This is a genomic window from Saccharopolyspora sp. 6V (assembly GCF_020176785.1).
GTDB lineage: Bacteria > Actinomycetota > Actinomycetes > Mycobacteriales > Pseudonocardiaceae > Saccharopolyspora_C > Saccharopolyspora_C gregorii.
The window spans coordinates 1-56,176 of sequence record NZ_JAIUKB010000014.1; the positions used below are offsets into that span (position 1 = coordinate 1).

The following is a 56,176-nucleotide window of genomic DNA, read 5'->3' on the forward strand; positions in this document are numbered from 1 at the left end:
GTGCCGGGCGGCCCCTGCGCTGGGGGGTTAGGGTCAGGGGGATTTTTTGGTGGGGGGTGCTTATTGCAGCACTCATCGCCCCCCCCGCCGGCGGGGGGGGGGGGGGGGTGGGCGGCGGAGTGCGATCGCTCACCAGTTCGGATGAGATCGCTCAACTGTTCGACTGCCGGGGTCGATGTTGGGGGAGTAGCGACCTGCGAGCGAAGGCGGTGCGGACGATGAACTCCTGCGGTTTCCCGATCGGCGGGCGGACCACGGCGGCCCGGGGCCGGTCAGTAGTACCAGGGGAACGGCGTCCAGTCCGGGTCCCGGCGCTCCAGGAACGAGTCCCTGCCCTCGACGGCCTCGTCGGTCATGTAGGCCAGCCGGGTGGTCTCACCGGCGAACAACTGCTGTCCGACCAGGCCGTCGTCGATCGCGTTGAACGCGTACTTCAGCATGCGCTGCGCGGTGGGCGACTTGCCGTTGATCTCCCGTGCCCACTGCAGGGCGGTCGCCTCCAGTTCCGCGTGCGGCACGACCTCGTTGACCATCCCCATCCGGTGCGCCTGCTCGGCGTCGTAGGCGCGGCCGAGGGCGAAGATCTCGCGGGCGAACTTCTGCCCGACCTGCCGGGCGAGGTAGGCGCTGCCGAAGCCGCCGTCGAAGCTGCCGACGTCGGCGTCGGTCTGCTTGAAGCGGGCGTGCTCGGCGCTGGCGAGGGTGAGGTCGCACACCACGTGCAGGCTGTGCCCGCCCCCGGCGGCCCAGCCCGGCACGACCGCGACCACCAGCTTCGGCATGAACCGGATCAGCCGCTGCACCTCGAGGATGTGCAGCCGGCCGGCCCGCGCGGGGTCCACGGTCTCGGCGGTCTCACCGGCGGCGTACTGGTAGCCGGAACGGCCGCGGATCCGCTGGTCCCCGCCGGAGCAGAACGCCCAGCCGCCGTCCTTCGGCGAGGGCCCGTTCCCGGTCAGCAGGACGCAGCCGACATCGCTGCTCATCCGGGCGTGGTCGAGCGCGCGGTACAGCTCGTCGACGGTGTGCGGGCGGAAGGCGTTGCGCACCTCGGGGCGGTCGAAGGCGACGCGCACGGTGCCGCGCCCGGGACCGTCCTCCACGCACCGGTGGTACGTGATGTCGGTGAAGTCGAACCCGCTGACGGGTTCCCACGCGGCCGGGTCGAACAGCTCGGAGACAGGCGAGTTCAGCACGCCTGGGACAATAGGTGCCGCCTCGGCGTGATGAACACCAGGAGGGCGCCGACCGGTGTGAGCGGCTGCACTTCGCTCGTCCGGGGGGCCACCGGGTCGAAGGGGCTCGGCGGTTGCGGCGACACTGGAAGCGGTCGGCAGGCAGCGTGCGAGGGAGTCCGGGGTGATGGGTTGAATCCGTCCACGGCACAGGCCGAGGTCATTGTCGACGAGCTGATCCGCAACCAGGTCCGGCACGTGGTGCTCTCCCCGGGGTCGCGCAACGCGCCGCTCTCGTTCGCGCTGCACCGCGCCGCGCAGGAGCGCCGGATCCGGTTGCACGTCCGCATCGACGAGCGCAGCGCCGGATTCCTGGCCCTGGGGATCGCGGCGCGCAGCGGTCGGCCGGTGGTGGTGGCCGGGACCTCGGGCACCGCTGCGGCGAACCTGCACCCGGCGGTCAGCGAGGCGGCGCAGGCGGGCATCCCGCTGATCGTGCTCACCGCGGACCGCCCGCCGGAGCTGCGCGCGGCCGGGGCCAACCAGACCATCGACCAGCACCGGATGTTCGGACCGCAGGTGCGGATGTTCGACGAGCTCGGCGTGGCCGAGAACCGGCCCGGGCAGCAGGCGTACTGGCGCAGCCAGGTCTGCCGCGCCTGGCACGCCTCGCTCGGGTCGGCCCGCTCCGGACCGGTGCACCTGAACCTGCCGTTCCGCGAACCGCTGGTGCCCACCGGGGACACCACGTGGTGCGAGCCGCTGTCCGGGCGCGACGACGGGGCGCCGTGGATCGAGATCTGCGGCGACGGCGCCCACCCGAGCAGCCTGCACGCGCCGGCCGCCCGGCGGGGACTGGTGCTCGCCGCGGACGGCAGCGCCGACGCCGCGGGGGAGTGGGGCGAGCGGTACGGCTGGCCCGTCGTCTCCGAGACCGGCGGGGTCGGGCTCGCCGGTGGTGCGGCCATCAGCACCGGGATGTGGTTGCTGAACCAGCCCGAGTTCGTGCGCGAGCACCGCCCCGAGCAGGTGCTCTGCGTCGGCAGGCCGACCGTGTTCCGCCAGGTGCAGTCGCTGCTGACCGACGCCGGGGTGGAGGTGCTGCTGGCGCACGGCGGGGACGTGGACTGGCCGTCGCCGGGGCACGCGGTGCGCGAGATCGCGCACACCTTCGGCGCCGGGCCCGTCCGCGAGGCCGACCCGCACTGGCTCACCGCCTGGCAGCAGGCCGACCACAAGGTCGCCGCCGCGCTGCACGCGGCGCTGGACCTGGAGCGCTGGCCGAACGGGCCGGTGCTCGCCCGCGACCTGGTCGACGAACTGCCGGAGCGGTCGTTGCTGGTGCTCGGTTCGTCGAACCCGAGCCGGGACGTGGCGCTGGCCGCACGACACCGGCCGGACGTGGCGGTGCACCGCAACCGCGGGGTGGCGGGGATCGACGGCACGGTGTCCACCGCGATCGGCGCGGCGCTGGCGCACGACGGACCGACCTACGCGCTGCTGGGCGACCTCACGTTCCTGCACGACGGCAACGGCCTGCTGCTGGGGCCGCAGGAGCAGCGCCCGGACCTCACCATCGTGGTGCTCAACGACGACGGCGGCGGCATCTTCTCGCTGCTGGAGCAGGGCGGCCCGGAGCACCGCGACTCGTTCGAGCGGGTCTTCGGCACCCCGCACGGCACCGACCTCGCGCAGCTGTGCGCGGCGCACGGCGTGGAGCACGTGCGGGTGCGGCAGCGCTCGGAGTTCCCGGCGGCGCTGCACGGGCCACCGGGGCTGCGGGTGGTGGAGATCCAGGCCGACCGCTCGCAGACCAGGAGCCTGCACGCGCGGTTGCAGGCCGCGGTGCACTCGGCGCTGCTCGGCTGACCCGTTCGGGGCCGTTCGCGGTCCGGTATCCGCTCCGGAACCGGTGCCCGGTCGCGATCGGTACACCCGCGATCCGGTGCCTCCCGGCCCGGTACCCGCTGCGGTCCCGTGCCCGCTGTGGGCGCGACACCGCCCCCGGCCTCGCACGGGCACTTCTGGACCGGTTCCTCCCACCTGGTGAGAGGGCGCGGGAGTGCTTCCGGCCACCGGTCGACCGCGCGGAACCTGCCGGGTCTCGGGCCCGGGCTCGGCTGCTCGCCGAACACTCGCACCCCCGATGAGCTGGGCGGGAGCCGCGCGGGCGGGGTCCGGCCACCACCCGTCGGGCGGGCGGCTGGGACGAAAGCCGGCGCCGGCTGCGCGCCGTTCACCCAGAACTGGTGAAAAGCCCCGCGTTCGGGTGCTCGCGCCGCCCTGATCACGTTCGTACGCTGCTGGAAAACAGCTGATCTTGCCGGAGGTGCTCTGTGTTCAAGCGAACCGGTCTGCGGGCGGCGGTGGCCGCGTGCTGCGCGGCGGCCTTCGTGGCGACCCCCGCCTTCGCCGGAGCCGGCAGTCCCGGCGCGCCCGGCGCGGGCGACCCGTACTTCCCCGAGTACGGCAACGGCGGCTACGACGTGGCGCACTACGACGTGCGGCTGCGCTACGAACCGAAGGACGACCACCTCGCCGGGACCACGACGATCGTGGCGAACCCGACCCAGGACCTCACCGCGTTCAACCTGGACTTCGCACTGCCGGTGAAGTCGATCCGGGTCAACGGCGCCCCGTCGACCTTCGAGCAGCGGGGCACCGAGCTCACCGTCACCCCGCCCGAGGAGCTGCCCGCCGGGCGCCAGTCCACGTTCGTCGTCGAGTACGAGGGCGTGCCGTCCGCCGTCGAGGTCGACGGCCTCAACCCGTGGATCCGCACCGCCGACGGCGCCCTCGCAGTCGGCGAACCGGAGATCTCCGCGTGGTGGTTCCCCGGCAACGACCACCCGCGGGACAAGGCCACCTTCGACATCGCCGTGGACGTGCCGGAAGGCACCGAGGTGCTGTCGAACGGCGTGAACACCGACACCTCCACGCTGGCCGGCCGGACCACCTGGAAGTGGCGGACCACCAAGCCGACCGCGACGTACCTGGCTTTCCTCGGCATCGGGCAGTACGAGATCAACACCAAGCCCGGCGCTTTCGGCCAGCCCTTCGTCACCGCCTACGCCGACGGGCTCGGCGACGTCGAAGGCGCGGCCAAGGCCAGCGTCGAACGCACCCCGGAAGTGCTGGAATTCCTCTCCGGGCTGCTCGGCGAGTACCCGTTCGAGGCCCAGGGCGGCGTGGTCCCGGCAGAAGGCCTCAGCTTCGCGCTGGAGAACCAGACCCGGCCGACCTACAGCCCCAAGTTCTTCGCGAAGGGCGCGAACACGTCCGTCGTCGTGCACGAGAACGCCCACCAGTGGTTCGGCGACTCCGTGTCCGTCGACACCTGGCGCGACATCTGGCTGAACGAGGGCTTCGCCAGCTACGCCGAGTGGCTGTGGTCGGAGCAGCAGGGCACCGGCACCGCGCAGGAGCTGTTCGACCACTACTACTCCTCGCTGCCCGCCGACGACCCGTTCTGGCAGATCGCCCCCGGTGAACCCGGGCCGGAGAACATCTTCAGCGACGCCGTCTACGACCGCGGGGCGCTCACCGTGCACGCGCTGAGCAACGTCATCGGCCCGGACGCGCTGCTCGACGTGGTGCGCACCTGGGTGCAGGACAACCGGTACTCCACCGGCACCGTGGAGGAGTTCATCGAGCTGGCCGAGCAGCGCTCCGGCCGACAGCTCGACGAGTTCTTCCAGAACTGGCTGTTCACCCCCGGCAAGCCCGCGGCCACCCCGGAGAACGGGATCCCGGCCTCGGCGACCAGGGCAGCGGTGGTGCCGCCGAAGTCGGTCGCCGAGATCGACGCGACCCACGCGCTCGTGCACGACCACCACTGATCGTGTGACGGCGCAGGCCGGCCGGGACGGGTCGGGCGGCGGAACCTAGCGGTCCGCCGCCCGAGCCACCCGGGCCGGCCGTCAGTCGTCGGCGAGCGCGTCTCGGATCGGCCGGAGCTTCGCCGCCGCCTCCAGCACCTCCGCGTCCGGATCGGACCCGGCGACGATGCCGCACCCGGCGAACAGCCGGGCCCGGCGGCCCCCGGTCGCGCCGTCCGCGGTCTCCAGCTGCGCGCAGCGCAGCGCGATGCCGAGCTCCCCGTTGCCGGCGCCGTCGACCCAGCCGACCGGGCCGCTGTAGCGGCCGCGGTCCATGGCCTCCAGGCGCTCGATCAGCCGCACCGCGGCGGGAGTCGGCGTGCCCCCGACGGCCGCGCTCGGGTGCACCGCGGCGGCCAGCCGCAGCAGCGCCGCGACCCCGTTGTCCGCGGCGTGCTCGTGCAATTCACCCGTGATGTGCGAGGCCAGGTGCAACACGTTGCGCAGCCGGAGCACCTCGGGGTGCTCCGGGACCGACAGGGCCGCGCAGAACGGGCGCAGTTCCGCGGCCAGCGACTCGGCGGCGAACGCGTGCTCGGAGAGGTCCTTCACCGAGGCCAGCAGGCCGGACGCCAGCTCGTCGGCGCCGACCCCGGGCCGCGGCCAGCTCGTCCCGGCCAGCACCCGGGACCGGACGTGCCGCCCGGTGCGCTCCAGCAGCAGCTCCGGCGTCGCCCCGACCAGCCCGTCCACCGCGAAGGTCCAGCACCCCGGGTAGCGCGCGGCGAGGTTGCGCAGCAGGTAGCGGGCGTCCAGCGGCTCCGCCGCGGTGGCGAGCAGGTCGTGCGCCAGCACCACCTTGCGCACCCCGTCCGGATCGCCGGCCCCGGCCGGTTCCAGGATCCGCACCGCCTCCGCCACCGACCGCCGGTAGTCCGCCGCCGACACCGCGCCCGGCTCGTACCGCACCGCGCCGGGCTCGCGAACCGGCCGGACCGGTCGCCGGGCCGGATCGCCGACGGTGGTGATCCAGCGGACGCCGTCCCGGCAGCCCACCACGACCTCCGGCACCACCACGACCGAGTCCCCCGGCCGGTCCGCGAACGCGAAGCTGGTGAACGCGACCGGGCCGCTGCCCGGCAGCCGCACCTCGTCCCGCACGTCCGCGGCCGCGCACAGCGCGTGCCACCACTCGTCGGCGGCGGCGAACCGCTCCGGCCCGGACGTCGTCAACCGCGCCGCGCAGCCCCAGCCGACCAGACCCGCCCCGTCGCGCACCCAGCTCAGCGGGGCCTCGTCCGGCAGCAGCTCCAGCAGCGGCGCGGTGCGCCGGGGGTCGTCGTCGGGGAGCACCGAGGTGCGGACGGTCAGCGGAGTCGGGGAGGGCGCCACGCGACGAGCCTAGGTGCGGCGGCCCGTGGTGGTCACCGCGCGGCTCCTACAATCGGCGATCGTGGCGAGCGAACAGGAGTTCCCGGGCGAGTCCGAGCAGACCGCGGAGAGCGGTCCGGGCACCCGGTGGCCAGCGCGGCGCATCCGCCGCACCGCCGCCCGCGGCGTCCTGGTACTCGGCGTGCTGCTGACCGTGCTGGGCCTGTCCGTGATCGGCGCTTGCGCGATCGACGACCGGACCATCACCGAGTCCCGCGGCGACGGGGTGGCCGAAGTGGTCAGCACGTCGCTGACCCGCACCGTCATCCGCTTCACCACGCCCGAAGGCCGGGTGCACATCCCGCAGGACGGCGTGCTGTACCCCGGCGGCCTGCAGCAGGGCCAGTTCGTCCGCGTCGAGTACGACACCCGCAACCCCGACCTGGTCCGGGTGGCCGGGCGCGGCATGGTGCTGTCGCTGCTGCCGGTCGCGGCGTCCCTCGCCGGGACGTGGCTGGTCCTCGGCGCCGCGCACTGGTTGCTGCGCCGGGAGCGCCCGGCCGCGGCCTGAACCGGGAATTCCGCCCCTTCCGCTCCGCCCGGCACCGCGGTCACAGTGGGCCCGGGTGATCCCGCCGCGGCGGGTGGTCCCACGAGTGGTCTCGCGACCAGCGGTCCAGCCCGCACTCCGGTGCGGCCCCCGCGAGGTGGGTGAGCGCGTATGGGCACGGTGAACTTCGGAACCGGCGGGCGACCGCCGCGTCCTTCCGCAGGTGGTCCCGAGTGGTGGCCCGCGGCGGCGGTCGAGCCGGGAGGACCGGGCCGGTCGGCGCCGGAGTCGTACCGGCCGGACTGGGTCCTCGCGGCTCCCGTCACCGCGGCGGTGACCCGGACCGTCCCGGCCGGGGCGGATCCGGCCGATCTCGCCGGGTACTGCTTGATGCTGGGCGACGACGCGCTGCTGCTGGCGCACCGCCTGTCCGGCTGGGGGGTGCGCGGGCCGGACCTGGAGGAGGGCGCCGCGCTGGCCGCGATCACGGCGGACCTGCTCGGCCAGGCGCGGGCGCTGCTGGAGCGGGCCGCGGAGCTGGAGGGCGCGGGCCGGGACGCGGACCTGCTGGCCTACCACCGCGACAGCGGGGACTTCCGCAACGTGCGGCTCGCCGAGATCGATTGCGGGCCGGGGCCCGGTGGTGACTTCGCGACCAGCACGGCCCGGTTGCTGCTGTTCGCGGCCTGGCGGCACGCGGTGTTCGCCCGGCTCGCCGCGACCCGCGATCCGGTGCTCTCGGCGATCGCGGCGCGCACCTGGCGGGTGCTGCTGCGGCACCGCGAGCACGCCGAGCAGTGGATGATCCGGCTCGGGGACCGCGCTCCCGAGTCGCGGCTGCGGATGCAGGAGGCGTTGCACCGGGTGTGGCCGCTGTCGGGGGAGCTGTTCGCGGTGCACCCGGTGGAGCGCAGGCTCGCCGAGGCCGGGTGCGCGGTGCGTCCGGACGCGGTGCGCGGTGAGGTCGCCGCGGCGTTGGACGAGGCGGCGTCGGTCGCCCGGCTGGAGCTGCCGCCCCTCGGCGAAGCACCGCCGGAGGGCACCGGTGGGCGGTGGGGCGCGCACACCGAGTCGATGCCGTTCGTCGTCGCCGACATGCAGTACCTGGTGCGCGCCGACCCGGTCGAGCCGTGATCGTTCCGTTTCCGCGGTTGAGTACTTTCCCCGAGGCCCCGCGCCGACCCGGCGGGCAAGGTGGGTGTGATGCCGGGACGAACCCGGTGGGTCCGCCGGATCGCCTTGGGGGCGAGCGCTGGTCCGACGGGAACCGAGCGGAAGGCGCGGCTGGAGATGAACGGTTTCTGGTGGGCAGTGCTGGCGGGAACGGTCGCGGGATCCCTGGGCGCCGCGGTCACCCTGCTGGCGTGGGCCGGGCCGTGGACGCGACGTGCTCGCCCCGAGGTGCCGGAGCCCGCACCGGCGGCTCCGCAGGAGCGGACGGCGCCGCCGCGGGGGTTCGGCGAACCGGGCCACGTGGACGGCTGGGTGCGCGACCTGCACCGCTGCGAGCAGGCGGTGGCGCGCGCCCGGCGCGCGGTGGAGTCGGTGTCCTCGGCGCGGGCGCGGGAGGCGCTGCTGGTGGTGGTCCGCCGGATGGACGCGGAGCTGCCGAGCGTGCAGGCGCTCGTCGAGGTGGGCCGCGGCTCGGACCTGGATCCGAGGTCGGCGGACCGGCGGGACCAGGAGGTGCTGCGGCGGGTGCGGGACCAGGTCGCCGAGGCCGCCGCGCGCTTCGCATCGATCACCGAGGACGTGCTGCACGTGGTGGTCGACCTGGTCGCGGCGCCGGATCTGCCGCGGGTGCACCACGAGGTGGCGGTCCTGCGCGACCGGTTCCCGCTGCTGCACCCGATGTCCGAGGTGTTCGCCCGCGAGGACGCCCCGCCGCCCGCGCTCGCCGCTCCCTGACAGCGCGACCCGCGCCGCGGGTGACCGCGCCCGGCCGGTCACGGCGTCGCTCGGCGCCACCAGTCGAGGACGTCCCCGGCGACGGCGGGTCCGGCCACGAGCAGCCCGCCGACGGGCAGCGTCGCCGGGCGCCCACCGCGGTCCAGCACCGCGGCCCCCGATTCGACGGCCAGCGCCAGCGCACCCGCGACGTCCCACTCCTCGTACGAGTCCAGCACGGCCGCGATGGCGTGCCCCAGCGCGACCTGCGCGATCGCCAGCGCCGGTGATCCCAGCAGCCGCACGCCCACCTGCGCCCGGGCCGCGTTGCTGATGAACCGGTCCATGCCGGGCCACGGGCCGCTGCGGGTCAGCTCGGTGCAGACGATTCCGGCGCGGGTCTCGGCCTGGTCGGCGAGCCGCACCGGCACCCCGTTGGCGCGCATCCCGCGGTCCCGGGCCGCCGCGTAGATCTGGGACCGGTACGGGTCGGCGACGACGCCGACCAGCGGCCCGCGTTCGTCGAGCATCGCGAGGCTGTAGGCGCACCACGGCAGCCCGGCCACGTAGTTCGCGGTGCCGTCCACCGGGTCCACCGACCAGCGGAACCGGGACGAACCGGAGCGGGCGGTGAGCTGGTCGGCGACGGAGGTGGACCAGCCGGGAGCGGAGTCGAACTCCTCGCCGAACACCGGCACTCCCGGGAACTCGTCGCCGAGCACCCGCCGGGTGTGCCGTTCCAGGGTGCGCCCGGTGTCGGTCACCCAGTCGAAGGGCGATTCGGTGGCCGCCGGGCGGGCCCCGCGTCCCGCGGTGGCGGTGATGACGTCGGCGGCGTCGTTCGCGAGCCGCCCGGCCACTTCCAGCGCGCGGGAGACCAAGCCGGGTTCGATGTGGTGCGAGGGCTCCGAGGGAAGGACCGTCATGCCGCTCCAGGGTCGACACCCGCGGTGTATGCGGGGCTGCGCCCAGGTGGACACCAGACGAGCGGCGGTCGTCCGGGCGGGGTCGGGCGGCGCCGCACGGGGCAGTTGGGGTGCTCTTCGGCGGCTGTTCCGGGATGCGTCACGTGGGGGTCGTCTGGGCGCCGGAGCGGGGCGGGACGGTGTCGCTCGTGCGGATCGCCATCGTGTCGGAGAGTTTCCTGCCGCAGGTCAACGGGGTCACGAACTCGGTGCTGCGGGTGCTGGAGCACCTGCGCCGCCGCGGTGACCAGGCACTCGTGATCGCCCCGGGCGCGGGTCCCGACGAGCACGAGGGCACGCCGGTGGTGCGGCTGCCCGCCGTGGACATCCCGGTGGTGTCCTCGCTGCCGATCGGGTTCCCCACCCGCCGGTTGCTGCAGGGCTTGGCGGACTTCGGGCCGGACGTGGTGCACCTGGCCTCGCCGTTCGTGGTGGGGGCGCGGGGGCTGGCGGCGGCGCGGAAGCTGGGCGTGCCGACGGTCGCGGTGTACCAGACGGACGTGGCCGGGTTCGCGGAGTCGTACGGGCTGGGGTTGACCGCGCGCGCCGCGTGGCGCTGGACGCGGCGGCTGCACAGCGCCGCCGACCGCACGCTGGCCCCGTCCACCTGGGCGGCGGAAGCGCTGCGCGAGCACGGCATCCCGCGGGTGCACCGCTGGGGCCGCGGGGTGGACACGGCCCGGTTCCACCCGGGGAAGCGGGACGAGCGGCTGCGCGCCGAGCTCGCCCCGGGCGGGGAGCTGCTGATCGGGTACGTCGGCAGGCTCGCCCCGGAGAAGCACGTGGAGCGCCTCGCGGCGCTGGACGGCGTGCCCGGGGTGCGGGTGGTGGTGGTCGGCGACGGCCCGCAGCGGGAGCAGCTGGCCGCGCAGCTGCCGGGCGCCGCGTTCCTCGGCCTGCGCACCGGCGAGGAGCTCGCCCGGATCTACGCGAGCCTGGACGTGTTCGTGCACACCGGCCCGTACGAGACGTTCTGCCAGTCCGTGCAGGAGGCGATGGCCAGCGGGGTCCCCGCGCTCGCCCCGGACGCGGGCGGCCCGCGGGACCTGGTGCTGCCGGGCCGCACCGGCCACCTGCTGCCGCCGCACGACGCGGACGCGCACGCCCGGCGGCTGCGCGCGGCGGTGGCGGAGCTGCGGGACCCGGCGCTGCGGGCGAGGTTCGGCGCGGCCGCCCGCGACTCGGTGGCCCAGCGCACCTGGCCCGCCCTGTGCGAGCAGTTGATCGGCCACTACGCGGAGGTCATCGGCCGCCCGCAGGACGACCGGCTGGCCGCCTGAGCGCCCGCTGCACGTAAGCTGCCGACGTGTCTCGCGCCGGTTTGGACAAGGATCCGCACGCGGTCGCCGCGATGTTCGACGGCGTCGCGAAGCGCTACGACCTGACGAACACCGTGATGTCGTTCGGGCAGGACCGGCGCTGGCGGCAGATCACCCGGCAGGCGCTGGACCCGCGGCCGCACGAGCGCATCCTGGACCTGGCCGCGGGCAGCGGCGTGTCCACCGCGGAGCTGGCGAAGTCCGGCGCGTGGTGCGTGGCCGCGGACTTCTCGCTGGGCATGCTGTCGGTGGGCCGGGACCGCGGGCTCCCGATGGTGGCGGCCGACGCGCTGCGGCTGCCGTTCGCGGACGCCTCCTTCGACGCGGCGACGATCTCGTTCGGGCTGCGCAACGTGGTGGACACGGTGGCGGGCCTGCGCGAGATGGCGCGGGTGGTGCGCCCCGGCGGGCGGCTCGTGGTGTGCGAGTTCTCCACCCCCACCTGGGAGCCGTTCCGCACCGTCTACATGAACTACGTGATGCGCGCGCTGCCGCCGATCGCCCGCGCGGTGTCCTCGAACCCGGACGCGTACGTGTACCTGGCGGAGTCGATCCGCTCCTGGCCGGACCAGCGGGCGCTGGCCGCGAAGATCGGCGAGGCCGGCTGGTCGAAGGTGGCGTGGCGCGACCTGATGGGCGGCGCCGTCGCCGTGCACCGCGCTTTCAAGGCCTGAGTCCGGCGCTCCCTTCGAGCTGCGCTCGGGTGGCGGAACCTCAGCTGGCCCCTCGCTGCGGGATCGATTTCACCGGTGGCTCCGCCACAGGAGAAATCGTTGTCCTCGCGAGGAAGCAGCTGAGAACCCGCGGGTGGCCCGGTTGCTCTGGTGGTCGGCAGCTCATCGGCTTCGCCGCTGACAGGCAACGGCCAAGACCCGCTGGGCGGGTAGTGGGCCTTCGCGTGTTCTGAACCTCCGGAGCGCGCATCCTCCGCGTTCGGTGCGTTGCCCGGGAGCCGCGTCCTGGCCCGTCGTGCTGCGAGCACCCGACCGCCGCCGTCCATCGCGCCCGCCCCCTGCGCCTGCGGGCGCCGCTGAGGCCCGGGCGTGGAACCGTTCCGCACCCGGTGATCCTGGCGGCGCTGCGGCGTGCGGGTGGCCCGGTGCCCTCCGGCGCCCCGGAGATACGCCTCACCTGCGAGGACGGTCACCCGAGCGGCCTATCTCGCGGGGTCGATCGAGTGCTTCCGCAGGCCTAGACTCGGCGGAGATAGTGAACTCGTTCACAAGCGGGCGGGTTCACCGGGTCACGGCGGAACCGCTCGGGTGCGCGGCACCGGAGCGGGTGCCGGGTGCGGTCCGCGTGCCTGGCGCCGTGGCTCGACACCGCAACTGCACGGCTATCAAGGAGTGTCATGACCAGCGCCACCCCCCGACGCCGACCGAACGACGACGCCGACGTGATCGTCGTCGGTGCCGGGCCGGCCGGTTCGACGGCGGCGACGTACCTGGCTCGCGCGGGCCTCGACGTGCTGCTGCTGGAGAAGAGCGTCTTCCCCAGGGAGAAGGTGTGCGGCGACGGCATCACGCCGCGCGGCGTCAAGCAGCTGATCGACCTCGGCATCGACACCCGGGAGGAGGCCGGCTGGCTGCACAACCGGGGTCTGCGCGTGGTCGGCGGCGGCGTGAACATCGAGCTGGACTGGCCGGAGCTCGCCGACTTCCCGCCCTACGGCGTGGTCCGTCCGCGCAACGACTTCGACGACCTGCTCGCCCGCGGGGCGGAACGCGCGGGCGCCCGGATGGTGCAGCAGACCACGGTGACCGGAGCCGTCCGGAATGAGCGGACCGGCCGCATCGACGGGGTCGCCGCGAAGACCGGCCCGGACCGCCAGCCGGTGACCTACCGGGCGCCGCTGGTGCTCGGGTGCGACGGCGTGTCGGCCCGCCTGGCGTTGTCGATGGGCATCGAGAAGCGCGAGGACCGCCCGATGGGCGTGGCGGTGCGCCGCTACTACGACAGCCCGCGCAGCAAGGACGACTTCCTGGAGTCGCACCTGGAGCTGTGGGACCGGTCGACGCCCGCCGAGCCGAAGCTGATGCCGGGCTACGGCTGGATCTTCGGCATGGGCGACGGGACGGTGAACGTGGGGCTGGGCGTGCTGTCGACGTCGAAGTCCTACGGCAAGACCGACTACCGCCAGCTGTTGCGCTCCTGGCTGGACGGGACCCCGGAGGAGTGGGGTTTCCGGGAGGAGAACGCCACCGGCAAGATCGGCGGCGCCGCGCTGCCGATGGGCTTCAACCGCACGCCGCACTACCGGGACGGGCTGCTGCTCGTCGGGGACGCCGGCGGCATGGTCAACCCGTTCAACGGCGAGGGCATCGCGTACGCCATGGAATCCGCCCGGTTGGCGGCGGAGTGCGTGGTCCACGCGTACGCACGACCGGCGGGCCCTTCGCGGGAGCACGCGCTGCTCCGGTACCCGGGTGCGGTGTCCGACGCGATGGGCGGCTACTTCCGGCTCGGGAACATCTTCAGCAAGTTGATTGGCAATCCGACGGTGATGCGGATGGCCACCAAGCACGGGTTGCCGCGGCCGTTGCTGATGCGTTTCGTGTTGAAGCTGCTGGCAAATCTGTACGACGTGCGCGATGGGGACACGATGGACCGTGTGATCAGCGCCACTACTCGGCTCACCCCTAGCGCCTGACTGCTGGAGTCTGGTCAGATGGTCACGTGATTGTGTGAGAAGTCATAAAGTTAGGTTCGCCTCACTGCGGAGCGGTTACGTCCGACCGCATAGAGTGCGCACCTGACGCCGCAGACGTGACGTTCGTCTCGGCGGGGGCAGCGAAGGAGGGCGGTGCCATGGGCGAGGCAGGCGCTTCGGGCGTGCTGGACCCGTACATCCCGCTGGTGCTGATGTTCGCGCTGGCGCTGGGATTCGCGGTGTTCTCGGTGAGCATCGCGCCACTGGTCGGCCCCCGCCGCTACAACAGGGCGAAGCTCGATGCCTACGAGTGCGGGATCGAGCCTTCCCCGCAGCCGGTGATGGGCGGCGGCCGGATGCCGGTCGCCTACTACCTCACGGCGATGCTGTTCATCCTCTTCGACATCGAAATGGTCTTCCTCTACCCGTTCGCGGTCTCCGCGGACTCCCTCGGGCTGTTCGGCGTGGCCGAGGTCGTGCTGTTCATCGCGACCGTCGGATTCGCCTACGTCTACGTGTGGCGGCGCGGAGGCCTCGACTGGAACTAGGCGCCCGGGCCCGGGCGGGCCTGAGCGAGCACTGACCGTTCTCAATGGCGACAGCGGAAGGAGTGCCGAGATGGGCCTCGAAGAGCAGCTGCCCAACGGCATCCTGTTGGCCAACGTGGAGAAGCTCGTCAACTGGACCCGGAAGACCTCGATGTGGCCGGCGACCTTCGGGTTGGCCTGCTGCGCGATCGAGATGATGACGGTCGGCGGTTCCCGCTACGACATCGCCCGGTTCGGCATGGAGCGCTTCTCCGCCACCCCGCGGCAGGCCGATCTGATGATCGTCGCCGGTCGGGTGACCAACAAGATGGCCCCGGTCCTGCGGCAGATCTACGACCAGATGCCGGAGCCGCGCTGGGTGCTGGCGATGGGCGTGTGCGCTTCCACCGGGGGCATGTTCAACAACTACGCCGTGGTGCAGGGCGTGGACCACGTGGTGCCGGTGGACATGTACCTGCCGGGTTGTCCGCCGCGGCCGGAGATGCTGCTCGACGCGATCCTCAAGCTGCACGCCAAGATCATGGACGAGCCGATCAACGCCAAGCGCGCCGCGCTGCGCGCCGAGACCGGGGCTCGCACCGAACTCATCGCCTCCTCCGAGCGCTACGCGCCGAAGAACCGCTCGCAGCGCAAGCGCGCTGAGCGGCAGCAGCTGGCGCAGCGCCAGGAGATGGGCGCGGAAGGCCCGCTCGCCGTCGAGACCGACGCGCAGCGGGAGCAGACGCAGCGGCAACTCGGCGCGGGCAGGTGAGCGGCATGACCGACTCGAAGCGGACCACCCCGGACCCCGGCGAGAAGGGTTCCAGCGCGGACCGGCCCGGCGAGGGCCTCGAACCGGTGCGTTCCGGTTCGGGCGCGATCGCCGAGCCGCGGGAACCGATCGTCGCGGGACGCGAGCGGCAGGGCATGTTCGGCGTGCGCGGCAGCGGCGACACCTCCGGCTACGGCGGGCTGCGGCTGCCCGCGCACCTGCCCGCCCCGGCCGAGCGGCCGTTCGGCGGTTGGTTCGACGAGGTGGCGGACGCGCTGCTGGATTCGCTGCGCGGCAAGGGGATCGACTCGGCGGTGCAGCAGGTGACCGTGGACCGCGGGGAGATCACCTTCTACGTGGACCGCGAGCACCTGGTGGCCACCTGCTCCTCGCTGCGCGACGACCCGGCGCTGCGCTTCGAGCTGTGCAGCTCGGTGTCCGGCGTGGACTACGGGCCGGAGGTGCCGCAGCGGCTGCACTCGGTCTACCACCTGACCTCGATGACCTACCGCCGCCGCATCCGGCTGGAGGTGGCCGTCGACGTCGACGACCCGCACCTGCCGTCGGTCGTGTCCGTGTACCCGACGGCGGACTTCCAGGAGCGCGAGGCCTGGGACATGTTCGGCCTGGTCTACGACGGGCACCCCGCGCTCACCCGGATCTTGATGCCGGACGACTGGGACGGGCACCCGCAGCGCAAGGACTACCCGCTCGGCGGCATCCCCGTCGAGTACAAGGGCGCCGAGATACCGCCGCCCGACCAGCGGCGGGCCTACTCATGAGGTTCCGCGGACCGCACGGCCACGGCAGGCAGCACGCGGAGAGGTGCTGAACATGACCACCGAACCACTGACCGATCCCACCACGGACCCCGGCAGGCACGCGGCGTCGCGCGAGACGACGGAAGGCCGCGTCTACACCGTCACCGGCGGCGACTGGGACGAGTTCATCGACGAGGCGGCGGATTCCGAGCGCGTCGTCATCAACCTCGGCCCGCAGCACCCGTCCACGCACGGGGTGCTGCGGCTGGTGCTGGAACTCGAAGGCGAGACCGTCACCCAGGCCCGCTCGGTGATCGGCTACCTGCACACCGGGATCGAGAAGAACACCGAGTACCGCACCTGGACCCAGGGCGTCACCTTCGTCACGCGGATGGACTACCTGGCGCCGCTGTACAACGAGGCGGCGTACTGCCTGGGCGTGGAGAAGCTGCTCGGGGTCGAGGCGCCGACGCGGGCGCAGACCTTCCGGATCATGCTGATGGAGCTGAACCGGATCTCCTCGCACCTGGTGTTCATGGCGACCGGCGCGATGGAGCTGGGCTCCACCACCGGCATGACCTTCGGGTTCCGCGATCGCGAGGAAGTGCTGCACCTGCTGGAGTTCCTCACCGGGCTGCGGATGAACCACGCGTTCATCCGGCCGGGCGGGGTGGCCCAGGACCTCCCGGAGAACTACCGGGAGAAGGTGCTGGAGTTCATCAAGGTCATGGACAAGCGGCTGCCGGACTACGCGAAGCTGTTCTCCGGCCAGCCGATCTGGAAGCAGCGGCTCAAGGACGTCGGGTACCTGCCGCTGGACGGCTGCCTGCAGCTGGGCGTGACCGGGCCGCTGCTGCGCTCGGCGGGCATCGCCTGGGACCTGCGCAAGATCGAGCCGTACTGCGGTTACGAGAACTTCGAGTTCGAGGTGCCGACGAGCACCGACGCGGACTGCTTCGCCCGGTTCCTGCTGCGGCTGGAGGAGATCCACCAGTCGCTGAAGATCATCCGGCAGTGCCTGGACGCCTTCGAGCCCGGCCCGGTGATGGTGGACGACCCGAAGATCGCGTGGCCGGCGAAGCTGAGCATCGGGCCGGACGGCATGGGCAACTCCCTGGAGCACGTCCGCAAGATCATGGGCCAGTCGATGGAATCGCTGATCCACCACTTCAAGCTGGTCACCGAGGGCTTCGACGTGCCCCCGGGGCAGGTGTACTCGCCGGTGGAGTCGCCGCGCGGCGAGCTGGGTTACCACTTGGTCTCCGACGGCGGCACCCGGCCGATGCGGGTGCACGTGCGGGAACCGAGCTTCGTGAACCTCCAGGCGTTCCCGGCGATGGCCGAGGGCGGCCTGGTCGCGGACGTGATCGCGGCAGTGGCCTCGATCGACCCGGTGATGGGCGGGGTGGACCGATGACCGAGCAGTTCGATTTCACCACCACCGAGCACGTGCTGAGCCCGCCGGGCGCGCCGGTGTTCGGCGAGGACGTGCGCGCCGACGCGAAGCGCATCGTCGAGCGCTACCCGGAGGCGCGGTCGGCGCTGCTGCCGATGCTGCACCTCGTGCAGTCCGAGCAGGGCCACGTCAGCACCGAGGGCATCGAGTTCTGCGCCGAGCAGCTGGCGCTGTCCGCCGCCGAGGTCAGCGCGGTCGCCACCTTCTACACGATGTACAAGCGCAAGCCGTGCGGCGAGCACCTGGTCAGCGTGTGCACCAACACGCTGTGCGCCGCCCTGGGCGGCGACGCCATCTACGCGAAGGTGTCCGAGCACCTCGGCGTCGGCCACGACGAGACCTCCGGCACGCCGGGCGAACCGGGCTCGCTGACGCTGGAGCACGCCGAATGCCTCGCGGCCTGCGACCACGCCCCGGTGCTGCAGGTCGACTACGAGTACTACGACAAGCAGAGCCCGGAAGCGGCGCTGGAACTGGTGAAGTCCTTGCAGCGCGGGGAGAAGCCGGACCCGACGCGCGGCGCACCGCTCACCGACTTCCGCCGCACCGAGCGCCAGCTCGCCGGGTTCTTCGACCGGCCCGGCGCCCGGCTGGAGGACACCGTGGACGGCCCCTCGGCCGCCCCCGAGACGGTCCGCGGCGCGCACCTGGCGCAGCAGCGCGGCTGGACCGCGCCGCCGATGCCGGACGACGCGCAGATCCCGCCGCTGCCGGAGAAGGAGTGAGTGGACATGACCGACGCGAACTCCCCCAAGCCCGACGACCTCACCCCGGTGCTGACCAAGCGGTGGTTGTCGCCGACCTCCTGGAGCCTCCGCACCTACGAGCAGCTGGAGGGCTACACCGCGCTGCGCAAGGCGTTGCGCGCCACGCCCGACGAGCTGGTCGAACTGGTGAAGGCCGCGGGCCTGCGCGGCCGTGGCGGCGCCGGGTTCCCGGCGGGCGTGAAGTGGAGCTTCATGCCGAAGGAACCGGTGAAGCCGCACTACCTCGTGGTCAACGCCGACGAGGGCGAACCGGGCACCTGCAAGGACATCCCGCTGATGATGGCCGACCCGCACTCGCTGGTGGAGGGCGTGATCATCGCCTGCTACGCGATGCGCTCGCACTTCTCGGCGATCTACGTGCGCGGTGAGGCGCTGCACTGCATCCGCCGGTTGAACAACGCCGTGCAGGAGGCCTACGCCGCGGGCTACCTGGGCAAGGACATCCTCGGCTCCGGTTTCGACTGCGACATCGTGGTGCACGCCGGGGCCGGCGCCTACATCTGCGGCGAGGAGACGGCGCTGCTCGATTCGCTGGAGGGCAAGCGCGGGCAGCCGCGGCTGAAACCGCCGTTCCCCGCCGCCGCCGGGCTCTACGCGTGCCCGACCACGGTGAACAACGTGGAGACCATCGCCTCGGTGCCGTTCATCGTCAACGGCGGCTCCGACTGGTTCCGCAGCATGGGACGGGAGAAGTCGCCCGGCCCGAAGATCTACTCGCTGTCCGGGCACGTCGAGAACCCCGGCCAGTACGAGGCCCCGCTGGGCACCACGCTGCGGCAGCTGCTGGAGCTGGCGGGCGGCATGAAGGACGGGGTCCCGCTCAAGTTCTGGACCCCTGGCGGCTCGTCCACCCCGCTGTTCACCGCCGAGCACCTGGACGTGCCGCTGGACTTCGAGGGCGCCGCCGAAGCGGGCTCGATGCTGGGCACCACGGCGCTGATGGTGTTCAACGAGACCGTGTCCGTGCCGTGGGCGGTGATGAAGTGGACGCAGTTCTACGAGCACGAGTCCTGCGGCAAGTGCACCCCCTGCCGGGAGGGCACCTTCTGGCTCGCCCAGGTCCTGGAGCGCATGGTCGAGGGGCACGGCACCGAAGAGGACATCGACACCCTGCTCGACGTCTGCGACAACATCTTCGGCCGCTCCTTCTGCGCCCTCGGTGACGGTGCGGTCAGCCCGATCACCAGCGGCATCAAGTACTTCCGCGAGGAATTCCTCGCGCTGTGTCAGCAGAACCGGCCCGGCGCGGAGCCGGGCGAGCCCGCACTGGCAGGAGCGGCCCGATGACGGTGGCATCCGAGCGTGAGACCAAGCCGGTCCCCGAGGGGCACGTCCGGCTGACGATCGACGGCGTCGAAGTCGACGCCCCCAAGGGCGAGCTGCTGATCCGCACCGCGGAGCGGATGGGCATCGTCATCCCCCGGTTCTGCGACCACCCGCTGCTCGACCCGGCGGGCGCGTGCAGGCAGTGCCTGGTGGAAGTGGAGATGAACGGCCGGGCGATGCCCAAGCCGCAGGCCTCCTGCACGATGACCGTCGCCGACGGCATGGTGGTGAAGACGCAGCAGACCTCGCCGGTCGCCGACAAGGCGCAGCAGGGCGTGATGGAACTGCTGCTGATCAACCACCCGCTGGACTGCCCGATCTGCGACAAGGGCGGCGAGTGCCCGCTGCAGAACCAGGCGCTCAAGCACGGCCGCGCCGAATCCCGGTTCCACGACACCAAGCGGACCTTCGTCAAGCCGGTGCCGATCTCCACCCAGGTGCTGCTGGACCGGGAGCGCTGCGTGCTGTGCCAGCGCTGCACCCGGTTCTCCAAGCAGATCGCGGGCGACCCGTTCATCGAACTGCTGGAGCGCGGGGCGGTGCAGCAGATCGGCATCGCCGAGCAGCAGCCGTTCCAGTCGTACTTCTCCGGCAACACCATCCAGATCTGCCCGGTGGGCGCGCTGACCAGCGCCGCCTACCGGTTCCGCTCCCGGCCGTTCGACCTGGTGTCCACGCCGGCCGTGTGCGAGCACTGCTCGTCGGGCTGCGCGACGCGCACCGACTGGCGGCGCGGCAAGGTGATGCGGCGGCTCGCCGGGGACGACCCGGAGGTCAACGAGGAGTGGCTCTGCGACAAGGGCCGGTTCGCGTTCCGCTACGCCACCGCCGCGGACCGCTTCCTGCGGCCGATGGTGCGCGAGGGCGGTGAGCTGCGGACCGCGTCCTGGACGGAGGCGCTGCGCGTCGCCGCCGACGGGCTGCTGCGGGCGCGCGACGACCGCGGCGTCGGGGTGCTGCCCGGCGGCCGGTTGACCGAGGAGGACGCCTACGCCTACGCGAAGTTCGCGCGGATCGCGTTGCGCACCAACGACGTCGACGCTCGCGCCAGGGCGCACTCGGACGAGGAGCTCGCGTTCCTGGAGTCCGCCGTCGTCGGCACCGGGCCCGGTGCGGGCGCGGTGACCTTCGCCGACCTGGAGGCCGCGCCCGCCGTGCTGTGCGTCGCCTTCGAACCGGAGGAGGAGTCGCCGAGCGTGTTCCTGCGGCTGCGCAAGGCGGCCCGCAAGGGGAGCACGAAGGTCTTCCACCTCGGGCAGTGGAACTCGCCGGGCGTGGAGAAGACGACGCGGATCATGAGCGGTGGCGGTCCGGTGCGCACCGGCGCGCTGCTGCCGTGCCCGCCCGGCGGGGAGGCCGCCGCGCTGGCCGAGCTCCCGTCCGAAGTGGACGAAGCGCTGCGGGCCGGGGGAGCGGTGCTCGTCGTCGGCGAGCGGGCCGCGCAGATCCCCGGACTGCTCTCCGAGGTCACCCGCACCGCGGCCCGCACCGGCGCGCGGGTCGCGTGGATCCCGCGCCGCGCGGGCGAACGCGGCGCCGTCGAAGCCGGTGCGCTGCCCACGCTGCTGCCCGGCGGCCGCGCCGTCGGCGACCTCACCGCCTGCGCCGAGGTCGCCCAGACCTGGGGCGTGGACGCCGACAGCCTGCCCGGCGCGCCCGGGCGGGACACCGACGGCATCCTGCGCGCCGCCGCGCGCGGCGACCTCGCCGGACTGCTCGTCGGCGGCGTCGACCCGGACGACCTGCCCGACCCGGAACTGGCTCGGCAGGCCTTGGACCGCGCCGACTTCGTGGTGAGCCTCGAACTGCGTCCCAGCGCAGTCACCGAACGCGCCGACGTGGTGCTGCCCATCGCGCCGAGCTCGGAGAAGTCCGGCACCTACCTGAACTGGGAGGGCCGCCGCCGCGAATTCCGCATCACCATCGAAGGAACCGGCGCGCTGCCGGACTGCCGGGTGCTGGACACCCTCGCGGTCGAGATGGACGCCGACCTGTTCACCCAGAGCCCCGCCGCGGTCCGCGCCGAACTGGACCGGCTCGGCACCGGCGGGCGCGCCCGGCCACCCGCCCCGGACGAGCAGGTGCGGCCCGTCGCGCCACCCGGGCCGGGCCGCGTGCTGCTGGCCACCTGGCGGCGGCTGCTGGACGACGGCTCGCTGCAGGACGACGAACCGAACCTCGCGGGCACCCGGCGGGACACCGTGGCGATGCTGTCCCCGGCCACCGCGCGGCGGCTCGGGCTGTTGGAGCGCCAGCAGGTCGAAGTCCGCGGCGACCGCGGGTCGATCACGCTCGAAGCGCGGTTCACCGACATGCCCGACGACGTGGTGTGGCTGCCGATGGACTCCGGACCGTCGAAGGTGAACCGGCTGCTGGGCGTCGGGCACGGCGCGCCCGTCGCGCTCGCCCCCGCCGGGCCGCTCGCGAACGGGCACGGCGGCAACGGGCACGGGACCAACGGGCACGGTGCGAACGGCCACGGCGGCACCGGGCTCGGCTTCGGCGGCCCGGAGAGGAGCCGGTCATGACGCGCACCGCCGAACTGCTCGCCGACGACCCGATCTGGCTGATCCTGATCAAGGTCGTGGCGATCTTCGCCTTCCTGGTGCTGATGACGCTGCTGACGATCTGGGCCGAGCGCCGCGTCATCGGCCGCATGCAGCACCGTCCCGGACCGAACCGCGCCGGACCGTTCGGCATCCTGCAATCCCTGGCCGACGGGCTGAAGCTCGCGTTCAAGGAGGACATCCGGCCGGTGCTGGCCGACAAGTGGGTGTACTTCCTCGCCCCGGTGATCTCCGCGACGCCCGCGCTGGTGTCGTTCTCGGTGATCCCGATCGGCCCGGAGGTCACGATCTTCGGCGAGCGCACCGCGCTGCAGCTGGTGGAACTGCCGGTGGGGCTGCTCGTGGTGCTGGCCAGCGCCTCCATCGGCGTCTACGGCATCGTGCTCGCCGGCTGGTCCTCCGGATCGCCGTACCCGCTGCTGGGCTCGCTGCGCTCCGCCGCGCAGGTCATCTCCTACGAGATCGCGATGGGCCTCTCGTTCGTCGCCGTGATCATGTACGCGGGCACGCTGTCCACCGCGGGCATCGTCGAAGCGCAGACCAGCGGCTGGTTCGCACTCGTGCTGCCGTTCAGCTTCCTGGTCTACGTGGTGGCGATGGTCGGCGAGACCAACCGCGCCCCGTTCGACCTGCCGGAAGCCGAATCCGAACTGGTCGGCGGCTTCCACACCGAGTACTCCTCGCTGAAGTTCGCGCTGTTCTTCCTCGCCGAGTACATCAACATGGTCACCGTCTCCGCCCTCGCCACCACGCTGTTCCTCGGCGGCTGGCACGCGCCGTGGCCGCTGAGCCTGATCGGCGGCGGGGTGCTCAACACCGGCTGGTGGCCGGTGCTGTGGTTCCTCGGGAAGACGCTGGCGTTCCTGTTCGTGTTCGTGTGGCTGCGCGCCACGCTGCCGCGGCTGCGCTACGACCAGTTCATGAACCTCGGCTGGAAGGTCCTCGTCCCGCTGAGCCTGGTGTGGATCGTGGTGGTCACCGTGATCCGCGCGGTCCGCAACGAGCAGGGCGTCGACTCGACGACGTTCCTGGTCGTCGGCGGCGTGGTGCTGGTGGTGCTCATCGCCGCGGCCTTCCTCGTCCCGGACCGCAAGCGGCCCGAACCGGAAGAACCGGAAGCGCCCATGGCGGGCAGCGGGTTCCCCGTCCCGCCGCTGGACCTGCAAGTGCCCCCGACCCCACCGCGGCGCACCCCGGTGCCGCCGTCCGGGGCCGACGACGCCTCGAAGGAGGGAGCGGGCCGTGTTTGATCCGCTGAAAGGTTTCGGCGTCACCTTCTCGACGATGTTCAAGAAGGTCGTCACCGAGGAGTACCCCGAAGTCAAGAAGGTCACCGCACCCCGGTTCCACGGTCGCCACCAGCTCAACCGGCACCCGGACGGGCTGGAGAAGTGCGTGGGCTGCGAGCTGTGCGCCTGGGCCTGCCCCGCGGATGCGATCTTCGTCGAGGGCGGGGACAACACCGAGGACGAGCGCTACTCGCCGGGGGAGCGCTACGGGGCCGACTACCAGATCAACTACCTGCGCTGCATCGGCTGCGGCCTGTGCATCGAGGCGTGCCCGACCCGCTCGCTGACCATGACGAACGAGTACGAGACCGCCGACGACGACCGGCAGCACCTCATCTACACCAAGGAGGACCTGCTGGCCCCGCTGCTGCCCGGCATGGAGCAGCCGCCGCACCCGATGCGGCTCGGCGAGGACGAGCAGGACTACTACGTGCGCGGGCCCGAGCTCGCGCGGCGCAGCGGCGTGCCCGAAGGCGAAACCGTGGAGACCGGGCACGAGGAGGCGCGGCGGTGATGCTCACGGCAACTGCGGTGCTCGCCCAGCAGCAGGCCGCGGACGTGGTCGGCGCGGGCGAGGCCGCGGCGTTCTGGATCCTCGGGCCGCTGGCCCTGGTCGGGGCGCTGGGCATGGTGTTCTCGCGCGGCGCGGTGCACTCCGCGCTGTTCCTGGTGCTGACCATGCTGAGCCTCGGCGTGCTGTACATGGCGCAGAGCGCGCCCTTCCTCGGCTTCACCCAGATCATCGTCTACACCGGCGCGATCATGATGCTGTTCCTGTTCGTGCTGATGATGGTGGGCCGCGACTCCTCGGACTCGGTGGTGGAGGTGCTGCGCGGGCAGCGGCTGTGGGCCGCCGTCGCCGGGGTCGCGTTCGCGCTGCTGCTGGTGACCGGGCTGGCCAGGGCGCTCACCGACGTGCCGGTCGCCGCACCGCTGGACCCGTGGTCCGCGCGCGGCGGCGGTGCGGGCGGGCTCGGCGCGCTGATCTTCACCGACTACCTGTTCCCGTTCGAGCTGACCTCGGCGCTGCTGATCACCGCCGCGCTGGGCGCGATGGTGCTCGCCTACGGCGGCAAGGGACGCGCCGCGCGGATCAGCCAGCGGGAACGCGTCGAAGCGCGGCTGCGCGGCGACCGGTCCTCGCCGTTGCCCGGCCCCGGCGTGTACGCCACCGCGAACTCGGTGGCGACCCCGGCGCTGCTGCCGGACGGCTCGGTGGCGCCCGAGTCGCTGTCCGAGATCCTCGACAACCTGCCGGTCGAACGGCTCACCGCCGAACGCGACGCCATCGCGGGCAAGGACGGCGGAGCCGATCCGCACGCGCTCACCGATCGGCCCCGCGACCCCGGGGAACCGGCACCGGACCTCGACGCGCCGGAGCCCGGGACCCCGGACGACCGCGGCGAGGACGGCAGCAACGGCCGCTCCGGCTCCGGCCACGCGTCCCCCGAGGAGGTCCGGCGATGACCCCCACCTACTACCTGCTGCTGTCCGCGCTGCTGTTCAGTATCGGCGCCGTCGGCGTGCTGGTGCGGCGCAACGCCATCGTCGTGTTCATGTGCATCGAGCTGATGCTCAACGCGGTGAACCTGACGCTGGTCACCTTCGCCCGCATCGAGGGCTCGGTGCACGGGCAGGTGATGGCGTTCTTCGTGATGGTCGTCGCCGCCGCGGAAGTCGTGGTCGGCCTCGCGATCATCATGTCGATCTTCCGGACCCGCCGCTCGGCCTCGGTCGACGACGCCAACCTCCTCAAGTACTAGCGCCATGCCCGCCCCCGCGGCCGGCGCGCCGCGCACCCGAACCCCCGTTCGCACTCACAGTAGGGAGAGCCTGGCGTGACGACGACGTTCCCGGCCAGTCCCGATCTCCTCGCCGTGCAGGCCGCGCAAGGTCCCGTGCAGGGCGGCGCCTGGCTGCTCATCGCGCTGCCGCTGCTCGGCGCGGCCGTGCTGCTGATCGCGGGCCGCCGCGCCGACGGGTGGGGCCACCTGCTGGGCAGCGCCACCGTGATCGCGGCGTTCGCCTACGGGGTGGCGCTGTTCACGAGCATCGCGGGCGACGCGCAACCGGTGCGCGAGCTGCACGTGTTCTCCTGGATCCCGGTCGAGGCGCTGCAGGTCGACTTCGGGCTGCGGCTGGACCCGCTGTCGATGGTGTTCGTGCTGCTGATCACCGGGGTGGGCGCGCTGATCCACCTCTACTCGATCGGCTACATGGCGCACGACCAGGAAGGCCGCACCGGCAGGCACAACACCGAGCGGCGGCGGTTCTTCGCCTACCTGAACCTGTTCGTCGCGGCCATGCTGGTGCTGGTGCTGGGCAACAGCTTCGTGACGCTGTACCTCGGCTGGGAGGGCGTCGGCCTGGCGTCCTACCTGCTGATCGGGTTCTGGCAGCAGCGGCCCTCGGCGGCCGCGGCCGCGACCAAGGCGTTCGTGATGAACCGGGTCGGCGACGTCGGGCTCGCCCTCGCGATCTTCCTGCTGTTCGCGAAGCTCGGCACCACCCAGTACACCGAGGTCTTCGCCCGCGCCGGGGAGCTGGCCCCGGGCGTGCTGCTGGCGATCACGCTGCTGCTGCTGCTCGGGGCGTGCGGCAAGTCCGGCCAGGTCCCGCTGCAGGCGTGGCTGCCGGACGCGATGGAAGGCCCCACCCCGGTGTCCGCGCTGATCCACGCGGCGACCATGGTCACCGCGGGCGTCTACCTGATCGCCCGTGCCAACCCGCTGTACACGCTGTCCCCGGACGGCAGGCTGGTCGTCACCATCATCGGCGCGGTGACGCTGCTGGTCGGCTGCGTCATCGGCTGCGCCTACGACGACATCAAGAAGGTGCTGGCCTACTCCACGGTGAGCCAGATCGGCTACATGATCCTCGCCGTCGGGCTCGGGCCCGCCGGGTACGCGCTCGGCATCATGCACCTGCTCACCCACGGGTTCTTCAAGGCCGGGCTGTTCCTCGGCGCCGGATCGGTGATGCACGCGATGCGCGACGAGGTGAACATGCGCCGGTTCGGCGGGCTCGCCAAGCACCTGCCGATCACCTTCGCCACCTTCGCGCTCGGTTACCTGGCGCTGATCGGGTTCCCGTTCCTGTCCGGCTACTACTCGAAGGACGCGATCATCGAGGCCGCGTTCGGCCAGGACGGCTGGCGGGGCTGGGTGTTCGGCGGCGCGGCGCTGCTGGGTGCCGCGCTCACCGCGTTCTACATGACGCGGCTGGTGCTGATGACCTTCTTCGGCGAGAAGCGCTGGCAGGACCTCAAGACCGCGGACGGGCAGGACTACCACCCGCACGAATCCCCGGCGATCATGACCGGGCCGATGATCGTGCTGGCCGTCGGCTCGGTCGGGGCGGGCATGTTCCTCGCCTCCGGGGACCGGCTGGTCACCTTCCTCGCGCCGTCGCTCGGCGCGCTGGAGGAATCGCACGGCGGGGCGCTGCCGCACTCGGTGATCCCGGTGCTGACCGTGGTGCTCTCCGCGCTCGGCGCGCTCGCCGCCTGGCTGCTCGTCGGCCGGAAACCGGTGCCGGTCACCCGGCCCGAGCGGGTGTCGCCGGTGGTGCGCGCCGCGCGCGCCGACCTCGGCGGCAACGCGCTCAACGACGCCGTCGCCGTCAAACCCACCGCCGGGCTCACCCGCGGCCTGGTCGCCTTCGACCGCGCCGCCGTGGACGGAGCCGTCACCGGTCTCGCCGGTGCGCTGCAGCTCGGCTCCGGCTGGGCGCGGCGCAGGCAGAACGGGTTCGTCCGCTCCTACGCGCTGTCCATGCTCTGCGGCGGCGTGCTGCTGATCGGGGCGCTGCTGGTGGTGGGCACGCCGTGACCGACCGCACCCGAACCCAGCCGAACCTCCCGGGGGAAGAGGAGATCCGATGACCCTGCTCCTCGTGCTCGTCCTGCTGCCGCTGGCGGGCGCCGTCGCCGTCGGGCTGCTGCGCCGCAACGCGCCGGTGGCGAAGTGGACCGCGCTCGCCGTGTCGCTGGCCGAGTTCGCCGTCGCGATCGCCGCCTGGGCCGCCTACGACCCGGCCGGGCCACGGCTGCAACTGGCCAGCTCCGTCGAGTGGATCCCGGCGTTCGACATCCGGGTGTCCTTCGCCGTCGACGGCATCGCGCTCGTCATGATCGCCGTGATCGCGCTGCTGATGCCGCTGGTGCTCGGCTTCAGCTGGGGCGAGCGGCTGCCGGCGGGGCGCAGCCACGGCGGGTTCTTCTCGCTGCTGCTGGTCGAGCAGTCGCTGACGGTGGCCGTGTTCGCGGCGACCGACGTGTTCCTGTTCTACGTGCTGTTCGAGATCATGCTGATCCCGATGTACTTCCTCATCGGCGGCTACGGCGGCGAACGCGGCCGGTACGCGGCGGTGAAGTTCTTCCTGTACTCGTTCCTCGGCGGCCTGATCATGCTGGCCGCCGCGATCGGCGCCTACGCCTACGCGCTGCAGGCCACCGGCGAAGGCACCTTCGACTGGGCGCGGCTGGTGCCGATCCTGGCCGACGCGCCGATCGCCGTGCAGGTGTGGATCTTCCTGGGCTTCTTCACCGCGTTCGCGATCAAGGCACCGCTGGTGCCGCTGCACACCTGGCTGCCGGACGCCGCCGAGCAGGCCCCGATCGGCGTCGCGGTGATCGTCGTCGGCGTGCTGGACAAGGTCGGCACCTTCGGCTTCCTGCGCTACAGCCTGCCGCTCACGCCGGACGCCTCCCAGCTGCTGGCGCCGCTGGTGCTGGTGCTGGCGGTGCTCGGCGTGCTCTACGGCTCGCTGCAGGCGTTCGGGCAGACCGACCTCAAGCGGTTCATCGCCTACGTGTCCATCGCGCACTTCGGGTTCATCGCGCTCGGGATCTTCGCCTACACCTCGCAGGCCCAGGTGGGCGCGGTGTCGTACATGCTCAACCACAGCCTGGCGACCGGACTGCTGATCCTGGTCATCGGCATGATCATCGCGCGCGGCGGGTCGACCCGGATCGCCGACTACGGCGGGATGGCGAAGATCACCCCGCTGCTGGCCGGGACGTTGCTCATCGCCGGGCTCAGCACCCTGTCGCTGCCGGGCACCAACTCGTTCATCAGCGAGTTCCTGGTGTTGCTGGGCGCTTTCCCGACGCAGCCGGTGTACACGGTGCTCGCCACCATCGGCATGGTCCTCGCCGCCGTCTACGTGCTGCGGCTCTACCAGCGGATCATGCAGGGGCCGGTGCGCGGCGACGCCCTCGTCGGCACCGCGGGCGGTCCGGGCGCCGTCACCGACCCGAACCGGCCCGGCGCGCACCGGGCGCGGGTGCTGGACCTGCGCCCGCGGGAGATCGCCGTGCTGACCCCGCTGATCGTGCTGGTGCTCGCGCTCGGGGTGTATCCGAAACCGGTGCTGGACGTGATCACCCCGTCGGTCGGGGCGACCATGAGCGAGGTCGGCGTCACCGACCCCGTGACCTCGCAAGGAGGGAACTGAACAGTGGGTGCCACTCAGGTCGCGGTCCACGCGCAGCAGATTCCGATCCCGCCGATCGACTACGCCGCCATCACACCGGTGCTGGTCGTGCTCGGCGCCGCCTGCATCAGCGTGCTCGTCGAGGCGTTCGTGCCCCGCCGGTCCCGCTGGACCACCCAGGTCGCGCTGAGCCTGCTGGCCCTCGTCGCCGCCGGGATCGCCCTCGGGCTGCACGCCCGCTCCGGCGGCACCGGCGTCACCACGCTGTCCGACGCGCTGGCCGTGGACGCGCCCACGCTGTTCTTGTGGGGGACGCTGCTCGGCCTCGGCATCGCGGCGATCCTGCTCATCGCGGACCGCTCGGTGGAACCCGGTGGCGCGTTCGTCGCCGAGACCGCCGCCGAAGCCGAACAGGACCCCGGCAACCGCGGCGGGGGCACCGGGATGCGCACCGAGGTGTTCCCGCTCGCCCTGTTCTCGCTCGGCGGCATGATGGTGTTCTGCGCCGCGAACGACCTGCTCACCATGTTCATCGCGCTGGAAGTGCTGAGCCTGCCGCTGTACCTGATGTGCGGGCTCGCGAAGCGCCGCAGGCTGCTCTCGCAGGAAGCGGCGGTGAAGTACTTCCTGCTCGGCGCGTTCGCCTCCGCGTTCTTCCTGTACGGGCTGGCGCTGCTCTACGGCTACGCCGGTTCGGTGCGGCTCGCCGACATCGCCGAGGCCACCTCCACCAGCGACCGCTCCGAGACGCTGCTGTTCGCCGGGATCGGGCTGCTCGTCGTCGGTCTGCTGTTCAAGGCCTCCGTCGGCCCGTTCCACACCTGGACGCCGGACGTCTACCAGGGCGCGCCCACCGCGGTCACCGGGTTCATGGCGGCCTGCACCAAGGTCGCCGCGTTCGGCGCGATCCTGCGGGTGCTGCAGGTCGCGTTGCAGGCGTCCAGCTGGGAGTGGCGCGGCGTGATGTGGGCGGTCGCGATCGTGTCCATGGTGATCGGCGTGGTCCTCGGGCTCACCCAGAACGACATCAAGCGGATGATCGCCTACTCGTCCATCGCGCACGCGGGGTTCCTGCTCATCGGGTCGATCTCCCTCACCGAGCGCGGCCTGTCGGGCACGATGTTCTACCTGCTGGCCTACGGCTTCACCACGGTCGCCGTGTTCGGTGTGATCAGCCTCGTGCGCACCGCGGAGGGTGAGGCTACTCACCTTTCCGACTGGGCCGGGTTGGCGAAGCGTTCACCGGTGCTCGCCGCCGTGTTCACGTTCCTGCTGTTCGCCCTCGCCGGAATCCCGCTGACGAGCGGTTTCATCGGGAAGTTCGTGGTGTTCGAGGCCGCGCTGTCGGACGGGATGGCCCCGCTGGTGGTGGTGGCCCTGGTGGCCAGTGCGGTTGCGGCGTTCTTCTACCTTCGTGTCATCGTGCTGATGTACTTCAGCGAGCCGGCCGCGGACGGGCCCACCGTCAGCGTGCCGGGTGCGTTCACAACCGCGGCGATCACGTTGGGCGTGGTCGTGACGCTGTTGCTGGGCGTGCTGCCCACGGTGGCCCTGGACTGGGCCGGTGTGGGTGGTTTCGTGTCGTAGAGTGCCCGCCCGTAGGGCGACTCGGTGGGGGAGCGAAGGCGACGGTGACGTGAGCAGCCCATCTGGTGAACCGGTCAGGAACGTGGCTGGCAGTACTGCTGCGAGCGGGTTCGACATCGACGATCCGGCGCTGGCCGAGTCGATCTCCGCGGGCATGGCCCGGGTCGAAGCGCTGCTGCACGAGTCGGTGCGCAGCGAGTTCGACTTCGCGACCCGCACTTCGCTGCACCTGGTGGACGCGGGAGGAAAGCGGTTCCGGCCGCTGTTCGCGCTGCTGGCGGCGCACTTCGCGGACCCGTCGCCGGACGAGGTGATCACCTCGGCGGCGGTGGTGGAGATGGTGCACCTCGCGACGCTGTACCACGACGACGTGATGGACGAGGCCACGATGCGCCGCGGCGCGGCCAGCGCGAACGTGCGCTGGGACAACTCGGTGGCGATCCTCACCGGCGACTTCCTGATGGCGCACGCCTCCCGGATGGTCGCCGACCTCGGCGCCGACGCGGTGCGCCGGATGGCGACCACCTTCGAAGCGCTGGTCACCGGGCAGCTGCGCGAGACGATCGGCGCGGGTGAGGGCCAGGACCTGGAGGAGCACTACCTCCAGGTGATCTACGAGAAGACCGGTTCGCTGATCGCGACCTCCGGCCGGTTCGGCGCGACCGCGGCGGGTGCGACCCCGGAGCAGGTCGCGGCGCTGGAGTCGTTCGGCAAGAGCATCGGCATCGCCTTCCAGATCTCCGACGACGTGATCGACATCGCCTCGCCCGCGGCGGACTCCGGCAAGACGCCCGGGACCGACCTGCGCGAGGGCGTGCTCACGCTGCCGATGATCTACGCCAGGGACGCGGCGGACACCGATCCGCGGCTGCTGGAGCTGCTGGGCGAACCGCTGCACGCGGACGAGGACGTGGCGGAGGCGTTGAAGCTGCTGCGCGAGTCCAGCGGCTTGCGGCGGGCCCGCGCCACGCTCGACGAGTACGCGCAGGAGGCGCGGGCGGTGCTGGCGGAGCTCCCGGACTGCTCCGCGCGGACCGCGCTGGAGGCTCTGGTCCACTACGTGGTGGCACGGACCCGCTGACGGCCCGGGCGCGGCCGTCGGGGACCGCTCGGAGCTCGGCACGTCTGCGGTGTCGGACAGTGAACGCTCGGCGCGGGTGAGTCACTCCACCGGGGCTGATCTTGGTCCCGGTCGGGTGGAGTGTTGCGTCGAGGTACGGGGTGGAGCGTGCGCGGAGTAGCCTGTCCACGCTCACGGTGCCCCACGTGGCCTTTGAGGGAGGGCGTCGCCGGTGGTGTGGCTGTTTACGCAGGTGTGGTTGTGGAGTGTCGCCGCGTTCCTGCTCGGTTCTGTGATCACCTGGTTGCTGTTCGTGCTGCCGCTGCGGCGCCGGCTGCGGAAGGTGACCTCCGAGTTCACCGAGTACGTGGAGCACCAGGACGCGCGCCACGACCGGCAGATCTGGCGCAGCCACCAGCCCTCGCCCCCGCTGGGCGTGGAGCGCACCGCGGTGCAGCCGCGCTGGGAGCAGGACGCCGGGCAGCTCGCCGAGCCGGACGAGGACGACGAGCCGCGCACCGCGCGGTTGCCGGAGCCGGAGCGGCCCACGGCGCCGGCCGCGCAGACCTCGGCTGCTCGCACCCCGGCAGCTCAGCCCGCGGCTGAACCCGCGCCCACCGCCACCACCGACGCGCGCGCCGAGGTCTCGGTGCGCGGCGGTTCCCAGGTCGCCGACCTGGTGGTGGACGACGGCGCCACCTGCGCGCACGAGCCCGCCGAGCCGCCCGCCCGCACCCCCGGCGATCCGTCCCTCCCGGTCCGGAACCCGGGCGCCTGGAAGGACGACAGCCCCTACGCGGGCCGGTCCAGCGGTGGCTGGTGGCCCAGCCGCGTCCGCGAGGACGAGGACAGCGGTCCGCGGCCGGGAACGGCCCAGCGTCCCGAGCAGTCCCCACGTCCTGAGCAGGATCAGCGCCCCGAGCAGCCCCAGCGTTCCGACGCCGCGCAGTCGAGCCGCCAGCCCGCCGGAGCGCCGTGGACCATCCCGAACGACCAGGACGGCGGCGAGGACGCCGAACGCCCCACCTCCGCGGACATCGGCCAAGCGCTCGGGCGCGGCGCGAACACCGACCCGGTGGCCGACCGGCCCGCCGAATCGGCCAGCACCTGGTTCCAGCTGTACGCCGCCGCCGACGAGTCCGAGATCGCCCGCCCCGCCCGGTCGGCCGCGCCGACCGGCGACGGGACCGAGATCTTCACCCGGCCCGAGACCCCGCTGCGCCCGGGCCCGCCCGGGCTCTCCGGCGCCGCCGAGCTGTCCGCCGCGCTGGGCCTGTCGGATCTGTCGGATGCGCCGCGGCCCGCCTCGGAGGCCCCGCGCGACGCCGAACCGGCCCGCGAGCCGGAAGCCGAACCGACCTGGACCGAACCGGAACCGGCCCGTGCTGGGGACGACCACGGCTTCGCTGGGAACCTGCGCGCGCTGGTGGAGAGCCGGGCGCACGAGTTCACCGACCAGGCCGCGCCCGAGCAGGCCTCGGACGTCCCGGTGATCGCCGAGTCCGAGCAGACCCCGCTGCCGCGCCGCACTCCCGGCGCCGGCCCGCGCCCCGGCATGCAGCAGCGCCCCGGCCGGTCGCAGGCGGCCTGGCACGCCGACCCGCAGGCGCAGGCGAACCGCAGGCGCGAGTCGCTGGCCGCGCCGCAGGAGCCGTCGCAGCAGGACGGCCACATGGTCAAGGGCGATTTCGCTTCGCGCCGCTACCACGCCCCGGACTCGCCGCACTACGACCGCGTCGTCGCCGAGGTGTGGTTCCGGACGGAGGCCGACGCGGAGGAAGCGGGCTTCCAGCACTGGAACTCCGGCTCCTGACGTGACCCGAAGCCGCCTCCGCCACGTCGCGGGGGCGGCTTCGTCGTGCGCGCCTCAGGGCTGCGGCGGGCGCTCCAGCAGCCGGGACAGCACGACCGTGGACACGGTCCGGCTGATGAACTCGACGCCGCGCAGCCGTTCCAGCGCCGTCTCCAGGTGGTGGATGTCGGCGGCCCGCAGGTGCACGATCGCGTCCGCGGGCCCGGACACCGTGTAAGCGGCGACGACTTCTGGCAGCGGTTCGAGCCCGCTGCGGATGCGGTGGGTCGGCACGTTCCCGTGGCAGTGCACTTCGACGAAGGCCTCGGTCCCCCAGCCCAGCGCCTCGGGGTCCACGACGGCGGTGAAGCCGCGCAGCACGCCCTGGTCCAGCAGCTTGTCCACCCGCCGCTTCACCGCGGGCGCGGACAGACCCACCACGGCGCCGATCTCGGCGTAGCTCGCGCGGGCGTCCGTCACCAGCTGCGAAACGATTCGCTGATCCAAGGTGTCCATGCGCAACATACTGCCGGATTTCGCGCAATGGAGCGTTGTTGAAGGTCGCCGGAGGCGGGATTAGATTTCGTATCATGACGACCGCCCTGGTGGATCCGCGCGCCGAGACCCGGACCGGATCCCGCACGCCGACGCCGCGCGACTACGTGATGTGCCCGCCGGAGCACTTCGCCGTGGAGTACGTGATCAACCCGTGGATGGACCCGGACCGCCCGGTGGACGTCGAGCTCGCGCTGCGCCAGTGGGAGGAGCTGAAGCGCACCTACGAGCGGCTGGGCCACTCGGTGTCGGTGGTGCCCGCGCAGCCGGGGCTGCCGGACATGGTGTTCGCGGCGAACTCGGGCACGGTCATCGGCGGCCGGGTGCTGGGATCCCGGTTCCGCGCCGAGCAGCGCGCCGCGGAGGCCGAGCACTTCCGCCGCTGGTTCGCCGGGAACGGCTACCGCGAGATCGTGATGCCGTCGCGGATCAACGAGGCGGAGGGCGACTTCGCGTGGACCGGCGGCCTGCTGCTGGCGGGCACCGGCTTCCGCACCGACCCGGAGGCGCACGCGGAGGCGCAGGAGGCGCTGGGCGTGCCGGTGGTGTCGTTGCGCCTGGTCGACGCCCGCTTCTACCACCTGGACACGGCGCTGTTCGTGCTCTCGCAGGGTGAGCACCCGCAGATCGCCTACTACCCGGAGGCGTTCTCGGCGGGTTCGCGGCGGGTGCTGGAGCGGCTGTTCCCGGACGCGGTGGTCGCGGACGCCGCCGACGCGGAGTGCCTGGGGCTGAACGGCGTGTCCGACGGGCGGCACGTGGTGCTGCCGCTGGAGGCGACGGGCTTGGCCGCGAAGCTGCGCGACCGCGGTTACGAGCCGATCCACGTGGACGTCTCGGAGCTGCGCAAGTCCGGTGGCGGACCGAAGTGCTGCACGATGGAGCTGCACGGCTGACCGGCCGCGCGGACGGGGGCGCCGACGGTTCCCCGCAACCGCCGGCGCGGAACGATCACTGCTCCAGCACTGCCTGCACGCCGAGTTCGATCTCGATGGTCGGACCGACGACGGCGATGCCCTTGGCGAGGGTGGCCTGCCAGTTCACCGCGTAGTCCTCGCGGCGCAGCGTGGTGGTGGCGCGGCAGGCGGCCCGCCGGTCGCTCTCGAACCCGGGGCCCTGCCAGGTCCGCTGCCCGAGGTAGGCGGTGTCGAGCTGCACGTTGCTGCTGGTGCCGCGGAGCGTGAACGCGCCGTCGATGAGCCAGCGGTCGCCGCGGACCTGGTGGAACTTGGTGCTGCTGAAGTACAGCTTCGGGTAGTTCTCCACGTCGAGGAAGTCCGCGGACTTCAGGTGGGTGTCCCGCATGTTGACGCCGGTGTCGATGCTGTCCGCGTCGATGACGACGTCGATCCGGGAGTCCTCGAAGCGCCGCGCGACCTGGATCTGGCCTTCGAAGGAGTTGAACCGGCCGCGGATCTTCGACATGCCGACGTGCTGCGCGACGAAGTGGATCTCGGTGTGGGTGGGGTCGAAGGTCCAGGTGCCGGGCTGCGGCAGCGCCAGCGAGTTGTCCGACTCCAGCCGCACGCCGCCGAGCGAGGTGTGCTGGTTGACGCGGACCTCGATGCGAGCGCTCTTGCGCTTGAAGCCACCCGCGTTGATCGAGATCTTGTGCATGCCCGGTTGCACCGTTGCGAGGAACGAGCCGTAGCTGTCCGTGTCGGCCTGTGCGATCTGCTGGTTCAGCCGGTCGGTGATGGTGACCGTGGCGCCCGGCAGCAGCTTGCCCATCTCGTCGTGCACCTGGCAGCTGATGACGCCGCCATCGAGGGGGGTTTCCGGCAGGTAGCCGGCGTTCCCGGCGCCGGGCCGTGGTGCGGCGCCGGTGTTCCCGCGGCGCCTGCGCAGTTTGGCGAACATCTTGAATCCTTTCCGCTCTCCCGCCACCCCCTGTGCGGGAAAGTCGTTCTTTCGGTGGCGCGGGTCATGCTAGGCCGAAACGATCTCGGCGTCCCGGTCCCGTGCACACTGATCCAAACTGTGCAGGTCATCGTTGCACAACGGTCGAACCGGTCTGGACCTCTCGGGTGGTGCGCGGCACTCCGCGGCAGCGGAACTTCACCCGCGCGCCGCGCGTTTTCCCAGTGGATCCCGACCGGGACGGCGCAACGATTCCGCAGGTCGGGGGCGATCCCAGGAAGGTCCGGAGGCGAACGAGCGGTGAGCGGCGACAGGCACGGAGGGCACAGCGCGGTGGGTGGGCACTTCAACGGACTCAAGACCGCGCTGCTGCTGGGCGGGATGAGCGCCCTGGTCCTTCTGGTGGGCTCCTTGTTCGGCCGGCTGGGCCTGGTCGTGGCGCTGGTCGTGGCGCTCGGCATGAACGGCTACGCCTATTTCAATTCGGCAAAGCTGGCGTTGCGTTCCATGCACGCACGACCCGTCTCGGAGGCGGAGCAGCCCGCGATGTACCGCATCGTGCGGGAGCTGGCGACCTCCGCGCGGCAGCCGATGCCCGCGCTCTACATCAGCCCCACCCGGGCGCCGAACGCGTTCGCCACCGGCCGCAACCCGCGCAACGCCGCGGTCTGCTGCACGACCGGCATCCTCGAACTGCTCGACGAGCGCGAGCTGCGCGCCGTGCTCGGGCACGAGCTGTCCCACGTGTACAACCGGGACATCCTGATCTCCAGCGTGGCCGGGGCGTTGGCCAGCGTGGTCACCTTCCTGGCGAACTTCGGCATGCTGTTCGGCATGTTCGGCGGGCGCGACGAGGACCGGCCGAGCCCGGTCGCGATGCTGCTGATCGCGCTGCTGGGGCCGGTCGCGGCCGCGGTGGTGCAGATGGCGGTGAGCCGGTCCCGCGAGTACCAGGCCGATGCCTCCGGCGCGGAGCTCACCGGCGACCCGCTGGCGCTCGCCTCCGCGCTGCGCAAGCTGGCGCGCGGCACCCAGCAGGCGCCGCTCGCCCCCGAACCGCAGCTGGTCTCGCAGTCCCACCTGATGATCGCGAACCCGTTCCGGCCGGGGGAGCGGATGGCCCGCCTGTTCTCCACCCACCCGCCGATCAGCGATCGGGTGCAGCGGCTCGAAGGGATGGCCGGCCGCAGGCTGCTGCCCTGACGCGTCAGGTCCCGGCGCCCGCCGCGCGGGCGACCTCCATGACGTACTCGCCGTAGGCGGACTTCGCGAGTTTGCTGCCGAGCGCATGGCACTGGTCGGCGGAGATGAACCCCATCCGCAGCGCGATCTCCTCCAGGCAGGCGATCCGGACGCCCTGCCGGTGCTCCAGCACCTGCACGAACTGCCCGGCCTCCAGCAGCGAGTCGTGCGTGCCCGTGTCCAGCCACGCGTAGCCGCGCCCCAGCTCGGTGAGGTGGGCGCGACCCTGCCGCAGGTAGGCCATGTTGACGTCGGTGATCTCCAGCTCGCCGCGGGGTGAGGGCGCCAGGCCGCGGGCGATCTCCACCACGTCGTTGTCGTAGAAGTACAGGCCGGTGATGGCCTTGTTCGACCGCGGCCGCTCCGGCTTCTCCACGATGGAGACGAGCTTGCCGTCCGCGTCGACCTCGCCCACCCCGTAGCGGTGCGGGTCGCGGACCGGGTAGCCGAACAGCGTGCAGCCGTGCAGGTCCCGGGTGGACTGCTGCAGCACCCGCGAGAAGCCCTGGCCGTAGAAGATGTTGTCCCCCAGCACCAGCGCCACCGGGTCGCCGCCGATGAAGTCGGCGCCGATCACGAACGCCTCGGCGAGCCCGTTCGGCTGCGGTTGCTCCGCGTACTCGATGTTCAACCCGAGCTGCGAGCCGTCCCCGAGCAGGCGCTGGAACAGCGGCAGGTCCACCGGGGTGGAGATCAGCAGCACGTCCCGGATCCCGGCGAGCATCAGCACCGACAGCGGGTAGTACACCATCGGCTTGTCGTAGACGGGGAGCAGCTGCTTGGACACGCCCTGCGTCAGCGGGTGCAGCCGGGTGCCGCTGCCTCCTGCGAGCACGATTCCTCTCACCCGGCATCCCTCCAGAGCCCGTGGGTCGGTCCCCACGGTAGTCGACCGGATTCGGGGATCCGTGCGGTTTCCCGGCGGCAGTGGGCCGCCGCACTGCCGCATCGCGCTGGGCGGGCCAGGTGATGGGCCTCCTGGGCCGCCGGGCGCTGAACCTTCCTGGATCGTCTTCTCCGCGGCCCGGTCGCCCCGATGCCCGCGTCGCCCCCGTTCGGGCGACTGCGGCGATCGTGGGCGGTGCTGCGGGTGCGTTCCGACATCCCGGACCGGGTGCTGCCTCCCCGTGATGGCACCCGGCCCGGCCGCGCCGGTCCGCGTCGGGGCGTCCGACGATCAGCGGAAGTTCTCGAACTGCAGCGCCACGTCGAAGTCGGTGGCCTTCAGCAGCTGGATGACGTTCTGCAGGTCGTCCTTCTTCTTGCCGGAGATCCGCAGCTGGTCGCCCTGGATCTGCGCCTGCACGCCCTTCGGCCCCTCGTCGCGGATCTTCTTCGAGATCTTCTTCGCGACGTCCTGCTCGATGCCCTGCACCACCTTGCCGCTGACCCGGTAGATCTGCCCCGAGCTGGCGGGCTCACCCACGTCGAAGGCCTTCAGCGAGATGCCCCGCTTGATCAACTTCTCCTTGAAGACCTCGACCGCGGCCCGGCACCGCTCCTCGGTCTCGGACTCCAGCACGATCCCCTCCTGGCCGGACCACTGGATCTTCGTGCCGGTGCCGCGGAAGTCGAACCGGTTGGCGAGCTCCTTCGCCGCCTGGTTCAGCGCGTTGTCCACTTCCTGCCGGTCCACCTTGCTCACCACGTCGAACGACGGGTCTGCCACCTCGCGCACCTCCTGTTGAAACGGGCCCTGTCGCCCGGACACGCTACCGGCCCCACCCCCTCGGGAAGCGGTCGCCGCGAGTCTGTATCCTTGTTCCCGCAAGCCAGCGCGAGCCGGCTAGCGACGCCAGGTTGCCCGAGCGGCCAAAGGGAGCTGACTGTAAATCAGCCGCGCAAGCTTCGGAGGTTCGAATCCTCCACCTGGCACACCAGCCGAAACGGCCCGGTGACCTGCAAGAACAGGGTCACCGGGCCGTTTGCTGCTGTCCGGCTGTGTACGGTCCCTACCGGCTCTGTACGGCTAGTTCTGGCCAATCCCTGGCCACGGCCCGAGGGCTGCGCCGACTCGATCCCGGGCGGCTTGCTCGCCCCCGTCGAGGCACTTCGCGTACACCCGCAGGACAGCAGCGTTCGAGCCTGCACCGGATTCGCCACCGACTGCGAATCGACCTGGCGGAGACGCGCGGTAGGCCGCTTCCCCTTGACCGCTTCCAACGGGTTGTCCGTCAGAGCCGTCTTTGCCCAGACCGTGCCCGAACTTCCCGAACCACCACCGAGACAGCCGTGTTTTCCGTAGGATCATCTCCGCATTGACCTTGATCCGGTGGGCGGACCTGCACAGATCATCAAAGTTCAGCTGGGGGATGACATGACTGGAACAACGGGCAAGAGGGCCCGGATGGCGATCCTGACTTGCGCGGTGGCCGGGACGGTCGGCCTGATCGGGTCGACAGCGCAAGCCGCTGCGCCCGAAGAGGCAACGGCTCCCGCGTCACAGGCGCACGCGTACGGTGGTTGGTACGTGGCGGTCGATGACAATGTGAACGTCCGCAGTGCTCCCAGCCTCGGCGCTCCGGTGACCGGCAAGCTGAACAGGGGAGACCGGGTTGTGATGCCGCAGCAGGGCGTGCACGGCGATACCTTCGGCCCAGTCTGCGGGCATGCCGTACCCAACAATGTCTGGTGGCCGATCGAATATTTCGGCGGGATCCACTACGTGGCGGCTCCCTGCCTGACACAGGGCGAGTGAGTTCACGCGGTCACCTCTGAGTGGCGACATGAAATGGGATCGGTCTTCGCGTGGACGCATGATGGAGCACCCGGTCAATCAATGGTCACATTGACCCGCGCCACAAAGTCTCCGCACGTCAGAGCTTTACAGGCGCCACTCTGCAAATCGGCCGCGCAAGCTTCGGAGGTTCGAATCCTCCACCTGGCACACCAGCCACAACGGCCCGGTGACCTGCAAGAACAGGGTTACCGGGCCGTTCTGCGTTGTCCGGTCGCCTGACGACGACCCCGCGTCGGCTGGGTTTGGGCGTTCTCTGGCAGTCGAGCCGCTCCGAAACCGTCACGTGCGGCTTGTCCGTCGCGGCTGAGGCACTTCGCGTCCGCCCGTAGGGCGTGAAACTCCGTACCGGCTCAGGTCGTGATCCGACAGGGCTCCGTGGGGAGTGGAGTCAAGTGGAATCGTGACGTGCGGGGGTGTTCCACCTCCGAAGGGAGATGTCAGACGGGCGCCTTCCTGCCGCTCATCGCAGGATGCCGACGACGGCCCAGGTGTTGGCGACGGGTGATGCCGGGTCGGGTTCGGAGTCCGGCCGCCAGTTCGTGACGAGCGTGGCGCCCGGTTCCAGGACCTCGTATCCCCCCAGCAGCCCGGGGGCTTCCGCGATGGGGCGCGGGAAAACCGGGGTGGAGGTGCGCTGGTAGATCGCCAATCCTTCGTCCACAGTGGACCGAGCGAGGCTTTCGGCGGTGGTGTGCGAGATGGCCAGGAAGCTGCCGGGGACGCAGGCGTCGCGGTAGGTGGCGAGGATTCCCGCCGGGTCCTGGTCGTCGCGCACGAAGTGCAGCACGCTGATCGCGAGGACCGCGACCGGCTTGCTGAAGTCCAGCAGGTTCGCCACGCCGGGCGCAGACAGCACTTTCTCGGGTTCGGTCAGGTCGGCCTGGGTGACGGACACCCGTTCGTCGCCGCGCAGCAACCGGCGGCTGTGCGCCACCGCGATCGGTTCCCGGTCCACGTAGGCGATGCGGGCTTCCGGGTCGATCTGGTGGGCGATCTCGTGCACGTTGCCGACGGTGGGCACGCCGGATCCCAGGTCGAGGAACTGGTTCACGCCGGATTCCAGGCACATCCGCACGGCTCGGCCGAGGAAGGCGCGGTTCGCGCGCGCGGTGGAGGCCACGCTCGGCAGCACCGCGATCTGCTCGTCGGCCGTGGCGCGGTCCACCGCGAAGTTCGCCGAGCCGCCCAGGTAGTAGTCGTACATCCGGGCCGCGTTCGGACCGCTCGTGTCCGGGCTACCGGTGATGCCGGACAGGTCGGGCGCGGACTGCCGTTCCGGGTGCACCGGAACCTCCTCTGCTGAGACGGTGAGCAACGGGAAGTATGCGCGGTCGGCCGGTGCGAACGACAGAGCGAATCTTTGGTGGCGGACGTCGAACTGCTGCGCCGTCACCTCGGTGTCGACCGGTGGATGGTCTTCGGAGGGGCGTGGGGTTCCACGCTGGGGCTCGCGTACGCGGAACTGCACCCGGAGCGGGTCACCGAACTCGTGCTGTTCAGCGTCGGCACCACCACGCACCGCGAAGTCGAGTGGATCACGCAGGACATGCGGCGCGTGTTCCCCGAGCAGTGGGAGCGGTTCCGCGCCGGCGTCCCCGCGGCCGACCGGGACGGCAGGCTCGTCGACGCCTACAGCCGGTCGCTGCACGACCCGGACCCCACCGTGCGGGCGAGGGCCGCGCTGGACTGGTGCCGCTGGGAGGAAGCGCACGTGGCGGTGGGCCACGCCCGCCCCGATCCTCGCTACGCCGACCCGGAGTTCCGGCTCGCGTTCGCGCGGCTGGTCACGCACTACTGGCGGCACGACGCGTGGTTCGCGGACGGTGAACTGCTGCGGAACGCGGTGCGGCTCAACAGGATCCCGGGGGCGCTGGTGCACGGCCGGAGCGACGTGAGCACGCCGCCGGACACCGCGTGACACCTGGCGCAGGTGCGGACCGACGCGGAACTGCGCCTGGTCGACGACCAGGGGCACGGCGGGCGCGCTGCCGTGGCGGACGTGCTGGTCGAGGTGACGGGCCGCTTCGCCGGGCGCTGATCCGGTCAGCCGCTGCTGGACGAGTGGGCCGACGACCAGGCGTCGCGCGCGGCGCGCTGCGTCCGCGTCACCTCCGCGAACGTCCCGCCTTCCTCGTGCTCGGCGAGCGCTTCGGCGATCCCGGTGAGCACGTCCGAGGTCTCCGCCGCCGCGCGGGCGAACGACGCGTGCAGCGGCTCCGGCACCGAGCTCGTCGGGCCCTCGTCGGGCCCCGCGTCCCGGTCGATCGCGACCGCGGCGTCCCAGGACGCGCTGACCTGGGCGAACGCGTCCAGCAGGTTGCGCCAGGCGGTGATCTGCTCGGTGGTCGGTTCCGGTGCGTTCATGGGTCTCCTTCCGCCGGTCTCCGCCGGAGGGTGCCCAGCCCGGGACGCGATCACGCGTGGTGGTCGAGTTCGTCCCGCGGCACCGGACCGGCGCGCCGGGGCTCTGATTCGGAGTGGTCGTGCGCGGTGCCCCCGCGCCGCTCGCGGTCCCACCCCGGTAGTCGCGGCCCACCGTTCGAGCTGGTCGGTGGCCTGACTTCGATGCACCGCGCGACGCGCGACCTCGACCGGTACGAGCCGTACCGCATCTCGCTGGCGATGAAGGCGAACGGACTGGTGTTCGTCTCCGGTCAAGCGGGGATCGACGAGCACAGGCCGCACCGTCGCGCGGGAGACCGGGCCCGCGCCGCCCGGGAGGGGCGATCGGTCCGGACGCGATCGGTCGATGCGCTGCTCAGGACGCTCGCCGGCATCGAGGACGTCGAACTCGCCTGAGCGGCCGGGGCGCGGTCAGGTGTGGAAGACGAGTTCGTCCGCCTGCGCCAGCCCGTCCTCCAGGGCGGTGCGGTCCGCCGCGGCGAGGGTGTCGGGAAACCCGGGTCCGGCCGCCTTCACCAGCACCAGGAGCTTCTTGCCGATGCCGCGCGCCTGGGTGGTTCGGAGCAGCGGGGCGCTCAGCGCGCTCCGGGAATCGGTGATCAGCCGCCGGTAGCGGTGGTTGAGCTCGGCGTGCTCGTCGAGGACGTCCAGCGCCGCCGCGAGGCGGGACAGCTCGGGGGAGGGGACCAGCTCTTCCGACACGCACCGCAGGTTAGAGGTCGCGGTCGAGCCCGCCCTGCGCGGTGCCGACCTCGCATCACCCGAACGGAGGGCGGTCGAGGGCGTCGGAGCACCGCGCTCCCGAACGACTATGGGGATGTGAAGCGACCGCAGGTGCAACCGGACCCGGCGGCGGCGTTGCTCGAGATGTACGACGAGGCGCTGCCGCACGTGTACGGCTACCTGCTCGGTCGTTCCGGGGATCACGCGTTGAGCGAGGACTTGACCGCGGACACGTTCCTCGCGGCGGTGCAGGCCGCCCGGAAACGGTCGGGGAGTCCGCCCACGGTGGCGTGGCTGGTCGGCATCGCCCGGCACAAGCTCGCCGACCACTGGCGCGCGATCGGCCGGGAACGACGCGGGCTGGAACGGCTGGAACAGCAGGAACCACGGGACGACGAGGACCTGTGGGACGTCCGGTTGGACGTGTTGCGGGCACGGGAGGTGCTGGCGAGGTTGGGCGAGCACCATCGCGCGGCGTTGACGCTGCGCTACCTCGACGGGCTGCCCGTGCCCGAGGTCGCCGAGCACCTCGACCGGACCGTGCACGCCACCGAGGCGCTGCTGGTCCGGGCCAGAGCGGCATTCCGCCGCGAGTACGAAGCAACCAGCGACGCATCGGGCACCGGAGGAGGGCGACGGCGATGACCGACCCGTTCGACGCTCTTCGCGAGCCGATCGTGCCCGCCGAGCCGTCTCCGCAGTTCGCCGGACGACTGCGGGACCGGCTGGAGCGCGCGCTGCTCGACGACCGAGGAGTGACCATGACCGACACCGAATCCACCCGCACCGGCGCCGCCCGCGAGCAGCGGGTGGACCTGTCCGACCGGGTGGCCATGACGTTGACGCCGTACCTCGCCGTGTCGGACGCGCAGCGGGCGATCGACTGGTACGGCGCGGTGCTGGGCGCCCGGCTGCGCGCCGAGCCGTACGCGATGGCCGACGGCAGGCTCGGGCACGTGGAGCTCGACGTCGGTGGCAGCGCGCTGTTCCTGGCCGACGAGTTCCCCGAGATCGACATGCTCGCGCCGGTGCACCGCGGCGGCGCCAGCACGACCCTGCACGTCGAGGTTCCCGACGTGGACGCCGTCGTGCAGCGCGCGCGGGAGCACGGCGCGACCGTGGTGGGCGACGTCGAGGAGCACCCCTACGGCCGCTCCGGCCGGTTCGACGACCCGTTCGGCCACCGGTGGATGATCATGACCCCACCCGGGCGGGCCGAGGTGAGCTCCGAACCGGCGGCGCCGCGGCCACCGCGGCACGGGGACATCGACTACATCACCATCGCCACGCCGGACACCGCGCTCGCGAAGGAGTTCTACGGCGCCGTCCTCGGCTGGCGGTTCGGTCCCGGCAACGTCGAGGACGGCTGGCAGATCGAGGACGTGCAGCCGATGGCGGGGATGCACGGCAGCGACACCGGCGAGGTGACGCTGTGCTTCCGCACGGACGACCTGGAAGCCACGCTCGCCGAGGTGCGGGCGCACGGCGGGAACGCGGAGGAGCCCGCGGACATGCCCTACGGACGGCTCGCGACCTGCACCGACAACCAGGGGCGGACGTTCTACCTGCTGGGGGCCGCCGAGTGATCCGCAGGAACCGAACGTCCGAATCCGACTTCCCGCGGCCGGCCACCCGGACCTGAGATCTCAGACCGAGCGCGCCCGATAGCCGGGCACGCAGGTCTCTCCACCCAGGTCCGAAAAGCCGGCCCCGGGGAATCGGCCCGGAGGCGACAGGCCCGAGGGGCCGAGCCGAACCAGCGGGCCGACAGCGGGCCCCGCACCACCGCCACGAGCAGTCCGACGGGACTCGCCACCCGACCTGGCGAGGCGAGGAACCGACGACAGGAGGGGTTCAGCCGTGAGAGTGATCACCAGCCGCACGCCAGCCGCTCCACCGCGACACCCGCACGACGATCAACGTCAGGTGCGGTGGTCGCTGCCGGTACTGCTCGTACTTCGCCGCGAGCGCCGCCACCAGGTGCGGGTGCTGTTCCGCCTCGGCGAGTTCGGCGAGCCCGTCGGCCCGTGCCCACCACAGCCGCTCCCAGTCCTCGGCGTAGTGGTCCACCAGCAGGGCGACCTGCGGATTCCGCTCGATGTTGCGCAGGCGCCGCAGGGAGGTCGTCGACTTCGGCTTGTGGTCGACGGCGGTGACCAGCAGGTCGCCGTCGACCGCGAACGTGATCGGGACGAGGTGCGGCAGGCCCGCCGGGTCGGCGGTCGCCAGCCGGGCCACCCGGGACTCCCGGAACCAGTGGCGAGCCTGCTCGTGGCCGATGCGCATCGTGGAGCCCACTCCGTACCTTCGTGGTGTGCGAGCAGTTTCCGAACCAGGATCCGACACCGCGGTCGGTCCCAGCTACGCGGAGCACCGGCACTGGCTCCGCTACCAGGAGTTCTTCCCCAGCGGGCTCAGCCTGGAACCCGAGCCGGACGCGGAATCCCGCGGCTCGGCGAGCCGACTCCTGACCGGCCGGGGCCTGCCGGCCGAGGCACTGCCGAACACGGCGGTGCAGCCCGAGGCGCCGGCCCCGGGCATGCCGGTCGAGGAGTGGTGGTCCTGGCGCGGCAGACGCGTGCACCTGGACCGGATCGCGCGCCCGGACGCGCCGGCGAAGGTCATCGCGCTGCACGGGATCGGCGGCTACGGGCGGATGCTCACGCCCTACGGGCGGCTGCCCGCGCTCGCCGACCTGGAGTTCCTCGCGCCCGACCTGCCGGGGTTCGGCCTGACCTCCAGCGGACTGCGCAACGTCACCTACGCCGGTTGGCTGCGGTGCGTCACCGACCTGGTCGCGGCCGAGCGGCGAACGGACCAGCGGCCCGTGGTCCTGATGGGTGTGGGATCGGCTGGGCGGTTGGCCTACGACGTGGCGGCGCGCGCGGGAGCCGGTGGTTCGGTCGCCGGAGTGCTGGTGACGGGGCTCGCGGATCCGCGTCGCGACGACGTGCGCCGCATGCTGGCGACCACGCCCGAGGTGGGCCGGTGGTCCGGACTCCTCGGGCTGCTGCCCGGTTCGGTGCCGATGCCGCTGCCTCCGGCGTGGGCTCCGGTGCGGTGGCTGGTGAACATCGCCGCGATGTCGAACCACGCCCAGTTCGCGCACGCCATCTGGGCCGACCCGCTCGCGGGCGGGAACTGGATGTCGCTGGGCTTCCTGCGCAGCTACCTCGTCGCCGCGCCCGCGGTGGAGCCGGAGGACTACGCGGGTCCGCCGGTGCTGCTGGCGCACCCGGCCGAAGACCGGTGGAGCCCGCCGCGGTTGTCCCAGGAGTTCTTCGACCGGCTCGGCGCGCGGGGGCGGTTCGCCGAGCTGAACGGGGCGGGACACCTGCCGACCGAGGAATCGGGGCTGGCTGATCTCGATCGAGCGGTCCGTGATTACGTAGACGAACTAGGCTTGACCTGACCGTTGCTCCGATTGACGGAACTGCGGTCACTCCCCGTGTTTCGTGGATACTCTCCGCATGGTCACTGATCGGTTGCTGCGGCCTTTTTCACATCGCCCGCTGCCGGGTCGTCGGGACGTGGCGGCACCGCAGCGGCCAGGATGGTACTGGTCGAAGCCGCTGGTCAGTTCGATGTCTGCGCAGGTGGTCCGAGCGCGCACCGCGCGCCGGTCGCCCGGAAAACGGATCTTGACGGCGCTCGGCGGGCCGCTCGGCCCTGGCCAACCGTGCCCGTCGTGAGTCACGATCGGCTCGGCAATCCGGCGCGACATTCGTGTCGCCGGGCAGGAGGAGGGTGGATGATCGAGAGTCACCACACCCTCGATCCGGAGGCGACGCTGGACACCCCGCGTCCGCCGGTGCGGGCCGAGGTCGATCCGGCGCGTCGGCGGGTGTTCACCGCGTTCTCCGCGGTCACGCTCCTGGTCGGACTGCTCGTCTCCGGTCTGACGTCCTCCGCGCTGGAGTTCCGCTACGACGCCAGCCTGCTCTACATCGGGCCGCTGCTGGCCATCGGCTTCCTCGTCGCCGAGCAGCTCACCATCGACGTCGACGTCAAGCGCGTCGGCTGGACCATCTCCTTCACCGAGATCCCGCTGATCCTCGGCCTGCTGACCGCGCCGTTCGAAGTGGTGCTGGCGGCCAACCTGCTCGCGGGGCTCGGCGCCCAGGTCGGGCGGCGCGCCGCCACCCACGTCGTCTACAACGCGGGCGTGCTGTGCCTGGAGATCGCGGTCCCCTTCGCGGTCGCCACGGCCGTGCAGCGCTCCCTGCCGGAGACCGCCCCGGACTGGTTCGGCCCGGTCGTCGGCACCCTCACCTCCCCGCTGATCAGCTGCGCCTTCGCGCTCGCCGCGCTGCACGTGCTCGGCGGGGCGATGCGGGTCAGCGCCGCCGGGCGGTTGTCCGTGCGCACCCTCGCGGTCGGCCTGCTCAACACCTCGGTCGGACTGATCGGTTACGAGGTCGCCAAGAGCACCCGCTGGGGTTGGCTGCTGGTGGCGCTGGTCGCGGTCGCCGTCGTCGGGCTCTACCGCGCCTACTCCGGGCTGCTGCGCGAGCAGCGCGACCTGGAGGCGCTGAGCGACGTGAGTCTCAGCGTCGCCAGATCCGGCCAGGCCGCCGTGCGCAACCCCTCCGAACCGGAGGACGACACCACCTCCGTCACCGAGTGGGAACCGGTCGCGGAACGCATCCGCGAACAGCTCAACGCCACCCGCGTGGTGCTGCGCCTGCGGCTGGACCCGCGCGGCGAGGTGAGCACCCTCGTCGCGGGCGAACCGCTCCCCGAAGCCGCCCGGATCGCGGGGCCGCACGCGCTGCGCGACGACCCGCTGCTGCAGCTGCCGGGCAGCCACGTGCGGTCCTTCCGCACCCTCGAAGCGCCCGACGAGGTGCGCCGCGCGCTGCGGATGCGCGGCGCCTACGAATCGCTGGTGGTGCCGCTGCGCGGCGCGAACCAGCTGCTCGGCGCGGTGGAGGCGCACGACCGGGTCAGCCGGTGGCGCGGGTTCGGCCGCGCCGACGTGCGGTTGCTGCACACCCTCGCCAGCCACCTGGCGACCGCGATGGACAACCGGCGGCTGCTGGCGCGGTTGCGCCACGACGCCTACCACGACCTGCTCACCGGGCTGCTGAACCGCGCGGGCTTCCGCGAGATGGCGGCAGAGGAGTTGCGCGCCGGGCGGACCGCGGTGGTACTGCGGGTGGACCTGGACCTGCTGACCACGGTCAGCGAAGCGCTCGGCTACACCTGGGGCGACCGGATCGTGGTCGCCGCCGGGCAGCGGATGCTCGGCGAGCTCGGGCCGGAGGTGCCGCTGGCCCGGTTGGAGGCCAACTCGTTCTCGGTGCTGCTCATCGACCACACCGAGGAGCAGGCGCACGCGGTCGGTACCCGGCTCTGCGAGGTCATCGGGGAGTCGTACCCGCTGGACCGGCTCGTCGTGGAGGCGGGCGGCGTCGCGGGCTTCTCCTCCTCGGCTCCGGCCGATGCGGAGGCCGAGAACGACATCGACACGCTGCTGCAGCACGCCGACGTGGCGGTGCGCGCGGCGCGCAACGCCAAGGACGTGGTCCGCGGCTACGCCCCGGCCATGGGCCAGGTGTTCCTGCGCCGCTTCCAGCTGGTCACCCAGTTCCGGCAGGCGCTGGACACCGGCCAGGTCGAAGTGCACTACCAGCCGAAGGTCGCGCTGCCCGGCAGGCAGGTCGTCGGCGCCGAAGCGCTGGTGCGCTGGTGGCACCCGGAGTACGGCCGGCTCGACCCGGACGAGTTCGTGCCGGTGGTCGAGGCCACCGGGTTGGTCGACGCGCTGACGTCCTTCGTGATGGAACGCGCGCTGATCAAGGTGCGGGAGTGGATGGACCGGGACCTGCGGATGTCGGTCGCGGTGAACCTGTCCGTGCGCAACCTCAACGACGAGTCCTTCCCGGACCGGGTCGCGGAGGCGCTGCGCCGCCACGACGTGCCGCCGGAACTGCTCACCTTCGAGCTCACCGAGTCCTCCGTGATGGAGGAGCCGGAGCGCTCCATGCCGGTGTTGCGGCGGCTGCACGCGCTCGGCGTGGTGCTGGCCGTGGACGACTTCGGCACCGGCTACTCCTCGCTGGCGTACCTGCGGACGTTGCCCGTCGACGAGGTGAAGATCGACAAGAGCTTCGTGCTCGGCATGGGCACCGATCTCAGCGACATGGCCGTGGTGCGCACCATCGTGGAACTCGGGCACTCGCTGGACCTGGTCGTGGTCGCCGAGGGCGTGGAGGACGACGCCGCCCGGGACCAGCTCGTCGGGATGCGCTGCGACATCGCGCAGGGCTACTTGATCTCGCGGCCGCTGCCGGAGGACCGGCTGGAGGCGTGGCTGCAGGCCCGGACGGTGAAGGCCCGCGGCGCCAAGTCCGAGACGGTGCTCACACTGGTGCACTGATCGTCCGCGGTGGCCGGATCCCGGCTCCTGCGGTCGAGAAGTGCCCGCTGAGCTGGGACTACCCCGAAAGAGGACCCCCGTCGCAAGGCCGGTTCGGCGGGTGTGTAGAGTTCTAATCGCTCCGCAAGGACATGCCCCAATAGCTCAGTCGGCAGAGCGTCTCCATGGTAAGGAGAAGGTCTACGGTTCGATTCCGTATTGGGGCTCGGAAAACAGTCGCGGTGCTCGGGTATCTGGGTGCTGCGGCTGTTTTGCATGAGGTAACCTCGGTGAAGAACCTGTCAGGTTGTCCTCGGCGGTGTAGCTCAGTCGGTAGAGCAAGCGGCTCATAATCGCTGTGTCGTCGGTTCAAGTCCGGCCACCGCTACCACTTCGGTTCGCCCACGCCTGTCGAGCGAGCCTCCTAGGACGCAGTACGAGAGAGGAAGGGCACCTCCGTGGCCGCCACCGACGTTCGCCCCAAGATCACCTTGGCCTGCGAGGAGTGCAAGAACCGCAACTACATCACCAACAAGAACCGGCGCAACGACCCGGACCGCTTGGCGATGAAGAAGTTCTGCCCCCACTGCGGTACGCACCGCACCCACAAGGAGACTCGCTGACCACAGCGCTCCCGACGGACTCGGAGAACCCGCCCGGCCTGCTGGCCGCGGCGGGTTCTTCGCGTCTGGTGCCGGAGTCCGGTGGTGCGGTCGGTAGCCTGCGCTGGTGCCGCTAGACCAGTCATTCATCGGACGTGAATACCCGCCCACGGAGCCCTACGAGGTCGGCCGCGAGAAGATCCGCGAGTTCGCCGACGCCATCAAGGACTCCTCGCCGCTGCACCGCGACGCCGCGGCCGCGCAGGCCGCCGGACATCCGGACGTGATCGCCCCGCCGACGTTCGCGGTGATCCTCTCGATGCGCGCGCACGACGCGGTGGTGGCCGACTCCGCGCTCGGGCTGGACTACAGCAAGGTCGTGCACGGCAACCAGCGCTTCACCCACCACCGCCCGATCCGGGCCGGGGATGTGCTGCGCACCTCCGTGGTCGTGGACGACATCAAGGCCCGCGCGGGCAACGACTTCCTCACGGTGCGCGCCGAGATCGCCACCGCGGACGGCGAACCGGTGTGCACGGCGATCTCGACGCTGGTGGCGCGCGGTACGGCGGAGCAGGGGGAACAGGCATGACGGTGCGGCTGTCCGAGGTGTTTAAGGGCGACGAGCTGCCCGCGCTGAGCGTCGCGGTGACCCGCGAGGACCTGGTGCGGTACGCGGGCGCGTCCGGGGACTTCAACCGGATCCACTGGAACGAGCGGTTCGCCACCGAGGTGGGCCTGCCCGACGTGATCGCGCACGGGATGTTCACGATGGCGCTGGCCGGCCGGCTGGTGTCGGAGTGGACCGGCGACCCGGCGGCGATCGTGGACTGCTCGGTGCGGTTCACCCGCCCCGTGGTGGTCCCGGACGACGGGGTCGGGGCACGGGTGGAGCTGAGCGGCAAGGTGTCCGCGGTGAACGAGGACGGCACCGCGAAGGTGCTCATCACGGCCCGCAGCGACGACCAGTCGGTCCTCGGCGGCGCCAACGCCGTCGTGCGGCTGCCGGAATAGCGGCTGATCGGCTCCGAGCGGCGTCATGGGCGCGGCCCGGCAGTCCGGAGAGGATCACGGCCCGCGCGCGGCCCTGGGTGCGGTTCAGCCCTCGGAACGGGCCGCGCGCCGGCTCCGGGGGGGGCGGGGGGGGGGGGCGCCCCGCCCCCCCCCCCCGCCCCGCGCGCCCCCCCCGCCCCCCCGCCGGGGCGCGCCGGCCCGCGCGCCGCCCGGGCGTGGGGCCTCGCGGCGGCGGCGCCCCCGCGCGCCCCCCCCCCCCCGCCCGGCGGCGGGGGGGCCCCGGCCCCCCCCCCCCCCCCCCCCCCCCCCCCCGGCTCACTTCGCCTCGCCGAGCAGGTCGGCGACGCGCTGCACGCCGGCCACGAGGTCCTCGTCGCCGAGCGCGTAGGACAGCCGGAAGTAGCCGGGGGTGCCGAAGGCCTCCCCGGGCACCACGGCGACCTCGGCCTGCTCCAGCACGAGCTCGGCGAGCTCCGCGCTGGTCTTCGGGCGGGCGCCGCGGATCTCCTTGCCCAGCAGCTCCTGCACCGACGGGTACGCGTAGAAGGCGCCCTCGGGCTCCGGGCAGGTCACGCCCGGGATCGCCGAGAGCATCTCGACGATGGTGCGGCGGCGCCGGTCGAACGCGGCGCGCATGTCGGCGACGGCGTCCAGCGATCCGCTCACCGCCGCCAGCGCGGCCCGCTGCGACACGTTCGCCACGTTCGACGACAGGTGCGACTGCAGGTTCGCGGCCGCCTTGATCACGTCCTTCGGGCCGATCATCCAGCCGACCCGCCAGCCGGTCATCGCGTAGGTCTTCGCGACGCCGTTGAGGATCACGCAGGTGTCGGCGAGCTCCGGGACCTGCGCGGCGATCGAGACGTGCTCGGCATCGCCGTAGACCAGGTGCTCGTAGATCTCGTCCGTGATGACCCAGATCCCGTTGCGCACCGCCCACTCGCCGATGGCCCGGACCTGCTCCGGCGGGTACACGGCACCGGTGGGGTTGGACGGGGAGTTGAACAGCAGGACCTTGGTGCGCGAGGTCCGAGCGGCCTCCAGCTGCTCGACGCTCGCGAGGAACCCGGTGGTGTCGTCGGTGGGCACCACGACCGGCACGCCCCCGGCGAGCTCGATCGCCTCCGGATAGGTCGTCCAGTAGGGAGCGGGCAGCAGCACCTCGTCGCCCGGGTCGAGCAGCGTGGCGAACGCCTGGTAGACGGCCTGCTTGCCGCCGTTGGTGACCAGCACCTGGCTGGGGTCGACGGTCAGCCCGGAGTCGCGCAGGGTCTTCGCCGCGATCGCCTCCCGCAGTTCCGGCAGGCCCGCGGCGGGGCTGTAGCGGTGGTTGCGCGGGTCGGCGCAGGCCGCGATCGCGGCGTCCACGACGGGCTGCGGGGTGGGGAAGTCGGGCTCGCCGGCGCCGAAGCCGATGACGGGCCGCCCGGCCGCCTTGAGCGCTTTCGCCTTCGAGTCGACCGCGAGCGTCGCGGACTCGCTGATGCCGCCGACGCGGGCGGAGACGCGCCGCTTCGAGGTGCCTGACTCGGACTGGTCCAGTGGTGCTGACATGGGAACATCTTCGCAGAGCGCGAACCGGGGCGGCACGCTCCCCGCCTCGGCGTTCGCCGTTGTCGGACCGCCCGTGCAGGAGGCGCGGAGCGATCCCGTACACTTCCCGTCTTGGGATGCCGGTACACCCGCACCCGAACTCGGCGTAGGCCGGTTTCGGGGCTGGCGTATGGTGTGTTCCGACGCGGCCGACGGTCGCGAAGGGGTGTAGCTCAATTGGCAGAGCAGCGGTCTCCAAAACCGCAGGTTGCAGGTTCGAGTCCTGTCACCCCTGCGTCGATGCACACGGTGAGCGGAGGAAGCAGGCGTGAGCGACGACCGCGAGCAGGGGCCGGACGAGCAGCAGGATGCCGCTCAGCCCTCCAGCGCCGCCGCACGACGCGAGCGTCGCGCCTCCCGCGCTTCCGCCCGGCAGGGCGGTGCGGGCGGGCCGGACTCCGGTGCCACCCGCACAACTGAGTCGAAGGGTCGGCCGACTCCGTCGCGAGACGGCCGGAAGGGTCGGGTCTCGCCGTTCCGCAAGGTGTGGCGCTTCCTGCGCGAGGTCGTCGCCGAGCTGCGCAAGGTCATCTGGCCGACACGCCGGGCACTGATCACCTACACGCTCGTGGTGCTCGTGTTCGTCAGCATTCTGGTGGCGTTCGTCGCCGGCCTGGACGTGCTGTTCGCCAAGGGCGTGCTCTGGTTGTTCGGCTGAGCGCCACGGCCCGCGGCGAACAGCGGGCCGCTGTCGCGCCATCGACCCGGCGCATAACGCACGAGAGGAAGCGAGACCCACTGTGACCTCAGGAGACGGGACCTCCCACGAGGACCAGGAGTTGACCGGCCGGACCGGTGCGCCGGCCGAGGCCGAGGAGTCGGCGGTGGCCGACGACGTCGACTCCGCTCGCGGCGCCGACTCCGGCGAGGACACCGGTTCGACCACCGGCGCCGACGAGGAGGCCTCGGCGGACGACGCGGCGACCGACGAAGCGGCCGAGTCCGCGGAGTCCACCGAGGACGACGGCGCCGAGAGCACCGAAGCCGAAGCGGAGAGCGCCGAGGCCGAGGAAGCCGAAGCCGAGGAAGAGGCCGAGGCCGACCCGGTCGAGGAGCTGCGCGCCGCGCTGCGCCGCGCTCCGGGCGAGTGGTACGTCGTGCACTCGTACGCCGGCTACGAGAACAAGGTCAAGACGAACCTGGAGACCCGCGCCCAGACGCTGGACGTCGAGGACTACATCTTCCAGGTCGAGGTGCCCACCGAAGAGGTCACCGAGATCAAGAACGGCCAGCGCAAGCTGGTGCAGCGCAAGGTGCTGCCCGGCTACATCCTGGTTCGCATGGAGCTCAACGACGCCTCGTGGAGCGCGGTCCGCAACACCCCGGGTGTCACCGGGTTCATCGGTGCGACCTCGCAGCCTTCGCCGCTGGGCATCAACGACGTGCTGAAGTTCCTCGCGCCGCAGGCGGAGAAGGAAGCGAAGCCGGAGCAGGGCAAGAAGGCCGCCCAGCCCGCCGCGTCCGCGAAGCCCTCGGTCGAGGTGGACTTCGAGGTCGGCGAGTCGATCACCGTCATGGACGGCCCGTTCGCCACGCTGCCCGCGACGATCAGCGAGGTCAACGCCGACAACCAGAAGCTCAAGGTGCTGGTGTCGATCTTCGGCCGGGAGACGCCGGTCGAGCTGTCGTTCAACCAGGTTTCCAAGATCTGACCGGTTCCCCGGAAGCCCGGCGACGGGCCGACGAGGGGATTCCGGCGGCTGCGGCAGGCTCTGGCAGGACCTGCCGCGGGAACGGGCGATGCCACCGTCGTGGTCCCCGCCCGTGCCCGGCCCGTCCTCGGGTCGGGCGAACGGACACCGAAGACACTAGGAAGCTAGAGATGCCGCCCAAGAAGAAGAAGCTCGCAGCGATCATCAAGCTGCAAATCTCGGCAGGCCAGGCCAACCCGGCTCCGCCCGTCGGCCCGGCGCTGGGCCAGCACGGCGTGAACATCATGGAGTTCTGCAAGGCCTACAACGCCGCCACGGAAAGCCAGCGCGGCGACGTGGTGCCGGTCGAGATCTCCGTGTTCGAAGACCGCTCCTTCACCTTCAACCTGAAGACCCCGCCGGCGGCGAAGCTGCTGCTGAAGGCCGCGGGTGTGCAGAAGGGCAGCGGCGAGCCGCACAAGTCGAAGGTCGGCAAGGTCACCGCGGACCAGATCCGCGAGATCGCGCAGACCAAGATGGTCGACCTCAACGCCAAGGACCTCGACCAGGCCTCGAAGATCATCGCCGGCACCGCCCGGTCGATGGGTCTCACCGTCGAAGGCTGACGAACCGGCACGTGTGGGAGGGCTCGCGCAGCCCTACGCGACCACGACTGATCCACCGTTAAGGACAGAGAATGACTAAGCGCAGCAAGGCATATCAGCAGGCCGCCGAGCTGGTCGACCGCGCGCGGCTGTACGCGCCGCTGGAGGCCGTCGAGCTGGCCAAGAAGACCGCCAAGGTCAAGATGGACCCCACCGTCGAGGTGGCCCTGCGTCTGGGCGTCGACCCGCGCAAGGCCGACCAGATGGTCCGCGGGACCGTGAACCTGCCGCACGGCACTGGCAAGACCGTCCGGGTCATCGTGTTCGCCACCGGGGACAAGGCCGCCGAGGCCGAGGCCGCCGGCGCGGACGCGGTCGGCTCCGAAGACCTCATCGAGCGCATCCAGGGCGGCTGGCTCGACTTCGACGCGGCGATCGCCACCCCGGACCAGATGGCGAAGGTCGGCAAGATCGCGCGAGTCCTCGGGCCGCGCGGCCTCATGCCGAACCCGAAGACCGGCACCGTCACCCCGAACGTCACGAAGGCCGTCTCCGAGATCAAGGGCGGCAAGATCAGCTTCCGGGTGGACAAGCAGGCCAACCTGCACCTGATCATCGGCAAGGCCTCGTTCGACACCACGCAGCTGGTGGAGAACTACGCGGCCGCGCTGGACGAGATCCTGCGTGCCAAGCCGTCCACCTCCAAGGGCCGCTACGTCAAGAAGGTCACCTTCACGACGACGATGGGCCCGGGCATCCCGGTGGACCCGAGCTTGACCCGGAACCTCACCGAGGCTCCTGCCTGACGCGGACTTCCGCTGCGAGCGGGCCGTCCCCGTCCGGGGGGCGCCCCGCTTTCGCATTCTCAGGAGCAGGCGGCGGGTTCGTAGTTGTCGATCTGCCAGCCGCCGTTGGGCTGGCGGGACATGCTGAACTTCCCGAGCGGCGGGCCACCGGACACGCTCAGCGCGCAGGAGTCGACGACGGCCGTGCCCTCGCTCTCCTGGATGACGTCGTTGGTGAAGCGCGGGCTGCTGAACGAGTTCGGTTCGGTGACCTTCTCGTGCGCCGCGACCGCGGCGGCGGCGCAGTCGGCGGTCTGCGAGTAGTAGGCGAAGGCGCTCCCGCCTTCGGGGGTGAACAGGGCGCAGACCTGCTCCGGCTGGTGCGCGACGTAGCCGTAGAAGGCGCGGACGACGCGTTGTGGCGACGGCGGGGTGACGGGCGCGGCGTCCGGGGGAGCGCCGCCGGTCCCACCGCCTCCTCCGCCACCGCCGGTGACGCCACCGAGCAGCTTGGACAGCAGCCAGAACAGCAGCAGCACGACCAGCGCCACCGTCACGAGCAGGAACAGCAGCCTCCCGAGCAGCGGCCGCAGCAGCGACCACAGCAGGACCAGCGCCTTCACCCCCCAGGGCCTGCGCTGGGGCGGTGGGGGGGGGGCGGGCGGTGGGGGCGGTGGTGCGGCCTGCGCGCCGGTGCCGTCCTGCCCGCGCTGCCACTCCTGGAACCGCTGGAACTCCAGGAACCGCTGGTACTGCTCGTACTGCCGGGCCTGCTCGTCGTCGGGTGCGGGCGCGCTCACCGGCGGGGTGCGCGGCGGATCCGGCACGAGTTCGGCGTCCACCACTTCGGGGGTCGCGTCCGGGCGGGGGGTTCGGTCGTCGCGGTGCGACTCGTTCGGGTCGGCCACGAATGACATCTTGCCGTGCCGGGCAAGGGTGGTGATCGTCCCGCGCCGCGGCGGTTGCGTCGGGCCGCCCACCTGCGGG

Annotated in this window: 53 protein-coding genes and 4 tRNA genes; 44 read left to right on the forward strand and 13 right to left on the reverse strand. The window is 71.9% G+C overall.

All coding sequences use genetic code 11. The features are described 5' to 3' along the window. Positions 1-272 precede the first annotated feature (272 nt). The gene (locus tag LCD35_RS02520) at positions 273-1,196 is read right to left on the reverse strand and encodes a 1,4-dihydroxy-2-naphthoyl-CoA synthase (protein WP_224956957.1); all 924 of its coding nucleotides are present in this window, start codon (positions 1,194-1,196) and stop codon (positions 273-275) included. Between the two features lie 171 nt (positions 1,197-1,367). On the opposite strand from LCD35_RS02520, the gene menD reads away from it, so the two are divergent. Beyond that, the gene (menD, locus tag LCD35_RS02525) at positions 1,368-3,044 is read left to right on the forward strand and encodes a 2-succinyl-5-enolpyruvyl-6-hydroxy-3-cyclohexene-1-carboxylic-acid synthase (RefSeq protein ID WP_224967076.1); all 1,677 of its coding nucleotides are present in this window, start codon (positions 1,368-1,370) and stop codon (positions 3,042-3,044) included. Between the two features lie 467 nt (positions 3,045-3,511). Continuing rightward, positions 3,512-5,014: a M1 family metallopeptidase gene (locus LCD35_RS02530; protein WP_224956955.1), complete on the forward strand. Its 1,503-nt coding sequence runs from the start codon at positions 3,512-3,514 to the stop codon at positions 5,012-5,014. Positions 5,015-5,095: 81 nt separating this feature from the next. On the opposite strand, the gene LCD35_RS02535 is transcribed toward LCD35_RS02530, so the two are convergent. Next, entirely contained in the window at positions 5,096-6,385 is a 1,290-nt protein-coding gene (locus tag LCD35_RS02535; RefSeq protein ID WP_224977483.1) for an isochorismate synthase MenF, read from the reverse strand. A 61-nt stretch (positions 6,386-6,446) separates the two neighbouring features. On the opposite strand from LCD35_RS02535, the gene LCD35_RS02540 reads away from it, so the two are divergent. The 3 genes from LCD35_RS02540 (at position 6,447) to LCD35_RS02550 (ending at position 8,822) form a co-directional block, all read left to right on the forward strand. Continuing rightward, positions 6,447-6,935 (forward strand): DUF3592 domain-containing protein, encoded by a 489-nt coding sequence (locus LCD35_RS02540; protein WP_224956953.1) that lies wholly within the window; start codon positions 6,447-6,449, stop codon positions 6,933-6,935. Positions 6,936-7,085: 150 nt separating this feature from the next. After that, positions 7,086-8,048 carry a 1,2-phenylacetyl-CoA epoxidase subunit PaaC gene (gene paaC / locus LCD35_RS02545; protein ID WP_224956952.1) on the forward strand — a complete coding sequence of 321 codons (963 nt, stop codon included), beginning with the start codon at positions 7,086-7,088 and terminating at the stop codon, positions 8,046-8,048. A 69-nt stretch (positions 8,049-8,117) separates the two neighbouring features. Continuing rightward, positions 8,118-8,822 (forward strand): hypothetical protein, encoded by a 705-nt coding sequence (locus tag LCD35_RS02550; RefSeq protein ID WP_224956950.1) that lies wholly within the window; start codon positions 8,118-8,120, stop codon positions 8,820-8,822. A 38-nt stretch (positions 8,823-8,860) separates the two neighbouring features. Here the strand turns inward: LCD35_RS02550 and LCD35_RS02555 are convergent, their stop codons facing one another. Next, on the reverse strand, positions 8,861-9,727 hold the full coding sequence (locus LCD35_RS02555; protein WP_224956949.1) for an inositol monophosphatase family protein: 867 nt from the start codon (positions 9,725-9,727) through the stop codon (positions 8,861-8,863). A gap of 203 nt (positions 9,728-9,930) precedes the next feature. On the opposite strand from LCD35_RS02555, the gene LCD35_RS02560 reads away from it, so the two are divergent. The 19 genes from LCD35_RS02560 to LCD35_RS02650 all read left to right on the forward strand — a co-directional run bounded on the left by LCD35_RS02560 (position 9,931) and on the right by LCD35_RS02650 (position 33,096). After that, positions 9,931-11,046, forward strand: coding sequence for a glycosyltransferase family 1 protein (locus tag LCD35_RS02560; protein WP_308011214.1), 1,116 nt, complete (start codon positions 9,931-9,933; stop codon positions 11,044-11,046). Positions 11,047-11,072: 26 nt separating this feature from the next. After that, positions 11,073-11,759, forward strand: coding sequence for a demethylmenaquinone methyltransferase (locus LCD35_RS02565; protein ID WP_224977481.1), 687 nt, complete (start codon positions 11,073-11,075; stop codon positions 11,757-11,759). A gap of 677 nt (positions 11,760-12,436) precedes the next feature. Beyond that, positions 12,437-13,735: a geranylgeranyl reductase family protein gene (locus LCD35_RS02570; RefSeq protein ID WP_224967083.1), complete on the forward strand. Its 1,299-nt coding sequence runs from the start codon at positions 12,437-12,439 to the stop codon at positions 13,733-13,735. A 158-nt stretch (positions 13,736-13,893) separates the two neighbouring features. Then, on the forward strand, positions 13,894-14,283 hold the full coding sequence (locus LCD35_RS02575; RefSeq protein ID WP_224956945.1) for an NADH-quinone oxidoreductase subunit A: 390 nt from the start codon (positions 13,894-13,896) through the stop codon (positions 14,281-14,283). Positions 14,284-14,353: 70 nt separating this feature from the next. Beyond that, entirely contained in the window at positions 14,354-15,034 is a 681-nt protein-coding gene (locus tag LCD35_RS02580) for an NADH-quinone oxidoreductase subunit B family protein (protein WP_224956944.1), read from the forward strand. Between the two features lie 5 nt (positions 15,035-15,039). Then, the gene (locus LCD35_RS02585) at positions 15,040-15,816 is read left to right on the forward strand and encodes an NADH-quinone oxidoreductase subunit C (RefSeq protein ID WP_224956943.1); all 777 of its coding nucleotides are present in this window, start codon (positions 15,040-15,042) and stop codon (positions 15,814-15,816) included. Positions 15,817-15,868: 52 nt separating this feature from the next. Next, complete coding sequence (locus tag LCD35_RS02590) at positions 15,869-17,212, forward strand: NADH-quinone oxidoreductase subunit D (RefSeq protein ID WP_224956941.1); 1,344 nt, start codon at positions 15,869-15,871, stop codon at positions 17,210-17,212. Beyond that, positions 17,209-17,976 carry an NADH-quinone oxidoreductase subunit NuoE gene (gene nuoE, locus LCD35_RS02595; RefSeq protein ID WP_224956940.1) on the forward strand — a complete coding sequence of 256 codons (768 nt, stop codon included), beginning with the start codon at positions 17,209-17,211 and terminating at the stop codon, positions 17,974-17,976. Before LCD35_RS02590 ends, nuoE begins: the two co-directional genes overlap by 4 nt. 6 nt (positions 17,977-17,982) lie before the next feature. Beyond that, on the forward strand, positions 17,983-19,305 hold the full coding sequence (gene nuoF, locus LCD35_RS02600; RefSeq protein WP_224956938.1) for an NADH-quinone oxidoreductase subunit NuoF: 1,323 nt from the start codon (positions 17,983-17,985) through the stop codon (positions 19,303-19,305). Then, positions 19,302-21,872 carry an NADH-quinone oxidoreductase subunit G gene (locus LCD35_RS02605; protein ID WP_225043648.1) on the forward strand — a complete coding sequence of 857 codons (2,571 nt, stop codon included), beginning with the start codon at positions 19,302-19,304 and terminating at the stop codon, positions 21,870-21,872. Before nuoF ends, LCD35_RS02605 begins: the two co-directional genes overlap by 4 nt. Beyond that, on the forward strand, positions 21,869-23,161 hold the full coding sequence (nuoH, locus tag LCD35_RS02610) for an NADH-quinone oxidoreductase subunit NuoH (protein ID WP_225043649.1): 1,293 nt from the start codon (positions 21,869-21,871) through the stop codon (positions 23,159-23,161). The genes LCD35_RS02605 and nuoH overlap by 4 nt, the downstream gene beginning before the upstream one ends. Beyond that, on the forward strand, positions 23,154-23,714 hold the full coding sequence (nuoI, locus tag LCD35_RS02615; RefSeq protein ID WP_224956932.1) for an NADH-quinone oxidoreductase subunit NuoI: 561 nt from the start codon (positions 23,154-23,156) through the stop codon (positions 23,712-23,714). The genes nuoH and nuoI overlap by 8 nt, the downstream gene beginning before the upstream one ends. Then, positions 23,714-24,667 carry an NADH-quinone oxidoreductase subunit J gene (locus LCD35_RS02620; protein ID WP_224967088.1) on the forward strand — a complete coding sequence of 318 codons (954 nt, stop codon included), beginning with the start codon at positions 23,714-23,716 and terminating at the stop codon, positions 24,665-24,667. Before nuoI ends, LCD35_RS02620 begins: the two co-directional genes overlap by 1 nt. Further along, positions 24,664-24,963, forward strand: a complete 300-nt coding sequence (gene nuoK, locus LCD35_RS02625; protein WP_184476123.1) for an NADH-quinone oxidoreductase subunit NuoK — start codon at positions 24,664-24,666, stop codon at positions 24,961-24,963. Before LCD35_RS02620 ends, nuoK begins: the two co-directional genes overlap by 4 nt. 135 nt (positions 24,964-25,098) lie before the next feature. Then, positions 25,099-27,030: an NADH-quinone oxidoreductase subunit L gene (gene nuoL, locus LCD35_RS02630; protein WP_225043694.1), complete on the forward strand. Its 1,932-nt coding sequence runs from the start codon at positions 25,099-25,101 to the stop codon at positions 27,028-27,030. Between the two features lie 49 nt (positions 27,031-27,079). Then, positions 27,080-28,657, forward strand: coding sequence for a NuoM family protein (locus tag LCD35_RS02635; protein ID WP_224956930.1), 1,578 nt, complete (start codon positions 27,080-27,082; stop codon positions 28,655-28,657). 3 nt (positions 28,658-28,660) lie between these two features. Continuing rightward, on the forward strand, positions 28,661-30,223 hold the full coding sequence (gene nuoN, locus LCD35_RS02640) for an NADH-quinone oxidoreductase subunit NuoN (protein WP_224956929.1): 1,563 nt from the start codon (positions 28,661-28,663) through the stop codon (positions 30,221-30,223). Between the two features lie 49 nt (positions 30,224-30,272). Then, the gene (locus LCD35_RS02645) at positions 30,273-31,304 is read left to right on the forward strand and encodes a polyprenyl synthetase family protein (RefSeq protein WP_373689989.1); all 1,032 of its coding nucleotides are present in this window, start codon (positions 30,273-30,275) and stop codon (positions 31,302-31,304) included. A 211-nt stretch (positions 31,305-31,515) separates the two neighbouring features. After that, positions 31,516-33,096 carry a hypothetical protein gene (locus LCD35_RS02650; RefSeq protein WP_225043650.1) on the forward strand — a complete coding sequence of 527 codons (1,581 nt, stop codon included), beginning with the start codon at positions 31,516-31,518 and terminating at the stop codon, positions 33,094-33,096. 54 nt (positions 33,097-33,150) lie between these two features. Here the strand turns inward: LCD35_RS02650 and LCD35_RS02655 are convergent, their stop codons facing one another. Further along, positions 33,151-33,591 (reverse strand): Lrp/AsnC family transcriptional regulator, encoded by a 441-nt coding sequence (locus LCD35_RS02655; protein ID WP_224956927.1) that lies wholly within the window; start codon positions 33,589-33,591, stop codon positions 33,151-33,153. Between the two features lie 74 nt (positions 33,592-33,665). On the opposite strand from LCD35_RS02655, the gene ddaH reads away from it, so the two are divergent. Further along, the gene (ddaH, locus tag LCD35_RS02660) at positions 33,666-34,526 is read left to right on the forward strand and encodes a dimethylargininase (RefSeq protein ID WP_224956925.1); all 861 of its coding nucleotides are present in this window, start codon (positions 33,666-33,668) and stop codon (positions 34,524-34,526) included. 55 nt (positions 34,527-34,581) lie between these two features. On the opposite strand, the gene LCD35_RS02665 is transcribed toward ddaH, so the two are convergent. Further along, positions 34,582-35,490 carry a YceI family protein gene (locus LCD35_RS02665; RefSeq protein WP_224956923.1) on the reverse strand — a complete coding sequence of 303 codons (909 nt, stop codon included), beginning with the start codon at positions 35,488-35,490 and terminating at the stop codon, positions 34,582-34,584. A gap of 333 nt (positions 35,491-35,823) precedes the next feature. On the opposite strand from LCD35_RS02665, the gene htpX reads away from it, so the two are divergent. After that, positions 35,824-36,693, forward strand: coding sequence for a zinc metalloprotease HtpX (gene htpX, locus LCD35_RS02670; RefSeq protein ID WP_225043651.1), 870 nt, complete (start codon positions 35,824-35,826; stop codon positions 36,691-36,693). A 4-nt stretch (positions 36,694-36,697) separates the two neighbouring features. On the opposite strand, the gene rfbA is transcribed toward htpX, so the two are convergent. Both rfbA and LCD35_RS02680 read right to left on the reverse strand, forming a co-directional pair. Continuing rightward, positions 36,698-37,579 (reverse strand): glucose-1-phosphate thymidylyltransferase RfbA, encoded by an 882-nt coding sequence (gene rfbA / locus LCD35_RS02675; RefSeq protein ID WP_225043652.1) that lies wholly within the window; start codon positions 37,577-37,579, stop codon positions 36,698-36,700. A gap of 330 nt (positions 37,580-37,909) precedes the next feature. Then, positions 37,910-38,401 (reverse strand): YajQ family cyclic di-GMP-binding protein, encoded by a 492-nt coding sequence (locus LCD35_RS02680; protein ID WP_224956920.1) that lies wholly within the window; start codon positions 38,399-38,401, stop codon positions 37,910-37,912. Positions 38,402-38,526: 125 nt separating this feature from the next. Here LCD35_RS02680 and LCD35_RS02685 point away from each other — a divergent pair. Beyond that, positions 38,527-38,607, forward strand: a tRNA-Tyr gene (locus LCD35_RS02685). 397 nt (positions 38,608-39,004) lie between these two features. Then, a complete protein-coding gene (locus tag LCD35_RS02690; protein WP_224956919.1) occupies positions 39,005-39,430 on the forward strand; it encodes an SH3 domain-containing protein in 426 nt (141 codons plus the stop codon). Between the two features lie 502 nt (positions 39,431-39,932). Here LCD35_RS02690 and LCD35_RS02695 read toward each other — a convergent pair. Beyond that, on the reverse strand, positions 39,933-40,757 hold the full coding sequence (locus tag LCD35_RS02695; protein WP_224977477.1) for an SAM-dependent methyltransferase: 825 nt from the start codon (positions 40,755-40,757) through the stop codon (positions 39,933-39,935). Between the two features lie 78 nt (positions 40,758-40,835). On the opposite strand from LCD35_RS02695, the gene LCD35_RS02700 reads away from it, so the two are divergent. Further along, positions 40,836-41,390 (forward strand): alpha/beta fold hydrolase, encoded by a 555-nt coding sequence (locus tag LCD35_RS02700; protein ID WP_224977476.1) that lies wholly within the window; start codon positions 40,836-40,838, stop codon positions 41,388-41,390. Between the two features lie 125 nt (positions 41,391-41,515). On the opposite strand, the gene LCD35_RS02705 is transcribed toward LCD35_RS02700, so the two are convergent. Next, positions 41,516-41,836 carry a hypothetical protein gene (locus tag LCD35_RS02705; protein WP_224956917.1) on the reverse strand — a complete coding sequence of 107 codons (321 nt, stop codon included), beginning with the start codon at positions 41,834-41,836 and terminating at the stop codon, positions 41,516-41,518. A gap of 201 nt (positions 41,837-42,037) precedes the next feature. On the opposite strand from LCD35_RS02705, the gene LCD35_RS02710 reads away from it, so the two are divergent. Continuing rightward, complete coding sequence (locus LCD35_RS02710; protein WP_225043653.1) at positions 42,038-42,271, forward strand: hypothetical protein; 234 nt, start codon at positions 42,038-42,040, stop codon at positions 42,269-42,271. A gap of 15 nt (positions 42,272-42,286) precedes the next feature. Here the strand turns inward: LCD35_RS02710 and LCD35_RS02715 are convergent, their stop codons facing one another. Next, complete coding sequence (locus LCD35_RS02715) at positions 42,287-42,577, reverse strand: hypothetical protein (protein WP_225043654.1); 291 nt, start codon at positions 42,575-42,577, stop codon at positions 42,287-42,289. Positions 42,578-42,742: 165 nt separating this feature from the next. Here LCD35_RS02715 and LCD35_RS02720 point away from each other — a divergent pair, with 165 nt between their 5' ends. Both LCD35_RS02720 and LCD35_RS02725 read left to right on the forward strand, forming a co-directional pair. After that, positions 42,743-43,243, forward strand: coding sequence for a sigma-70 family RNA polymerase sigma factor (locus LCD35_RS02720; protein WP_255614190.1), 501 nt, complete (start codon positions 42,743-42,745; stop codon positions 43,241-43,243). Next, entirely contained in the window at positions 43,240-44,184 is a 945-nt protein-coding gene (locus tag LCD35_RS02725; protein ID WP_225043655.1) for a VOC family protein, read from the forward strand. The genes LCD35_RS02720 and LCD35_RS02725 overlap by 4 nt, the downstream gene beginning before the upstream one ends. 268 nt (positions 44,185-44,452) lie before the next feature. Here LCD35_RS02725 and LCD35_RS02730 read toward each other — a convergent pair whose 3' ends face one another. After that, a complete protein-coding gene (locus tag LCD35_RS02730; protein ID WP_225043695.1) occupies positions 44,453-44,884 on the reverse strand; it encodes a TIGR03668 family PPOX class F420-dependent oxidoreductase in 432 nt (143 codons plus the stop codon). A 28-nt stretch (positions 44,885-44,912) separates the two neighbouring features. Here LCD35_RS02730 and LCD35_RS02735 point away from each other — a divergent pair, with 28 nt between their 5' ends. The 7 genes from LCD35_RS02735 (at position 44,913) to LCD35_RS02765 (ending at position 50,575) form a co-directional block, all read left to right on the forward strand. Then, a complete protein-coding gene (locus tag LCD35_RS02735) occupies positions 44,913-46,010 on the forward strand; it encodes an alpha/beta hydrolase (protein WP_225043656.1) in 1,098 nt (365 codons plus the stop codon). A 339-nt stretch (positions 46,011-46,349) separates the two neighbouring features. After that, the gene (locus LCD35_RS02740; RefSeq protein ID WP_224956910.1) at positions 46,350-48,980 is read left to right on the forward strand and encodes a bifunctional diguanylate cyclase/phosphodiesterase; all 2,631 of its coding nucleotides are present in this window, start codon (positions 46,350-46,352) and stop codon (positions 48,978-48,980) included. Positions 48,981-49,113: 133 nt separating this feature from the next. Then, positions 49,114-49,186 (forward strand) — tRNA-Thr (locus tag LCD35_RS02745). An 88-nt stretch (positions 49,187-49,274) separates the two neighbouring features. Next, positions 49,275-49,350, forward strand: a tRNA-Met gene (locus LCD35_RS02750). A gap of 67 nt (positions 49,351-49,417) precedes the next feature. Then, the gene (gene rpmG, locus LCD35_RS02755; RefSeq protein WP_224956909.1) at positions 49,418-49,582 is read left to right on the forward strand and encodes a 50S ribosomal protein L33; all 165 of its coding nucleotides are present in this window, start codon (positions 49,418-49,420) and stop codon (positions 49,580-49,582) included. 106 nt (positions 49,583-49,688) lie between these two features. After that, a complete protein-coding gene (locus LCD35_RS02760) occupies positions 49,689-50,153 on the forward strand; it encodes a MaoC family dehydratase N-terminal domain-containing protein (protein ID WP_224956908.1) in 465 nt (154 codons plus the stop codon). Beyond that, positions 50,150-50,575: a MaoC family dehydratase gene (locus LCD35_RS02765; RefSeq protein ID WP_224977475.1), complete on the forward strand. Its 426-nt coding sequence runs from the start codon at positions 50,150-50,152 to the stop codon at positions 50,573-50,575. The genes LCD35_RS02760 and LCD35_RS02765 overlap by 4 nt, the downstream gene beginning before the upstream one ends. Before the next feature lie 315 nt (positions 50,576-50,890). On the opposite strand, the gene LCD35_RS02770 is transcribed toward LCD35_RS02765, so the two are convergent. Beyond that, complete coding sequence (locus tag LCD35_RS02770; RefSeq protein WP_224967095.1) at positions 50,891-52,129, reverse strand: pyridoxal phosphate-dependent aminotransferase; 1,239 nt, start codon at positions 52,127-52,129, stop codon at positions 50,891-50,893. A gap of 201 nt (positions 52,130-52,330) precedes the next feature. Between LCD35_RS02770 and LCD35_RS02775 the strand changes: the two genes are divergently transcribed. The 5 genes from LCD35_RS02775 to rplA all read left to right on the forward strand — a co-directional run bounded on the left by LCD35_RS02775 (position 52,331) and on the right by rplA (position 55,210). After that, a tRNA-Trp gene (locus LCD35_RS02775) sits at positions 52,331-52,403 on the forward strand. A gap of 33 nt (positions 52,404-52,436) precedes the next feature. After that, the gene (secE, locus tag LCD35_RS02780; protein ID WP_224956905.1) at positions 52,437-52,826 is read left to right on the forward strand and encodes a preprotein translocase subunit SecE; all 390 of its coding nucleotides are present in this window, start codon (positions 52,437-52,439) and stop codon (positions 52,824-52,826) included. 121 nt (positions 52,827-52,947) lie between these two features. After that, positions 52,948-53,820, forward strand: a complete 873-nt coding sequence (gene nusG / locus LCD35_RS02785; protein ID WP_255614194.1) for a transcription termination/antitermination protein NusG — start codon at positions 52,948-52,950, stop codon at positions 53,818-53,820. 170 nt (positions 53,821-53,990) lie between these two features. Beyond that, entirely contained in the window at positions 53,991-54,425 is a 435-nt protein-coding gene (gene rplK / locus LCD35_RS02790; RefSeq protein WP_224956902.1) for a 50S ribosomal protein L11, read from the forward strand. A gap of 71 nt (positions 54,426-54,496) precedes the next feature. Then, complete coding sequence (gene rplA, locus LCD35_RS02795) at positions 54,497-55,210, forward strand: 50S ribosomal protein L1 (RefSeq protein ID WP_224956901.1); 714 nt, start codon at positions 54,497-54,499, stop codon at positions 55,208-55,210. 59 nt (positions 55,211-55,269) lie between these two features. On the opposite strand, the gene LCD35_RS02800 is transcribed toward rplA, so the two are convergent. Beyond that, positions 55,270-56,097 carry a hypothetical protein gene (locus LCD35_RS02800; RefSeq protein ID WP_225043657.1) on the reverse strand — a complete coding sequence of 276 codons (828 nt, stop codon included), beginning with the start codon at positions 56,095-56,097 and terminating at the stop codon, positions 55,270-55,272. Positions 56,098-56,176: the final 79 nt, after the last annotated feature.

What these genes read in the sequence shown, in the direction of transcription:
- LCD35_RS02580 (WP_224956944.1), top strand. Translation starts at nt 14,354, where the DNA reads ATGGGCCTCGAAGAGCAGCTGCCCAACGGCATCCTGTTGGCCAACGTG.
- rplA (WP_224956901.1), top strand. Translation starts at nt 54,497, where the DNA reads ATGACTAAGCGCAGCAAGGCATATCAGCAGGCCGCCGAGCTGGTCGAC.
- LCD35_RS02635 (WP_224956930.1), top strand. Translation starts at nt 27,080, where the DNA reads ATGACCCTGCTCCTCGTGCTCGTCCTGCTGCCGCTGGCGGGCGCCGTC.
- nuoK (WP_184476123.1), top strand. Translation starts at nt 24,664, where the DNA reads ATGACCCCCACCTACTACCTGCTGCTGTCCGCGCTGCTGTTCAGTATC.
- ddaH (WP_224956925.1), top strand. Translation starts at nt 33,666, where the DNA reads ATGACGACCGCCCTGGTGGATCCGCGCGCCGAGACCCGGACCGGATCC.
- LCD35_RS02740 (WP_224956910.1), top strand. Translation starts at nt 46,350, where the DNA reads ATGATCGAGAGTCACCACACCCTCGATCCGGAGGCGACGCTGGACACC.
- LCD35_RS02590 (WP_224956941.1), top strand. Translation starts at nt 15,869, where the DNA reads ATGACCACCGAACCACTGACCGATCCCACCACGGACCCCGGCAGGCAC.
- LCD35_RS02665 (WP_224956923.1), bottom strand. Translation starts at nt 35,490, where the DNA reads ATGTTCGCCAAACTGCGCAGGCGCCGCGGGAACACCGGCGCCGCACCA.
- LCD35_RS02655 (WP_224956927.1), bottom strand. Translation starts at nt 33,591, where the DNA reads ATGGACACCTTGGATCAGCGAATCGTTTCGCAGCTGGTGACGGACGCC.
- paaC (WP_224956952.1), top strand. Translation starts at nt 7,086, where the DNA reads ATGGGCACGGTGAACTTCGGAACCGGCGGGCGACCGCCGCGTCCTTCC.
- LCD35_RS02705 (WP_224956917.1), bottom strand. Translation starts at nt 41,836, where the DNA reads ATGAACGCACCGGAACCGACCACCGAGCAGATCACCGCCTGGCGCAAC.
- LCD35_RS02550 (WP_224956950.1), top strand. Translation starts at nt 8,118, where the DNA reads ATGCCGGGACGAACCCGGTGGGTCCGCCGGATCGCCTTGGGGGCGAGC.
- rplK (WP_224956902.1), top strand. Translation starts at nt 53,991, where the DNA reads ATGCCGCCCAAGAAGAAGAAGCTCGCAGCGATCATCAAGCTGCAAATC.
- LCD35_RS02770 (WP_224967095.1), bottom strand. Translation starts at nt 52,129, where the DNA reads ATGTCAGCACCACTGGACCAGTCCGAGTCAGGCACCTCGAAGCGGCGC.
- LCD35_RS02575 (WP_224956945.1), top strand. Translation starts at nt 13,894, where the DNA reads ATGGGCGAGGCAGGCGCTTCGGGCGTGCTGGACCCGTACATCCCGCTG.
- LCD35_RS02725 (WP_225043655.1), top strand. Translation starts at nt 43,240, where the DNA reads ATGACCGACCCGTTCGACGCTCTTCGCGAGCCGATCGTGCCCGCCGAG.
- LCD35_RS02555 (WP_224956949.1), bottom strand. Translation starts at nt 9,727, where the DNA reads ATGACGGTCCTTCCCTCGGAGCCCTCGCACCACATCGAACCCGGCTTG.
- nuoH (WP_225043649.1), top strand. Translation starts at nt 21,869, where the DNA reads ATGACGCGCACCGCCGAACTGCTCGCCGACGACCCGATCTGGCTGATC.
- LCD35_RS02605 (WP_225043648.1), top strand. Translation starts at nt 19,302, where the DNA reads ATGACGGTGGCATCCGAGCGTGAGACCAAGCCGGTCCCCGAGGGGCAC.
- LCD35_RS02730 (WP_225043695.1), bottom strand. Translation starts at nt 44,884, where the DNA reads ATGCGCATCGGCCACGAGCAGGCTCGCCACTGGTTCCGGGAGTCCCGG.
- LCD35_RS02620 (WP_224967088.1), top strand. Translation starts at nt 23,714, where the DNA reads ATGCTCACGGCAACTGCGGTGCTCGCCCAGCAGCAGGCCGCGGACGTG.
- LCD35_RS02585 (WP_224956943.1), top strand. Translation starts at nt 15,040, where the DNA reads ATGACCGACTCGAAGCGGACCACCCCGGACCCCGGCGAGAAGGGTTCC.
- LCD35_RS02570 (WP_224967083.1), top strand. Translation starts at nt 12,437, where the DNA reads ATGACCAGCGCCACCCCCCGACGCCGACCGAACGACGACGCCGACGTG.
- LCD35_RS02765 (WP_224977475.1), top strand. Translation starts at nt 50,150, where the DNA reads ATGACGGTGCGGCTGTCCGAGGTGTTTAAGGGCGACGAGCTGCCCGCG.
- LCD35_RS02710 (WP_225043653.1), top strand. Translation starts at nt 42,038, where the DNA reads ATGCACCGCGCGACGCGCGACCTCGACCGGTACGAGCCGTACCGCATC.
- LCD35_RS02720 (WP_255614190.1), top strand. Translation starts at nt 42,743, where the DNA reads ATGTACGACGAGGCGCTGCCGCACGTGTACGGCTACCTGCTCGGTCGT.
- nuoF (WP_224956938.1), top strand. Translation starts at nt 17,983, where the DNA reads ATGACCGACGCGAACTCCCCCAAGCCCGACGACCTCACCCCGGTGCTG.
- nuoE (WP_224956940.1), top strand. Translation starts at nt 17,209, where the DNA reads ATGACCGAGCAGTTCGATTTCACCACCACCGAGCACGTGCTGAGCCCG.